Origin of the sequence: Candidatus Palauibacter scopulicola (assembly GCF_947581915.1) — a bacterium.
In the GTDB taxonomy this organism is placed as follows: Bacteria; Gemmatimonadota; Gemmatimonadetes; order Palauibacterales; family Palauibacteraceae; genus Palauibacter; species Palauibacter scopulicola.
This window is the reverse complement of sequence record NZ_CANPWG010000039.1, coordinates 1-57,671: the sequence shown is the minus strand read 5'-3', so window position 1 is coordinate 57,671 and position 57,671 is coordinate 1. Positions and strand designations below refer to the sequence as shown.

49 protein-coding genes and 1 rRNA gene (1 of these 50 running past the window's edge) are annotated in these 57,671 nt (G+C 69.5%); 7 read left to right on the top strand and 43 right to left on the bottom strand.

Annotation, left to right across the window (positions count from 1 at the left end):
- Positions 1–2,434: the 3' portion of a hypothetical protein gene (locus RN743_RS07665; protein WP_310778402.1), read on the top strand. Its footprint begins 53 nt before the window's first position; only the last 2,434 of its 2,487 coding nucleotides appear in the window; the start codon falls outside the window, past its left edge; its stop codon occupies positions 2,432–2,434.
- Here the strand turns inward: RN743_RS07665 and RN743_RS07660 are convergent.
- Genes RN743_RS07660 through RN743_RS07650 form a run of 3 tightly spaced genes read right to left on the bottom strand, consistent with a single transcriptional unit; the run spans position 2,395 to position 5,455 of the window.
- A complete protein-coding gene (locus tag RN743_RS07660) occupies positions 2,395–3,519 on the bottom strand; it encodes a glycosyltransferase family 4 protein (RefSeq protein ID WP_310778401.1) in 1,125 nt (374 codons plus the stop codon). The genes RN743_RS07665 and RN743_RS07660 overlap by 40 nt on opposite strands.
- Positions 3,516–4,667, bottom strand: coding sequence for a UDP-N-acetylglucosamine 2-epimerase (non-hydrolyzing) (gene wecB / locus RN743_RS07655; protein ID WP_310778398.1), 1,152 nt, complete (start codon positions 4,665–4,667; stop codon positions 3,516–3,518). The genes RN743_RS07660 and wecB overlap by 4 nt, the downstream gene beginning before the upstream one ends.
- 5 nt (positions 4,668–4,672) lie before the next feature.
- Positions 4,673–5,455 carry a TylF/MycF/NovP-related O-methyltransferase gene (locus RN743_RS07650; RefSeq protein WP_310778395.1) on the bottom strand — a complete coding sequence of 261 codons (783 nt, stop codon included), beginning with the start codon at positions 5,453–5,455 and terminating at the stop codon, positions 4,673–4,675.
- A gap of 199 nt (positions 5,456–5,654) precedes the next feature.
- Between RN743_RS07650 and RN743_RS07645 the strand changes: the two genes are divergently transcribed.
- The 6 genes from RN743_RS07645 to RN743_RS07620 all read left to right on the top strand — a co-directional run bounded on the left by RN743_RS07645 (position 5,655) and on the right by RN743_RS07620 (position 15,724).
- A complete protein-coding gene (locus RN743_RS07645; RefSeq protein WP_310778391.1) occupies positions 5,655–6,986 on the top strand; it encodes a LamG-like jellyroll fold domain-containing protein in 1,332 nt (443 codons plus the stop codon).
- Between the two features lie 22 nt (positions 6,987–7,008).
- A complete protein-coding gene (locus RN743_RS07640; RefSeq protein WP_310778388.1) occupies positions 7,009–7,797 on the top strand; it encodes a polyprenol monophosphomannose synthase in 789 nt (262 codons plus the stop codon).
- Positions 7,797–8,705, top strand: a complete 909-nt coding sequence (locus RN743_RS07635; protein WP_310778386.1) for an ion transporter — start codon at positions 7,797–7,799, stop codon at positions 8,703–8,705. Before RN743_RS07640 ends, RN743_RS07635 begins: the two co-directional genes overlap by 1 nt.
- A gap of 35 nt (positions 8,706–8,740) precedes the next feature.
- The gene (locus RN743_RS07630) at positions 8,741–11,020 is read left to right on the top strand and encodes a DUF5916 domain-containing protein (RefSeq protein WP_310778382.1); all 2,280 of its coding nucleotides are present in this window, start codon (positions 8,741–8,743) and stop codon (positions 11,018–11,020) included.
- 130 nt (positions 11,021–11,150) lie between these two features.
- Positions 11,151–13,445, top strand: coding sequence for a DUF5916 domain-containing protein (locus RN743_RS07625; protein ID WP_310778380.1), 2,295 nt, complete (start codon positions 11,151–11,153; stop codon positions 13,443–13,445).
- On the top strand, positions 13,442–15,724 hold the full coding sequence (locus RN743_RS07620) for a DUF5916 domain-containing protein (RefSeq protein WP_310778378.1): 2,283 nt from the start codon (positions 13,442–13,444) through the stop codon (positions 15,722–15,724). The genes RN743_RS07625 and RN743_RS07620 overlap by 4 nt, the downstream gene beginning before the upstream one ends.
- 147 nt (positions 15,725–15,871) lie before the next feature.
- On the opposite strand, the gene RN743_RS07615 is transcribed toward RN743_RS07620, so the two are convergent.
- The 40 genes from RN743_RS07615 to RN743_RS07420 form a co-directional block, all read right to left on the bottom strand.
- Positions 15,872–16,624 carry a tetratricopeptide repeat protein gene (locus RN743_RS07615; RefSeq protein WP_310778375.1) on the bottom strand — a complete coding sequence of 251 codons (753 nt, stop codon included), beginning with the start codon at positions 16,622–16,624 and terminating at the stop codon, positions 15,872–15,874.
- Positions 16,625–16,645: 21 nt separating this feature from the next.
- Entirely contained in the window at positions 16,646–17,557 is a 912-nt protein-coding gene (locus RN743_RS07610) for a DUF368 domain-containing protein (RefSeq protein ID WP_310778372.1), read from the bottom strand.
- Positions 17,554–18,243: a protein-L-isoaspartate(D-aspartate) O-methyltransferase gene (locus RN743_RS07605; protein WP_310778369.1), complete on the bottom strand. Its 690-nt coding sequence runs from the start codon at positions 18,241–18,243 to the stop codon at positions 17,554–17,556. Before RN743_RS07605 ends, RN743_RS07610 begins: the two co-directional genes overlap by 4 nt.
- Positions 18,225–18,992, bottom strand: coding sequence for a 5'/3'-nucleotidase SurE (surE, locus tag RN743_RS07600; protein WP_310778366.1), 768 nt, complete (start codon positions 18,990–18,992; stop codon positions 18,225–18,227). Before surE ends, RN743_RS07605 begins: the two co-directional genes overlap by 19 nt.
- On the bottom strand, positions 18,989–19,351 hold the full coding sequence (locus RN743_RS07595) for a MerR family transcriptional regulator (RefSeq protein ID WP_310778363.1): 363 nt from the start codon (positions 19,349–19,351) through the stop codon (positions 18,989–18,991). Before RN743_RS07595 ends, surE begins: the two co-directional genes overlap by 4 nt.
- Positions 19,352–19,368: 17 nt before the next feature.
- Positions 19,369–20,379 carry an NAD(P)H-dependent glycerol-3-phosphate dehydrogenase gene (locus RN743_RS07590; protein ID WP_310778360.1) on the bottom strand — a complete coding sequence of 337 codons (1,011 nt, stop codon included), beginning with the start codon at positions 20,377–20,379 and terminating at the stop codon, positions 19,369–19,371.
- Positions 20,376–21,020 carry a glycerol-3-phosphate 1-O-acyltransferase PlsY gene (gene plsY / locus RN743_RS07585; protein ID WP_310778358.1) on the bottom strand — a complete coding sequence of 215 codons (645 nt, stop codon included), beginning with the start codon at positions 21,018–21,020 and terminating at the stop codon, positions 20,376–20,378. Before plsY ends, RN743_RS07590 begins: the two co-directional genes overlap by 4 nt.
- A complete protein-coding gene (gene der / locus RN743_RS07580) occupies positions 21,017–22,342 on the bottom strand; it encodes a ribosome biogenesis GTPase Der (protein WP_310778355.1) in 1,326 nt (441 codons plus the stop codon). Before der ends, plsY begins: the two co-directional genes overlap by 4 nt.
- 16 nt (positions 22,343–22,358) lie before the next feature.
- Entirely contained in the window at positions 22,359–23,636 is a 1,278-nt protein-coding gene (locus RN743_RS07575; RefSeq protein WP_310778351.1) for a DUF512 domain-containing protein, read from the bottom strand.
- Positions 23,637–23,724: 88 nt separating this feature from the next.
- Positions 23,725–25,044 (bottom strand): tetratricopeptide repeat protein, encoded by a 1,320-nt coding sequence (locus RN743_RS07570; RefSeq protein ID WP_310778348.1) that lies wholly within the window; start codon positions 25,042–25,044, stop codon positions 23,725–23,727.
- A gap of 111 nt (positions 25,045–25,155) precedes the next feature.
- Entirely contained in the window at positions 25,156–26,295 is a 1,140-nt protein-coding gene (locus RN743_RS07565) for a threonine synthase (protein ID WP_310778345.1), read from the bottom strand.
- Positions 26,292–27,752, bottom strand: a complete 1,461-nt coding sequence (gltX, locus tag RN743_RS07560; protein WP_310778342.1) for a glutamate--tRNA ligase — start codon at positions 27,750–27,752, stop codon at positions 26,292–26,294. Before gltX ends, RN743_RS07565 begins: the two co-directional genes overlap by 4 nt.
- Positions 27,749–27,940: a hypothetical protein gene (locus tag RN743_RS07555; RefSeq protein ID WP_310778339.1), complete on the bottom strand. Its 192-nt coding sequence runs from the start codon at positions 27,938–27,940 to the stop codon at positions 27,749–27,751. The genes gltX and RN743_RS07555 overlap by 4 nt, the downstream gene beginning before the upstream one ends.
- Positions 27,937–29,841 (bottom strand): excinuclease ABC subunit UvrC, encoded by a 1,905-nt coding sequence (gene uvrC, locus RN743_RS07550; protein ID WP_310778336.1) that lies wholly within the window; start codon positions 29,839–29,841, stop codon positions 27,937–27,939. The genes RN743_RS07555 and uvrC overlap by 4 nt, the downstream gene beginning before the upstream one ends.
- Positions 29,838–31,400: a murein biosynthesis integral membrane protein MurJ gene (gene murJ, locus RN743_RS07545; RefSeq protein WP_310778334.1), complete on the bottom strand. Its 1,563-nt coding sequence runs from the start codon at positions 31,398–31,400 to the stop codon at positions 29,838–29,840. Before murJ ends, uvrC begins: the two co-directional genes overlap by 4 nt.
- A gap of 16 nt (positions 31,401–31,416) precedes the next feature.
- The gene (locus RN743_RS07540) at positions 31,417–31,716 is read right to left on the bottom strand and encodes a hypothetical protein (RefSeq protein WP_310778331.1); all 300 of its coding nucleotides are present in this window, start codon (positions 31,714–31,716) and stop codon (positions 31,417–31,419) included.
- A 105-nt stretch (positions 31,717–31,821) separates the two neighbouring features.
- Positions 31,822–33,396: a bacillithiol biosynthesis cysteine-adding enzyme BshC gene (gene bshC, locus RN743_RS07535; protein WP_310778328.1), complete on the bottom strand. Its 1,575-nt coding sequence runs from the start codon at positions 33,394–33,396 to the stop codon at positions 31,822–31,824.
- Positions 33,393–34,145, bottom strand: coding sequence for a class I SAM-dependent methyltransferase (locus RN743_RS07530; RefSeq protein ID WP_310778325.1), 753 nt, complete (start codon positions 34,143–34,145; stop codon positions 33,393–33,395). The genes bshC and RN743_RS07530 overlap by 4 nt, the downstream gene beginning before the upstream one ends.
- Complete coding sequence (locus RN743_RS07525; RefSeq protein WP_310778322.1) at positions 34,142–34,618, bottom strand: 23S rRNA (pseudouridine(1915)-N(3))-methyltransferase RlmH; 477 nt, start codon at positions 34,616–34,618, stop codon at positions 34,142–34,144. The genes RN743_RS07530 and RN743_RS07525 overlap by 4 nt, the downstream gene beginning before the upstream one ends.
- On the bottom strand, positions 34,615–36,372 hold the full coding sequence (locus tag RN743_RS07520; RefSeq protein ID WP_310778319.1) for a tetraacyldisaccharide 4'-kinase: 1,758 nt from the start codon (positions 36,370–36,372) through the stop codon (positions 34,615–34,617). Before RN743_RS07520 ends, RN743_RS07525 begins: the two co-directional genes overlap by 4 nt.
- A complete protein-coding gene (lpxB, locus tag RN743_RS07515; RefSeq protein ID WP_310778604.1) occupies positions 36,366–37,502 on the bottom strand; it encodes a lipid-A-disaccharide synthase in 1,137 nt (378 codons plus the stop codon). Before lpxB ends, RN743_RS07520 begins: the two co-directional genes overlap by 7 nt.
- A 26-nt stretch (positions 37,503–37,528) precedes the next feature.
- Entirely contained in the window at positions 37,529–37,663 is a 135-nt protein-coding gene (locus tag RN743_RS07510) for a hypothetical protein (RefSeq protein WP_310778316.1), read from the bottom strand.
- Positions 37,641–38,615: a Gfo/Idh/MocA family oxidoreductase gene (locus tag RN743_RS07505; RefSeq protein ID WP_310778313.1), complete on the bottom strand. Its 975-nt coding sequence runs from the start codon at positions 38,613–38,615 to the stop codon at positions 37,641–37,643. The genes RN743_RS07510 and RN743_RS07505 overlap by 23 nt, the downstream gene beginning before the upstream one ends.
- Positions 38,612–39,466: an acyl-ACP--UDP-N-acetylglucosamine O-acyltransferase gene (gene lpxA, locus RN743_RS07500; RefSeq protein ID WP_310778311.1), complete on the bottom strand. Its 855-nt coding sequence runs from the start codon at positions 39,464–39,466 to the stop codon at positions 38,612–38,614. The genes RN743_RS07505 and lpxA overlap by 4 nt, the downstream gene beginning before the upstream one ends.
- Positions 39,463–39,891: a 3-hydroxyacyl-ACP dehydratase FabZ gene (gene fabZ, locus RN743_RS07495; protein ID WP_310778602.1), complete on the bottom strand. Its 429-nt coding sequence runs from the start codon at positions 39,889–39,891 to the stop codon at positions 39,463–39,465. Before fabZ ends, lpxA begins: the two co-directional genes overlap by 4 nt.
- Positions 39,891–40,766: a UDP-3-O-acyl-N-acetylglucosamine deacetylase gene (gene lpxC, locus RN743_RS07490; RefSeq protein WP_310778306.1), complete on the bottom strand. Its 876-nt coding sequence runs from the start codon at positions 40,764–40,766 to the stop codon at positions 39,891–39,893. The genes fabZ and lpxC overlap by 1 nt, the downstream gene beginning before the upstream one ends.
- Positions 40,763–41,821, bottom strand: a complete 1,059-nt coding sequence (gene lpxD / locus RN743_RS07485) for a UDP-3-O-(3-hydroxymyristoyl)glucosamine N-acyltransferase (protein WP_310778303.1) — start codon at positions 41,819–41,821, stop codon at positions 40,763–40,765. The genes lpxC and lpxD overlap by 4 nt, the downstream gene beginning before the upstream one ends.
- Positions 41,822–41,853: 32 nt before the next feature.
- The gene (locus tag RN743_RS07480; protein WP_310778300.1) at positions 41,854–42,462 is read right to left on the bottom strand and encodes an OmpH family outer membrane protein; all 609 of its coding nucleotides are present in this window, start codon (positions 42,460–42,462) and stop codon (positions 41,854–41,856) included.
- Positions 42,463–42,480: 18 nt separating this feature from the next.
- Positions 42,481–44,910: an outer membrane protein assembly factor BamA gene (gene bamA / locus RN743_RS07475; protein WP_310778297.1), complete on the bottom strand. Its 2,430-nt coding sequence runs from the start codon at positions 44,908–44,910 to the stop codon at positions 42,481–42,483.
- On the bottom strand, positions 44,907–47,396 hold the full coding sequence (locus tag RN743_RS07470; RefSeq protein ID WP_310778294.1) for an ATP-dependent Clp protease ATP-binding subunit: 2,490 nt from the start codon (positions 47,394–47,396) through the stop codon (positions 44,907–44,909). Before RN743_RS07470 ends, bamA begins: the two co-directional genes overlap by 4 nt.
- Before the next feature lie 59 nt (positions 47,397–47,455).
- Positions 47,456–48,532: a protein arginine kinase gene (locus RN743_RS07465; RefSeq protein ID WP_310778291.1), complete on the bottom strand. Its 1,077-nt coding sequence runs from the start codon at positions 48,530–48,532 to the stop codon at positions 47,456–47,458.
- Positions 48,529–49,023, bottom strand: coding sequence for a UvrB/UvrC motif-containing protein (locus tag RN743_RS07460; RefSeq protein ID WP_310778290.1), 495 nt, complete (start codon positions 49,021–49,023; stop codon positions 48,529–48,531). Before RN743_RS07460 ends, RN743_RS07465 begins: the two co-directional genes overlap by 4 nt.
- Positions 49,024–49,054: 31 nt before the next feature.
- Entirely contained in the window at positions 49,055–49,759 is a 705-nt protein-coding gene (locus RN743_RS07455) for an ABC transporter ATP-binding protein (protein ID WP_310778287.1), read from the bottom strand.
- On the bottom strand, positions 49,756–51,108 hold the full coding sequence (locus RN743_RS07450; protein ID WP_310778284.1) for an ABC transporter permease: 1,353 nt from the start codon (positions 51,106–51,108) through the stop codon (positions 49,756–49,758). Before RN743_RS07450 ends, RN743_RS07455 begins: the two co-directional genes overlap by 4 nt.
- Complete coding sequence (gene lysS / locus RN743_RS07445; protein ID WP_310778280.1) at positions 51,105–52,763, bottom strand: lysine--tRNA ligase; 1,659 nt, start codon at positions 52,761–52,763, stop codon at positions 51,105–51,107. The genes RN743_RS07450 and lysS overlap by 4 nt, the downstream gene beginning before the upstream one ends.
- A protein-coding gene (gene prfB, locus RN743_RS07440; RefSeq protein ID WP_343219003.1) for a peptide chain release factor 2 occupies positions 52,760–53,873 on the bottom strand; the annotation gives its coding sequence in 2 pieces (ribosomal slippage) (positions 52,760–53,797 and positions 53,799–53,873; 1,113 coding nt in all). Before prfB ends, lysS begins: the two co-directional genes overlap by 4 nt.
- A gap of 147 nt (positions 53,874–54,020) precedes the next feature.
- The gene (rnr, locus tag RN743_RS07435; RefSeq protein ID WP_310778598.1) at positions 54,021–55,919 is read right to left on the bottom strand and encodes a ribonuclease R; all 1,899 of its coding nucleotides are present in this window, start codon (positions 55,917–55,919) and stop codon (positions 54,021–54,023) included.
- A gap of 86 nt (positions 55,920–56,005) precedes the next feature.
- Complete coding sequence (locus RN743_RS07430; RefSeq protein ID WP_310778274.1) at positions 56,006–56,179, bottom strand: Trm112 family protein; 174 nt, start codon at positions 56,177–56,179, stop codon at positions 56,006–56,008.
- Positions 56,179–57,075, bottom strand: coding sequence for a GTPase Era (gene era / locus RN743_RS07425; protein WP_310778271.1), 897 nt, complete (start codon positions 57,073–57,075; stop codon positions 56,179–56,181). The genes RN743_RS07430 and era overlap by 1 nt, the downstream gene beginning before the upstream one ends.
- Positions 57,076–57,189: 114 nt before the next feature.
- Positions 57,190–57,671, bottom strand: a 16S ribosomal RNA gene (locus RN743_RS07420); the annotation flags it as partial.

The window sequence follows — 57,671 nt, the reverse complement described above, 5'->3', positions numbered from 1 at the left end:
AAACGACGGGGCGAATCCCGGACCTGCGGCTGTCGTGCCGCGCTGGGCTCCGTGGGTCTTGTTCCCCGCCCTCGGGATCGTGCTCTTCGCATCCTTCATATTCAGCGATGCGATGCTGGTGGGCACCGATACACTCTCCGGGGGATATCACGCCCGCGCCCTCTACGCGGAGGACATCAGGGAACTTGGCCGGGTGCCGCTCTGGCAGCCCGAGGTTCTGGGAGGCACTCCGTACATTGACGGGCTGAGCGCGGGCGATGCGCTCTATCCCCCGTCGTTGCTCCTTCTGCTCCTCACCGAGACGTATCGGTCGTTGGGCTGGAAACTCATCCTGCACGTGATCGCCGCGGGATTCTTCATGTTTGGCTGGACCCGGGCCCTCGGCGTCTCGCGGAGTGCGGCACTGGTGTCCGGCGTCGGTTACATGCTGGCCCCGGTGATGGTGAGTCTCGTCTACGGAGGGCAGGACGGGAAGCTGTTCGTGACCGCCCTTGCGCCCCTTCTGTTTCTCTGTACGGAGCGCTTCTTCCTGCGCCCCCGGTTGAGTTCGTTCACCGGCATCGCGCTCGTTGTAGCGGCGGTCATCCTGACGCCGCACTTCCAGTTGGCGTACTTCCTGTTCGCGGCCGCCGGAGCGTTCGCAATCTTCAGGACGATCCGCCTCCTGCGGCGGGGGTCCAGAAGTCTGTCCGGCGTGCGGAGCCGCCGTGCGCTGGGCCGGTTCGGGTTTTTTCTGCTGGCTTCGGTCGCGGGCGCGATCATCGCCGGGGGACAGCTCATCCCCGCTGTCGACTACGTGTCCGAGTTCTCCCGCCGCACGGCCACGTCCGGTGAACTCGCGGGGGAAACCGGCGAGGCATGGTCGAGTTCGTGGTCGCTCCACCCAGAGGAGGTGGCCTCGCTCGTGATCCCGCAGTTCGTCGGCAGCAGCGTGAACGGATCCGCCGCGTGGGCCGCGGGCACCTACTGGGGCCGCAATCCGTTCAAGCTCAATTCCGAGTACGCGGGACTGGTGCTGCTGCTGCTGGCGGCGGTGTCCTTTGCCGGCGGCGCCAGACGTGGCACGCGCTGGTTCTTCGCCGGACTGGCCGGCGCCGTCCTCCTGTTCGCGCTCGGCGCGCATACGCCTGTATGGCGCGTCGCCTACGAAGTCGTGCCCGGCATCCGAATGTTCCGGGCTCCGTCCACGGCGATGTTTCTGTTCGCATTCTCCGTGGCGACGCTGGCTGCCCTGGGCGTCGACCGCCTTCGCGCCGCGCGGCGGGAGGCGCCGGCGTCGGACAAGCCGGAGCGCGTGCTCCTCTGGGGCGCCGCCATCCTGGGGGGTGTGGCGCTACTCGCCTCGGTCGGGCGTTTGACGTCCACGTGGACGGCGGTCTTCGGGATCGACGAAGGGCGCCAGGCCGCGCTGGCCGCAGCCGCGCCGCACATCACAGAGGGGGCCTGGCTCGCGTTCGTGCTGGCGGGAGTCCTCGTGATCCTGGCGTGGGCCTACCGCGGGTCCCGCCTCCGGCCGGCCCTGTTCGTTCTCGGACTCGTCGCCCTGGTGGCCACGGACGCGCTGCGGGTGGACCGGATCTTCGTTCAGACGATGGACTTCCACCAATGGGCCGCCCCGGATCCGAACATCCAGGCGGTGCTGGAACGCGAGAGGGGGAGCGAGGAGCCCTACCGCATGCTGTCCCTGCGGAGGGCGGGGCAGGATCTCGATCCGGTCCTGAGCGGGATCGAAATGGCGGCCGGCCACCATCCGAACGACCTCGCCCGGTACCGCGAACTGATCGGGATGGCGGGTTCCGGGCTTCCGCTCAACCTCCTGCAGTCCGGCAACATCCGGGCCCTGCTCAACGTGCGCTACATCCTCTGGCCCGATCTTGCCATGGGGCAGTCTCCCGCCGGTCCGGTCCTCAGCCGCACGCAAACGCCGGACGGTCGGACCGTGGAGTCCGTGTTCGAGGAGGCGGGGTTGCCTCGCGCCCGCCTCGTGGGCTCCGCCGTCGTCAAAACCGACGAGGAGGCCGTGCCCTACATGCTGTCTCCGGACTTCGATCCGGAAAGGGAAGTGGTCCTGGCCGACGCGCCGTCGCTGGAGCTAGACGGGGGTTCGGTGAGTGGGGAGGTGACATGGCTCGAGCGCGGACCGGATCGGCTTCGGCTCGAGGTATCCGCCGAGCGGCCCGCCCTCCTCGTGGTCGCGGACAACTGGTATCCCGCGTGGAAGGCTCGCGTGAACGGGGAGAGCGTGCCGGTCATGCGTGCGTACCACACGCTGCGGGCAGTGCCGGTGCCGGCCGGACGGGCACAGGTGGAGATGTACTACGAATCCGGTCTGTTGATGTGGTCGTTCTGGCTGGGAGTCGCGGTGTTGCTTGCCCTGCTGGCTGCCAACGGCGTTCAGTTCCGGCGCGCGCGCTCGGAGAGAAGCTCCGCGTAGATCTCCTCGTGGCGGTCCGCCAGGCGTTCGTTGCTCCACTGCGAGACCACCCGCCGGCGGGCCTCGGCCCCCAGATCCGGCAATCGACCACCCTCCAGCAGCCCTGTGACCAGCCGTGCCAGGCTCACCGGGTCGGCGGGCTCACAGAGACCTCCGACGCCGTCGTCGACAATCTCCGGGAGACCTCCGACGTTCGTCGCCGCCACCGGAAGTTCGCACGCCATCGCCTCGAGCGCGGCCACGGATGTTGCTTCCATGAGGGAAGGGAAGACGGCGAGGTCGCACGAGGACAGCAGTCGAGGCATCTCGGCGTGCGGCCGGGCCCCGAGGAAGCTCACCCGGTCCGAGACCCCGAGCTCGCGTGCCAGCGCCTCGAGCCGATCCCGTTCCGGGCCGTCGCCCACGATGAGCGCTTCCACGCCGACATGTTCGGCGATGAGCGGGAGCGCCCGCACGAAGTACTCGACGCCGTTCTTCTCGAACAGGCGTCGCGGGGCGATGAGGCGGGCGGGTCGCTCCGTACCGCGGCTCGGCTCCGGCGCGCCTGTGCGCCGGAACGTCTCGGTGTCCACGCCGTTCGTCAGCGGCTCCACGTGCGCGCCGGGAGCGATAGACTCGCCGACGTCCGCGATCTCCCTGCTCGCCGCGAGATTGTGGTCCGCCGCCCGCAGGAACCCGCGGAAAACCGGACGCCAGAAACGGGATTCCGCACGTCGGAGGAAATGGCTCGTGTGGTAGGTGGTGACGATCGGAGTCCCGCTCGTGCCGCGCGCCACGAGGCAGGGCGGGACCGCCGCAATATCCTGCGCGTGGAGGATATCCGCCTCCCCGGCCCACTCGATGAAGCTCGGCAGCGACCCCAGCGCGTGTGCGGCCCAGCCTGGCGTGTTTCGTGCCGGGAGCCATGTCCTGCGAAGCTCCACGCCGTCCATGGTCTCGAACGGCGGGAGGCCGGGCAGCGAAGCGGACGTCACCACGCGCACCGTGTGCCCTCGTGCCGCCAGTGCGCGGCAGAGAAAGTGCACGTGACTCTCCAGCCCTCCGACCTCGGGCGCATAGTAGACGGTGTGCATGAGGATGTTCATCCGGTCCAATCCTCGAGTCGGCGCGTCCGTCCGAGCAGGTCCGCGGCCAGGATGTCCGCGATCCGCTCGCCCGCTCGCCCGTCCCCGTATGGATTGCGGGGCGGTTCACGGCCGGGCTCACGAGACAGGGCCGCACGGGCACGCTCCGCGATGAGCCGGCGATCCGTGCCGACGAGTTCGGCGACGCCGGCCTCCACTCCCTCCGGACGCTCCGTGACATCCCGCAATACGAGGACCGGCGTGGCGAACGTCGGCGCCTCCTCCTGAATGCCGCCGGAATCGGTCATCACGAGCGCCGCGGATTCCAGCGCCGCTACGAGGTCCAGGTAGTCGAGCGGCTCCGTGAGGTGGATGCGCGGGTGGTCCGCCAGCGACTCACGCGCCGGCACGAGCACGTTCGGGTTGGGATGGACGGGATAGAGCACGCACACATCGAGGTGTGCATCGGCCACGTCCCGCACGGCCCGAAAGATCTCGGTGAGAGGAGGGCCGAAAGCCTCGCGGCGATGCGCGGTCAAGAGCACGAGCCGCGCCTCGCCGCCCCGGACCCGCGACCGGATCTCCGCCAGGGAAGGATCCCTTACAGGTCGTTCGCGCCGGGCGACGGAGAGCAGGGCGTCGACCACCGTATTCCCGGTGACGAACACCGTGTCCGGCGAGGTGTTCTCTCGCAGCAACTCGTCACGCGCCCGGATCGTCGGGGCGAAATGGTACTCGGATGCGACATCCGTGAGGCGGCGCAGGATCTCCTCGGGGAAGGGCGCGTAGCGGTCGTGACTCCGGAGTCCCGCCTCCACGTGCCCCACCTTCACCTTCTCGAGGAACCCGGCCAGCGAAGCGGCGAACACCGTCGCCGTGTCGCCCTGCACGAGGAGGACGTCCGGCGCGGCTTCGCGCAGGATGGTACGCAGGTCCCGGAGCACGCGGCTCACGACATCCGCCACGTCCTGGCCTTCCCGCATCACGTTCAGCCGGTAGTCCGGCACGATGCCGAAGACGTCGATGGCCGGCTCCACGAGGTCCAGGTGTTGCCCGCTCAGCGCGACCTTCGTTTCCAGCGCCGGTGCGAGGCGACAAAGCGCTTCATGGACCGGCGCCATCTTGATCGCCTCCGGACGGGTCCCGATCACGATCAGGATTCGCGGCACCGTGGTCATTCTTCGTCGGCCTGCTTAACGATGAGCCCGCCGCTGCGCCCGACCCTGGTGAACGGCAAGCCGTGGCGGTCCGTGAATTCGGAGTAGGCCTGGAGGGCGCCGTCCGCCCAGTTCGGTTCGATGCAGTCATCGAGGACGAATCCGCCGCCGGGGACGACGAGGGGCCAGATCGCATCGAGCACGTGCCGAGTGGGCATGTAGAGGTCCACGTCCAGCAGCACCGCGCCGACCGGGCCCGTGACGTCCGCCCAGTCCACCTGCGCGCAGTCGCCCTCGACGATGCGGAAATTCGAGTAGCCCAGGCGCGAGAGACCGTGTTCGTACACCCGGCGGTCCAGGTAGGTATAGTCCGAGATCTCCGACCTCGTCTTGCCCCGCTCGCCGGTCTCATGCGCGATGCTCTCCGGCGTGAAGCCGTCGAACGTGTCCACCAGCACCAGGTCGCGCGGATCGCCGGTCGTCGACAGATGTTCGAGGATGAACACCGAACTGTCGCCGCGGCCGACGCCGATCTCCACCACGGCCCCTCCCGTCCCTCGCGTGGCTTCGATGAGGCCCACCATCGCTGCCAGTACCCCCGGATCCACCCAGTACGGATACGTCGGCAGCATGACGTTCCGCAGCAGCGGGGTCCGGTACACGATGCGCCTGGCCCCGCCCACGAGGCCGGGCAGGCGGCGGTGGAGGGCGCGGACGAGCGAGGCGAGCAACCCCGCCCGGCGCACGTCGCCCTCGGCGGGTCCAGCCTCGGGGGACGATTTGCGGAGCGGGGATGCCACCGACTATTCCTTTCTCGCACGACTCCGCGCCCGAAATGTGTGGGGACGGCGGAACCGGCGGGGTCGCCTGGAATGCCGAGGCGACCTGGGCCGCCGGCCGAGTCGCGGGCGGGGAACCTGATGCTGGTTTGAGGATACGAACCCCAAAGCTACGCAGCGACCGACAGGCTGCCAAACGTCCGAGGAGGGGAGGGTGGCCATGGCCCGTCCAGTGTCGCGTATCGCGCCTCCGCGCCTTCTGACCCTTGCCGTGGTTGTCGGTTGCGGGGGAGGGGACAGTCTCGTCGTGGATCCCGACCCGGCACCCCCGGCGCCCCCGGAGAACCGGGCGCCCGAGGCCACGGGTGCCATTCCGGCGCAATCCATTGTCGCCGGCACGAACGCCACAGTGGACCTCTCGCAGTTCTTCCGGGATCCGGATGGCGACGCACTGACATACGGCGCCGCATCGTCCGACACGCTCGTCGCGGAGGCCGCGGTGTCCGGCGCGCGGTTGATCCTCATCGCCGTGTCCCGGGGTGCGGCATCGGCCACCGTCACCGCGAGCGACGGGAGGGGTGGGGAGGCCAGTCTGTCGTTCTCCGTGACGGTTCCGAACCTGGCGCCGACGCCCGTGAGCGAGATCGCCTCACGGACGCTGGTCACGGGCGGTACGGAGACCATCGATGTCTCCGGTTACTTCACCGATCCGGAAGGCGATGCCCTGACCTACAGTGCTGCCTCATCCGACCCGCTCGTAGCGGGGGTCTCCGTTGCCGGGAGCGAGTTGACCATGGTCGGGCTCTCGCGGGGCACGGCGGAGGCGACGGTGACGGCGCGGGACCACGAAGAAGCCGAAGCCCGGCAGAGCTTCGAACTGGCGGTCTGCGCGGTTCCGGGAGGCATCCTGCACTGGTGGTCGGGCGAAGGCAGCGGCGCCGACCGTATCGGGGGCGTGGACGCGACGCTCATGCACGGAGCGGGCTACGCCGAGGGCGTTCCCGGCGCCGGGGAGGCCTTCTCCTTCGATGGCGTGGATGCGATCGCGCTCGTGCCGAACGCGCCCACCCTCAAGCCGGCGGGGCCGTTCTCCGTCATGGCGTGGGCCAAACCGGGACCGGACGAGGCCAGCGGCAGCGGCACCGCCCTCGGAAAGGGACACCCCTGGCAGGAGTCGTGGCTGCTCGACAACCACAACGGCCGGTGGAGGTCGGTCCTCAGAGTGCGGCCCGGCTTCGGCGGAGACGCGAGGGTCTACGGACCGCGCCTTGTCGCCGGCGAGTGGACCCACCTGGCCATGACCTGGGACGGCCAGCGCCTCACGTTCTACGTCAACGGAGAAGCGCAGGGGACGCACCGCGCCGGGAGCATCAACCCGACCGACGGGCCCGTCGGCATCGGATCGCGAAGCGAGGAGGGGTTCTCGGACGACGCATTGGAGGTGGAGTTCGAGGGAGAGATCGACGAAGCGATGTTCTTCGGGCGCGCGCTCGGCGTGGAGGGAATTCGGTCGGTAATCGAAAACACTGCCGTTGGTTTCTGCGATTCCTGAGCCGACGTAAATTCCGGCTGCCATGAGCCCGGACACGTCCCCCACTCCCTCGGCGGATTCCGACGAGGACCTGATCGCCGCCGTCCCCACAGGCAGCGAGCGGGGTCTCGTCATCCTGCCCACGTACAACGAGGTCGATTCCATCGCCGGGATCGTCGAGGGCGTGCTGGCGCAGGACCGCCGGCTCTCGGTCCTCGTCGTCGACGATGCGTCGCCCGACGGGACCGGTGCTCTCGTCGACTCGCTCGCCGCGGCGGAACCGCGCGTGAACGTGCTGCACCGGGAGGGGAAGCTGGGGCTCGGGACCGCCTACATCGCCGGTTTCCGCTGGGCGCTCGAGCGGGATTTCGAGTGGATCTTCGAGATGGACGCCGACGGATCGCATGACGCGCGCTATATTCCCGATATGATCGCCGCGACCGGCCGCTTCGATGTCGTCGTCGGCTCCCGCTATACCGCGGGGGTGAACGTCATCAACTGGCCGATGTCGCGCCTGCTCCTCAGCTACTACGCGAACAAGTACGCGCGCATCGCCACGGGACTGCGCCTCGCCGACTCCACGAGCGGCTTCAAGTGCTTCACGCGCCGCGTACTGGAGGCGATCGACCTCGACCGCGTAGGATCGACCGGGTACACGTTCCAGATCGAGATGAACTTCCGGGCATGGAAGAAGGGGTTCCGGGTCGGGGAAGTCCCCATCGTGTTCACGGACCGCCGCCTCGGACAGAGCAAGATGTCGGGGGCCATCGTGCGCGAGGCGGTGTGGCGGGTGTGGGCGCTGCGGCTGCGGTCCCTCATCGGGAGGCTGTGATGGCCAGAAACCGGACGATGTCGTACTTCCCGTCCCGGCGGGAACCCGCGCGTCCGGCGATCGACTACGACAACCATCCGGTCTTCTCGAAGCGACCGCAGTGGAGGTGCGAGACCCACCGCATCATCTTCGGCAACCTGACTCGCGGCGGCCGGCTCTTCGACCTCAGCCTCATCGGCGTCATCCTGGCCAGCGTGGTCGTCGTGATGCTCGAGAGCGTGCAGGATTTCAACGTTCGCGCTCGGAGCCTGCTGTGGACGCTCGAATGGGTGTTCACGGCGCTGTTCACGGCCGAGTACATACTCCGCCTCGTCGCGGCGGAGCGGGCCGGCCAATACGCCCGTTCCTTTTTCGGGGTCATCGACCTGCTCGCCGTTCTGCCCAACTTCGTGGGGTTGCTGATCCCGGGAGGACAGGCGCTCGCCGTCATCCGCCTGCTGCGGGTGCTGCGCGTGTTCCGGGTCCTGAAGCTCGCCCAGTTCGTGGGGGGAGAGCGACTCCTGATCAACGCGCTGCGCTCCAGCGCCTACAAGGTCGCCGTCTTCATCGTCGCGGTGCTCGTCGTGGTGACGCTCGTGGGCGCGGCGATGTACGTGATCGAGGGCGCCGACTCGGGCTTCAGCAGCATCCCCCGGGGCGTCTACTGGGCCATTGTGACCGTGACGACGGTGGGCTTCGGCGACATCACGCCGCAGACCACGACGGGACAGATGCTCGCCGCGCTCCTCATGATCCTGGGGTACGGCGTGATCGCAGTCCCGACGGGCATCGTGACGGCCGAGATCACGGGCGGCCGTGACGCGAGAATGCGCGCCGCCATGGAGCGGGTCTGCCTGCGCTGCGCCAGGTCCGGCCACGATCCGGATGCGCGCCACTGCAAGCACTGCGGCACCGAACTGCTCGAATGACCCAACCGCGGCGAGATATGCGGAGGAGGCTGTCCGTGCGCGGCGACCGGCTCGCGAAGGCCCTGTTCGGCGTCGTCCTGGCGGCCGTGTGTACGGCGTCGGGGCTCGCGGCCCAGGCCAACGCCGCCGATGAGGTGGACGTTGCGGTGCTCCGGCCCGGCGCTCCGATACCCATCCCCCGCATCTCCGAGACGATCGACGTGGACGGGGTCGTGAACGAACCCGTGTGGGAGACGATCGACCCGCTTCCCCTCTTCATCATGTCGCCCACCCACGGCGGCGAGCAGACGGAACGGACGGAGATCCGTCTAGCGCACGATGACCGGTACCTCTACGTCTCCGGACGGATGTACGATTCGAACCCGGACGGAATCCGCGTAAACACCTTCTATCGTGATAGTTACAGCGGCGACGACCTGTTCTCGTTCGTGATCGACAGCTACAACGACTACGAGACGGCGCTCTGGTTCGGCACGACCCCGGCCGGAGTCCGGCAGGACCGCTCGATTTCCAACGACGCCGAGTTCAGCGGCGACCTCCCGCCCTTCAACGAGGACTGGAACGCGCACTGGGACGTCCAGACGACCCGCAACGGGGAAGGGTGGTTCGCGGAGTTCCGCATCCCGTTCTCGACGCTGGGATTCCAGGCGGAGGGCGATGAGGTGACGATGGGGATCACCATCTATCGCTACATCGGCCGGAAGAACGAACGCCAGGTATACCCCCCGATCGCGCGCGAGTGGGGCCGGCTCGCCTTCATGAAGCCGTCGCAGACGCAGCGCGTGACGCTGCGCGAAGTCCGGCCCACCGCGCCGGTCTACGTGACCCCGTACGCGCTCGGCGGCCTGCGCCGGACGCCGGTGCTGCGCGAGCCCGCGGACGCGGCCGCCTACTGGGCGACGGAACAGGACCGGACCACGGAACCGGGCGTCGATCTCAAGTATTCGCCATCGTCCAACCTGGCCATCGATCTCACGGTCAACACCGACTTCGCCCAGGTGGAGGCGGACGAGCAGCAGGTGAACCTCACCCGCTTCTCGCTATTCTTCCCGGAGAAACGGCAGTTCTTTCAGGAACGGTCGTCGACCTTCGACTTCGGGACCGGCGGCTTCACGGACCGCGTCTTCTTCAGCCGGAGGGTCGGCCTCGAAGGCGGGGAACTGGTGCGGATCTATGGAGGCGCGCGGGTCGTTGGCCGCATGGGCGGACTGGACTACGGGCTCCTGAACATGCAGACGGCTCCCGCGGGAGGGCGCTCGGGAGAAAACGTCGGCGTGATGCGGGTAAAGCAGCAGGTGTTCAATCCGTACTCCTTCGTCGGGGGGATCGTGGCGACCCGGCTCGGGGGGAACGGCCAGGACAACGTCGCCTACGGCGTGGACACGCAGATCCGCCCCCTCGGCAACGAGTGGGTGACGCTCACCTGGGCGCAGACGTTCGACGAGGCGGTGAACGAGCGGAATCCGCTCGACGCGGGGCTGTTCCGCGTGCGGTGGGAGCGGAGAACGGACCGCGGCGTGTCGTACAACCTCTACTACCGGCGCGTGGGCCCCGACTACACGCCGCGGCTCGGCTTCCAGTTGCGGAGCGACTTCACGCTCTTCGGCGGCGAGGTCGGCCACACCTGGCTTCGGGGTCCGAGCGCTTCGCTGAACACCGTCACGCTGTCGGTCATGGGCGAGAGCTACTATCGGAACGCCGACGTCACGCCGGAGTCCCAATCGATCCGCCCCGAACTGGAACTCGCCTTCAAGTCGGGGTCGCGGATTGCGGCGTATTCGAACACGCAGTTCGAGGACATCCGGACGCCGTTTCGCGTCACCGGCCTCTCGATCCCTGCGGGGGAGTACTGGTTCCGGGAAGTGGGTATCGACTGGATGCTGCCGCGCACCGCGATCTTCCGCGGAGACATCAGGACCACCGTGGGGAGCTTCTACGACGGCCGGCGGGCGGGCCTGATCTTCAACCCGATGTGGAGCGTGTCCCGTTACCTGGAGGTCGGCGGTGGCTACGAGGTTAACCGGATCGAGTTTCCGAACCGGGGCGAGGCGGCGACCGCGCAACTCGCCCGGGTGCGACTCGCCTTCGCCCTCAATCCGCAGGTCTCGTTCAGCACCTTCGCGCAGTACAACAACCTCGACGAGCGCATGAGCATCAACGCCCGCTTCCGCTATCACTTCCGGGAGGGAACGGACCTCTGGATCGTGTACAACGAGGGGCTGAACTTCGACCGCGAACGGGGATTCGATCCGAGGCTGCCCTGGTCGGCCGGGCGCAACGTCATGATCAAGTACTCGCACACCTTCAGCTGGTAGCCTGGGGGGCGCCGGCCACTCGGCGGCCGACGCGCCCTCCGCCGCCGGGATTGAACCCCCGGACTCGCCGGGGTGTTCTCTTCGGCGAGCAGACCTTCCCGGTGCCACCCCCGACCCTGGGGACATGCCGTTGACCCACATCGGCCGTCCATCTCGGCAACTCGCGACGCGGTGCGCGTGGATCGTGGCGGTCTGCCTGCCGGCGGCGCCCGCGCTCTCCGCGCAAACCGGAACCTCCGGCCAGATCGATGCGGCGGGATTCCGCTCGCCCGTTCCCGTTCCCATCCCCCGGCTCGCGGGGGAGATCGACGTTGACGGCGTCGTCGACGAGCCGGCCTGGGATGCGATCGAGCCGCTCCCGATGTTCATGTGGGCCCCCAACCACGGGGGCGAGATGACGGAGCAGACCGAGGTACGGATCGCCCACGATGACGAATACCTCTACCTCTCCGGACGGATGTACGACTCGAACCCCGAGGGCATTCGGGCGAACACCTACCTCCGGGATGCGTTCAGCGGCGACGATCTCCTCTCGTTCGTGGTCGACAGCTACAACGACTACGAGACCGGGGCCTGGCTCGGGACCACGCCCGCCGGCGTCCGCCAGGATCGCTCGCTCTCCAACGACGGCGACTTCACGGGCGACGTGATGCCGTTCAACGTGGACTGGAACGCCCACTGGCAGGTCGTCACGTCGCGGAACGACGAGGGCTGGTTCGCGGAATACCGGGTCCCGTTCTCCACGCTCGGCTTCCAGGCGCAGGGGGACGAGGTGACGATGGGGATCATCGTCTACCGCTTCATCGCCCGGAAGAACGAGCGCCACGTCTTCCCGTTCATCGGCCGCGAATGGGGGCAGGGGGGCTTCCTGAAGCCGTCGCAGGGCCAGCGCATGACGCTGCGCGGCGTGCGGCCCACGACGCCGGCCTACGTGACCCCGTACGTGCTCGGGGGCTTGAGCCGGACGCCGGTGCTCAGGAAACCGTCGGACGCCGCCTCCTTCTGGGGGACGGAGCGGGATCGGGTGGCGGAGCCGGGCGTCGACCTCAAGTACTCCCCCTCGTCGAATCTGGCGATCGACCTCACCGTCAACACGGACTTCGCGCAGGTGGAGGCGGACGACCAGCAGGTGAACCTCACCCGGTTCTCGCTCTTCTTCCCCGAGAAACGGCAGTTTTTCCAGGAACGCTCCTCGACCTTCGATTTCGGGACGGGAGGGTTCACCGACCGCGTGTTCTTCAGCCGCCGTATTGGGCTCGAAGCGGGCGAACTCGTCCGCATCTACGGCGGCGCGAGGCTCGTCGGCCGGCTGGCGGGCCTGGACTTCGGGATCCTCAACATGCAGACGGCGCCGACCGCGGGGCGGTCGGGCGAGAACATGGGCGTCATGCGCCTCAAGCAGCAGGTGCTCAATCCGTATTCGTTCGTCGGCGGGATCCTCACGACCCGCTACGGCTCCAACGGCCGGAACAACGTCGCCTACGGCCTGGATTCGCAACTGCGCCTGTTCGGGGACGAATACCTGACGCTCACCTGGGCGCAGACGCAGGACGAGGTGGTCAGGGAGCGCAACGTGCTCGACGCGAGCCTTGTGCGGGCGCGCTGGGAGCGGCGGACGGATCGCGGCGTCTCCTACAATCTCTTCTACCGGCGCGTGGGCCCGGACTACCTGCCGCGCCTCGGCTTTCAGCTCCGGAACGACTTCACGCTGTTCGGCGGCGAGTTGGCCCATACCTGGCTCCGCGGGGCCGACGCGACGCTGAACGCCATCACCCTGGCGCTGGTGGGCGAGAACTACCAGCGCAACGTCGACCTCACCCTCGAGTCCCGCTCGGTCCGTCCCGAGGTGCGGCTCGAATTCAAGTCGACCGCGATGATCACGGCCTACGCGAACAGCCAGATCGAGGACATCCGGAGGCCGTTTTCGGTCGGCGCGGTGTCCATCGTGCCGGGGGAACACCGGTTCACGGAGGCCGGGATCGACTGGCAGCTGCCGCGCAGCACGATCTTCCGCGGTGACATCCGGACGACGGCGGGGAGCTTCTACGATGGGCGGCGCGTGGGTCTCATCTTCAACCCCACGTGGACCGTCTCCCGCTACCTGGAGGTCGTCGGGGGCTACGAGGTGAACCGGCTCGAGTTCCCCGACCGGGGCGAAGCGACGACGACGCACCTGGGCCGGCTGCGGCTGAACTTCGCCTTCAACACGCACATCTCGTTCAGCGCCTTCGCGCAGTACAACAACCTCGACGAGCGGACGAGCGTCAACGCGCGCTTCCGCTATCACTTCAGGGAGGGCACGGACCTCTGGATTGTGTATAATGAAGGGTTCAACTTCGAACGGGACCGGGGGCTCGATCCGAGGCTGCCGTGGTCGGCGGGGCGAAACATCATGATCAAATACTCCCACACCTTCATCTGGTGAAGCTGCGCGCGACGGGCAGGGAAGCGGGATCCTCCGCGCGGACGGCGCTGTGGCTGTGCGCCATGCTCACGGCGCTGGCGCCGGTCGCCGCGGCCGCGCAGGACGGCGGGCGCGGGAAGCCCCCGGTGCCTCTCCACCGGCTCGACGGGCAGGGGCAGATCGACATCGACGGCTTCGTCGACGAACCCGCGTGGCTGGACATCGACCCCGTGCCGCTCGTGGTGTATTCGCCCACTTACGGCCAGGCCCCTACCGAGGAGACGCGGATCCGGATCGCGTACGATGACGCGTACCTGTATGTCTCGGGGCAGCTGTTCGATTCGGACCTCGGCGGGATCCGGGCGAACAGCTTCGCTCGCGACGGGTTCAGCGGCGACGACCAGTTCTCGGTCGTGATCGACAGCTACAACGACCACGAGACGGCCGTGTCCTTCGTGGTGAACCCCAACGGCGCGCGGTCCGACCGCGCGGTTTGGGGCGATGCGGAGTGGACGGCGGGCACCCGGCCCTTCAACAGCGACTGGAACGCGCACTGGGACGGCGCCGTCCAGCGGACGAACGACGGCTGGTCGGCGGAGATGCGGATCCCGTTCTCGACGCTCGGGTTCCAGAATACGGGCGGGGAAGTGACGATGGGGCTCACCGTCTACCGCTCGATTTCGCGGAAGAACGAGCGCCACGTCTACCCCGACATCTCGCCCGAGTACGGCTTTTTCGGCTTCGGCAAACCGTCGCTGGCGCAACGGGTCACCTTCCGGGGCGTGAATCGCGCGAACCCGATCTACGTGACGCCGTACGTCCTCGGAGGGATGACGCAGATCCCGACGCTGCGAGAACCGCCGGACGTGCGGGCGTACTGGGAGACGATGGACGACCCCACCGGGGAACCGGGCCTCGACTTCAAGTACTCGCCCTCGTCGAACCTGTCGATCGACCTCACGGCGAACACCGACTTCGCCCAGGTGGAGGCGGACGACCAGCAGATCAATGTCACGCGGTTCCCCCTCTTCTTCCCGGAGAAACGGCAGTTCTTCCAGGAACGCTCGGCGACCTTCGACTTTGCCACCGGCGGCGTCACCGACCGCGTCTTCTTCAGCCGCCGGATCGGGCTGGACCGCGGCGAACTCGTCCGCATCTACGGGGGTGCGCGCGTGGTGGGCCGGGCCGGCGGGCTCGACTTCGGCCTGCTGAACATGCAGACGGCCCCCGCAGTCGGGCGGCCGGGCGAGAACATGGGCGTGCTGCGGCTCAAGCAGCAGGTCTTCAACCAGAATTCTTCCGTCGGCGGCATCGTCACCACGCGCGTCGATGCGTACGGCAAGACGAACGTGGCGTACGGGGCGGACAGCGAGGTGCGGGTGTTCGGGGACGAATACCTGACGCTGCGCTGGGCCCAGTCCTTCGATGACGATGTCGCGGAGCGGAACCCGCTCGACGCGGGGTCCTTCTTCGCGCAGTTCGAGCGGAGGAGGCAGGAGGGGTTCGCCTACAGCGCCCAGTATCGCCGCGTGGGAGGGGACTATCTGCCGCGCCTGGGCTTCCAGCTGCGGAACGAGTTCACGCTGTTCGGCGGATCGGCTGGCTATTCCTGGTTCATGGGCGCCAACTCGGCGCTCCGCGCCGTGACGCTCAGCGGCGACACACAGCACTACTACAGGAACGTGGATCTCACGCCGGAATCACGAGTTATCGCTCCTCAGGTGATGATCGGCATGAAGTCGGGAACGTTCCTGATGCTCACGTCCCGTTCGAGCTTCGAGAGCATCCGGAACCCGTTCGGGATCGCGGGCCTGACGATCGACCCGGGGGAATACTGGTTCCACGAAGCCGATGCCTCCCTCCGGCTCTCGCGCGGCGGCCTCGTGCGGGGGGAAATCGGCGGTTCGGCCGGCAGCTTCTACGACGGTCGCCGCGTGAGTCTCCGCCTGAGTCCGGCGCTGAATCTCTCCCGGCACTTCGAGATCCGCCCGAGCTACGACGTCAACCGCTTCGAGTTGCCGAACCGGGACTTCCTGACGACGCACCTCGCGAGACTCAACCTGGATTTCGCGCTCGACACGCACCTCTCGCTGAGCACGCTCGCCCAGTACAACTCGACGACGGACCAGGTGAGCGTCAACGCGCGCTTCCGCTACCACTTCCGCGAGGGCGTGGATCTGTGGGTGGTCTACAACGAGGGCTACTTCATGGACCGCACCAACGGCGGCGTCGACCCGCGCCTCCCGTTCTCGTCCGGGCGCGCGCTCATGGTGAAATACTCCCACACCTTCACCTTCTAGGCGGGGACGAGGACGGAGAGAACGATACGCGGGCAGGTGATACCTCCTGTAAGTTTACATAATATATCTTATGCGCCATTACGGGGGTCGTGCGGCAGCCCCAGTACTGTCCACGGATGTTCGGGGATCCGGCCAGGTGTTCGGCGATTACCCGCTGCCGGCGCGGCGGGCCTTGATCTCTCCGAGTCGGAGCCGGTAGACGCCGGCCTCCACCGGGTCCTCCCGCGCGGCTTCCTCGGCGATGGCGGCGAAGATCGTCTCGGCTTCCTCGAGACGGCCGAGGGACGCGAGGATTCTCGCGGCGGCGGCGCGAGCCTCGCGGCGCTGGAAGGCGAAACGCGCCGTCTCACCCAGCGATTCCCACGTGGCGAGCGCGGTCTCCGCGTCGCCGGACGCTTCCTGTGCCGCCGCGAGGAGCGTGCGTGCGGCGAGTCCGACCGGACGGTCCGGCGCCTCCGAGATTGTGCTCGCAACCTGTGCGGCCTCCACGGACCGCCCCTGGTCGAGATAGGTCCGCGCAAGGAGAAGCCGGCCTTCGTTCGCCGCCGCGACGTTATCGAAGCGCTCGACGTAGGTTTCGAGATCGGCGATGAGGAGTTGGGGGTCGGTGGCGGCCATCCGCAGCGTCGCGAGTTCGGACGCCGCCTGCTCGCGCACCGAGGCCTGGAAGTTCGTGTAGTACACGAAACCCACGACGACCATCGCGATGCCGGCGGCCCCCACCAGCACCGCCCGCATGTTCCTGTTGACCCAGGTGGCCAGGCGGAAGGTGGACCGCACGAAGGCATCCTGCCGTCCGCCTTCGTCGTCCGGTCGTTTTCCGCTGGCGAGCGCGTCCGCCATCTGCCGTCCCCTCCTCGTTTCCTGCTCGGTGTCGAACGGCGTGAAGCTACCCGGCACGGCGGATCGCCGCTACCAGTATCACGGGCGGTCGGGGCCGCGCTCGCCGGCGATGCGGTCGATGGCAAGGACGGCCGCCGCCCCGAGGAGCGCGAGCGCCGCCGCCGGCCAGATCTCGCCGGCGCCCTCGGGCCAGCGGTTCGCCAACAGCCACTCGATGCGGCCATCGCTGTGCGTGTACAGCTCGCGGATCTGCGCCTTCCACGGCCACAGCGCGTTGAGCGAGCCGAGGAGAAACCCCGTGAGCACGGCCAGCGTGGGATTCCGGTGGCGCGCGAGGAGGCGGCGCAGGGCGCGGCTGAACGCGAGCAGGCCGACGACGACCCCGAGGCCCACGGCCCCGATCCGTGAGGAATCCAGGCTGTCGAGGGCCGCGATCACGGGAGCGTACGCGCCCAGGATGAGCAGGATGAAGCTGCCGGAGATGCCGGGCAGGATCATCGCGCACGCCGCCACGGCCGCGGCCGCCGCGAGAAAGAGGGGCGCGTCGGAGCGGATGAGCGGAGGCAGCGACGTGACGACGGCGGCCAGTACGGCCCCGGCGGCGGCAAGGGTCCAGGTGCCGGCCCGGCGATCCGTGACCCGCCGGCCGACGAGCGGGACCGACGCCGCCACGAGGCCGAAGAAGAAGGCCCACAGCTCCACGGGCCGGTTCGCGAGCAGCCAGTGCAGCAATCCGGCGAAGGCGAACACGCTCGTGCCGATGCCGGCGAGCAGGACGGCGAGGAAGCCCAGGTTGCCCGCCTGCCAGGCGCCGCGCACCCCCCGCTCCCGGAACGCTCCGAGCAGGCGGCGGTCGAGACCCGCAATCGTGGCGACGAGTTCGTCGTAGATGCCCGAGATGAAGGCGATCGTCCCGCCGGAAACGCCGGGCACGAGATCCGCCAGCCCCATGGCGAGGCCCTTCGCGTACACCCCGGCCCAGGCTCTCACGGGTTCCTCCCGGCCCGCCCGCCCCGCTGTCCATCCTCGATGAGGGGGACGAAGCGGGCGCCGGTGATCGTCTCCCTCTCGTAATCGTCTCCGCGTCGCGTGTAGCGCCGCAGTTCCTGTCGTCGCGTGCCCACGGGTACGATCAGGCGGCCTCCATCGGCCAGCTGTCTGAAGAGCGCTTCCGGCGGGCGGGCGGCGGCCGCCGCGCCCACGATGATCGCCCGGAAGGGAGCGTGACGCGGCCAGCCCCGGGTACCGTCCCCGTGCATGAGACGCGCGTCCACGCCCAGGCGGTCCAGCGTGCGCGCCGCGGCCTCGTAGAGCGAAGCGATCCGCTCGATGGAGTACACCCTCGCCCCGAGCGCTGCGAGGAGCGCCGTCTGAAACCCGGCCCCCGTCCCCACTTCCAGGACGCGGTGACCGGGCCGGATTTCCGCGTATTCGAGGCTGAGGGCGTGGATTGTGGGGCTCGAAATGGTCTGCCCCCGGCCGATGGGGAGCGGCACATCCTCGTAGGCGCGGGCGCGCATCACGTCGGGAATGAACGCGTGCCGCGGCACGCTGTCGAAGGCGTGCAGGACGGCCAGGTCGCTCACCCCCCCATCGCGGAGCCGTTCCACGAGGCGACGGCGGTCGCGCCGGTAGTCCGCCGCGGGGTCCCGCTCCGTCAGCCTCCCAGCCGCCACGACCTCACCTCGTTCAGCAGTTCGAAATTCGTCAGGTCCAGGTGGAGCGGCGTCACCGAGACGAAGCCGGCCCGCACGGCGCGGAAGTCGGAATCCTCGCGGCCGCGCCAGGCCGAATGTCCTCCTCCGATCTTGAAGTACTCGGTTCCCTCCTCATCGTGGATCCGGCGGAGCGAGTCGTGGTACACGCGGCGCCCGAGCGCCGTCACCGTGATCCCCTTCACCTGGCCCGCCGGGCGGTCCGGAAGGTTGACGTTGAAAAACGTCTCATCCGGAAAGGACTCCCGGTCGAGACAGGCGGCGATGATCCGACCGAGCAGCGCCTCGTAGGTCTCGAGGACGCGGTCGTCGCTCCCGGTGAACGAGAAGGCGATCGCGGGCACGCCGAGGATCGTCGCCTCCATCGCCGCCGCCACGGTGCCGGAGTAGAGCACGTCCTCTCCCATGTTGGGGCCGTGATTGACGCCCGAGAGGACGAAGCGGGGCCGTGCATCGAGGATCTCCTTCAGCGCGAGGAGGACGCAATCGGTCGGGGTCCCGTCCACCATGTAGCGTCGCGGTCCGAGCCGCGTCAGCCGGAGGGGGCGGAACAGCGAGAGCGCATGGCTCGTGGCGCTCTGCTCCCGGTCCGGCGCCACCGTCCACACGTCGCCGAACGCGTCCGCCACGCGGGCGAGCAACGCGAGTCCGGTCGACTTCACGCCGTCGTCGTTCGTGCACAGGAGGACGGGTTTTTCCGCTTCGGTCACCCGGCCTCGCCGTCCTCTAGAAGCCGGACCAGTTCGTCGGCCTCCCTCCGGAGGTCGCGGATCGTCTCCCGGTCCCAGGCCACGCGCGCCTCCGCCGCGAGTTCCCCGCCCGCGCGCAGCTGGTCGAGCTTCCGCCTCGCGCCCTCGATCGTGTACCGCTCCGTGTAGAGGAGGTGGCGCAGGAGCTGCACGAGCTGGATCTGCTTCGGGCGGTACACCCGGTTCCCCGCCCGGTTCTTCGTGGGGCGAAGCGCCGAGAATTGCGTTTCCCAATAGCGCAGAACGTGCGGCTTGAGATCCGCGATCTCGCACACTTCCCCGATCGAGTAGTACTCCTTCGGGGCGATGCGGTCGGACACGCTTTCCCCTTCCCTTGCTAGCCCCAGCGTTCGGGTTTCGGTTCCCGGGCCATCAGCCGCGCCAGCACCTCTCGGGGCGCAACATCTTCGTACAGGATCGAATATACACTGCTTGTGATCGGCATCTCCACGTCCAGATCCCGGCTCAGTTCGTATGCCGCGCGCGCCGTTCGCGCGCCTTCCACGACCTGGTCCATCTCACCGATCACTTCCGAAGGCCGGCGGCCCGCGCCAATGGCGAGTCCGGCGGAGCGATTCCGGCTCAGCCGTCCCGTGCAGGTGAGAACGAGGTCTCCGAGCCCGGCGAGGCCCCCGAGCGTCGTTTCCCGCGCCCCGAAGTGCCGGGCGAGCCGGGCGATCTCCGCCAGTCCGCGGTTGATGAGCGCCGCGCGCGCGTTCGACCCCAGTTCCAGTCCGTCCGATATCCCGGCCGCGAGCGCGATCACGTTCTTGAGCGCGCCGCCGAGCTCCACGCCGTCCACATCCGGCTGCGTGTACACGCGAAAGTACCCGTTCCGGAACAGGCTCTGCACGGCGAGCGCGTGAGCTTCGCTACGGCTTGCGGCGACCACCGCCGTCGGGAGCCCGCGGAGGAGTTCCTCCGCGAAGCTGGGTCCCGAGAGGACGACCGTACGTCTCCCCGCGGCCTCGCCCAGCGTCTCCACGATGACCTCCGACATCCTCCGGTGCGTCCCGAGTTCGATCCCCTTGGAGGCCGAGACCAGGATCTGATCCTCGAGATGGGGCGCGGCTTGTCGCAGCACCTCGCGCACGGCGTGCGATGGGCACACGGAGAGCACGAAACCGGTGTCGTCCATCGCCTCCGCGAGGTCCGACGTCACGGTGAGCGGACGGCCCAGTTCGATCCCGGGCAGATACCGCTCGTTCGTCCCGGTCGCGCGCATCGCGGCGGCGTGAGCGGCGTCCCGCGCCCACAGCCGCACGTCGTGGCCGTTCCGGACGAGGACATCGGCCAGCGCCGTGCCCCAGCTGCCCGCCCCGAGTACGGCGACCCTCTGCGCGCTCACGCGTCGTCCTTCGGGGGCTTCCGCGCCACCCTCTCCCGGCGCGGGAGCCGGCCGCGGCGCCAATCCACCTGGAATTCCTCGCGTCTCACGATCCGCGCGAGGTTCGAGCGGTGGGTCCACCAGACCGTGATCGCCAGGAGGAGCGCATAGAACACGACGGAGCGCGGCGCCGCCGAGCCGCGCGCCATGATGGGTACGAGGGCCGCCGAGACGAGCGACGCCATGGAAGCCGTCCGCGTGAGGATCACCGTCACGACCCACACGAAGAAGGCGACGATCACGGCCACCGGAACCAGCGCGGCCATCGTTCCGGCGGCGGTCGCGACCCCCTTCCCTCCCCTGAATCTCGTATACACGGGCCACACGTGGCCGGAAATGGCCGCGAGCCCGTAGGCGAGCGCCCAGGCGCCGGCACGCCCGTCCCACATCGGGAAGAGCCAGACGGGCACGAACCCCTTCAGCAGATCCACGATGAGCACGCCCACGGCCGGGAAGAACCCGAGGACCCGGTAGGCGTTCGTCGACCCGAGGTTACCGCTCCCCTCCCGCCGCAGGTCGTACCCGTAGGCGCGCCCGACGAGGTAGCTGGTGGGGAAGGCCCCGATGAGATAGGCGGCAAGGGTCAGGAGGGGTGCGGTCATTCGCGCCCCGAGCGCTTCTTCAGCTTGATCCGGATGGGAGATCCCTCGAATCCCCAGGCCTCCCGGAAGCCGGCGACGAGGTATCTCACGTAGTGCTCCTTGAGGTCGTGCGGCCGGTTGGACCAGAGTACGAACTGCGGCGGGGAGGCCGCCACCTGGCTGCCGTACAGCAGGCGCACGTCCCCCCGTCCGCCCTGGGGAGGCTGCCGGCGCGCGACAAGCCGTTGAAGGACTTCGTTCACCTCCGCCGTCGGCACCCGCCGTGCCCGCGCCACCTGCACCTCGAACGCGAGGTCGATGGCCTTCCGCACCCGCTTCCCGGTCAACGCCGAGCAGGTGATGATGGGCACCCAGCGAAGGTAGTGCGCGCGCTCGCGGAGTTCGCGTTCGAAGCCGGCCAGCGCCGAGGGTCCGCGGTCCTCGATCAGGTCCCACTTGTTCGCCACGAATACGAGGCCTTTCCCCTCGTCCCACGCCTGGTGTCCGATGCGGAAGTCCTGGTTCGCCGCGCCCGCCCTGGTATCCACGAGGAGGAGGCAGACATCGGCCCGGTCGATGGCCGAGGCCGCCCGCAGCCGTCCGAGGAATTCGAGGTCATCCACGATACGGGCGCGACGCCGGAGGCCCGCAGTGTCGATGAGGCGGACGCGGCGCCCGTCCAGGACGAGATCCGTGTCGATCGCGTCGCGGGTGGTCCCCGCCTCCTCGTGGACGATGACGCGATCCTCTCCGAGAAGCCGGTTCACGAAGCTCGACTTGCCCACGTTGGGGCGCCCGATGACCGCGATCCCGATGTCGGCTTCGTCCTCCTCCGTCTCCGCCGACTCCGGGAGGGCCGCCACCACGCGGTCGAGGAGATCCCCCGACCCCTTGCCGCTGAGGGCCGCGAGGGGCGTGGGGTCCCCGAGGCCGAGTTCGTAGAAGTCGACGTGCCCGATCGCGTCGCCGAGCTCGTCGAGCTTGTTCGCCGCGACGATCACGGGCAGGCCCGAGCGGCGCAGGAGCTGCGCGACGTGGCGGTCCACGGGCTGGACGCCGTCGCGGCCGTCCACGACGAAGACGACGACGTCCGCGTGGCCGATCGCGGTCTCGGCTTGCCGGCGCACCTCGAGGTCGATGTGTTCATCCGGCCGGACGACGAGGCCGCCGGTATCGACGAGGAGGAAGCGCCGCCCGGACCATTCCGCCTCCGCGAACTGCCGGTCCCGCGTCACGCCGGGCCGCTCGGCCACGATCGCGACGCGCCGCCTCAGGATCCGGTTGAAGAGGGTCGATTTGCCCACGTTGGGGCGGCCCACGATGGCGACGGTGCGGAGAGCCATCAGTGTCGACACCACACTAGAGCCGCGAGAGGACGTCGACGAGGTCGTGCGAAGGCTCGACCCGGCGGCCGGGAAAACCGGCCTGCAACTCGGCGAGGCTCACGTCGTCGAGGAAGAGGTCTCGGTCGTTCAGCGCCTGCGCCGAGAAGAGGGCCACGTCGAAGTCTCCCGCACCCTGCAGTGCGCTCCGGTGATCCGTGCCCGGCAGGAGGCCGGCCGTCGTGACCATCGGCCCGTACAGCGTGTTCTCGACCGCGACCGTCGAAACCTCCGCGCCGGTGCGCCGGGCGATGCGGCCCGCGAGGCGGGTCAGCGTCGGCCCCATCGAGGTCCCCGTGACCGCGACGACCCGGCGCCCTTCCAGCGGGCGGAGCGCCTCCAACTGTCCGGTCACGCGATCCGTCAGCGTGGAGATCGCCCCCACGCCGTTGCTCTCGAGTTCGTGGTCGTCGAAGTACGCGGCGCCGGGCGGTTCGAGTCCCGCCTGCAGGTACATCTCGTCGGCGGCGTAGCACCACCCCTGCCCCCGCTCCGCCAGGGCCCGCTCGCGGATCGCGTCGACGGCGTCGAGCGCCGCGCCACATTCCGCCGGTTCGAGCGTCCGCCCGCCCAACGCCGCGTTCCACGAGGTCAGGCCCACGGGGACGATGGAGAGCGACCGGATTGCGTCCCCGCGGCGATAGAGGTCTTCGATCGTCCGTCTCAGGTGTTCGCCGTCGTTCACCTCCGGACAGAGGACGACCTGCGCGTGCACGGCGATGCGGCCCTCGGCCAGCCGGTCGAGATCCTGCCCGATATGCGCGCTCCGGGGGTTCTTCAGCATCCCCAGGCGGACCTCGGGGTCCGTGGAGTGGACGCTCACATAGAGGGGGGACAGTCGCTGTTCGAAGATGCGGTCCCAGTCATCCGGACGCAGGTTCGTCAGCGTGATGTAGTGGCCGTGCAGGAAGGACAGCCGATAGTCGTCATCCTTCACATACAGCGGCGCCCGCAGCTTGTCGGATTTCGGGTTTCCCTTCACGAAGCAGAACGGGCACGCGTTCGTGCAGCGGCGAATCTTGTCGGGCTCCGGGACGATGCCGAGGGGTTCGTCCGCCGGTTTCTCGATCTCGAACAGGAGCCGCTCGCCCGTCCGCTGCTCCGCGAGCACCCGGAGCGCGGGCTCCGCCTGGTGGAAGAGAAGGTCCAGGCCGTCCCGGATGGGCTTGCCGTTGATCTCGAGCACGGCGAGGCCCGCCGGCAACTCGAGATCTGCGGCGATTGACCCCGGCTCGACGCTGGCGATTCGAATCATGATCTGGCGCTGGTGTCGGGCCGCTCCGACGTCCCGGGAGCGGCCCGCACCCGGACCCGCGGCCCGGCAGGGCAGGCCTGCCGAGCGGTCAGCCGCCGATCGTTCCGTACCGGAACCCGGCCAGCGGCACGTCGGACTGGATCTCGAAGGTGAAGCTGCCGGAATCGGCCCCGAAGCTCTGCGTATGTTCCGTGACGACCTGCCCGCCGGCATCGACGAACTCGAACGTCATCTGCAGCGTGCCGGACGCGGTGCGGTTCGTGAACGCGAGCTGCACGATGTACCGGCCGTTCGCGGCCGCGGCCATCTGCGCGAACGTGACGGAGAGCGGCAACGCCTGCTCCTCGCCCATGGCCTCCATCGCCTGCTCGTTCATTGCGGCGCGGCCCAGCGACTGAAAGCGGAGCTGGTGAGCGAGCGCGTCGTACGGATACCACTGCGTGAGGGTGTCCGCGAGCGCGATGACGGGCCCGGGACGGTCGGACTGGATGGAAGCGTTAACGTAGTTCTCCATCGCTTCCTTGTTATAGGGGTTCCCCTCGCGAGCCTTCCCGAACGCGGTGGCCGCGTCCGGGAAGTTCTGAGCGTTGTAGAATCCCACCCCGACTTCGAGCCACTGCTGGTACGTCAGGTCCGTGCGCTCGAGCGTCGCGGAATAGATCGCCGCCGACTCCTCGGTCTGCCCCTGATCGGCCAGGACTCCCGCATACCGGATCTGGATCACGACATCGTCCGGATTCCCGGCGAGGTAGTCGCTGTAGGCCTGGAGGGCTTCATCCCCTCTGCCTTCCGCCCCCAGCATATCGCCGAGTCCGCGGACGATGCCGCGCAGTGACTCCGCGTCCGCGTCGGGAATGTCCGCGGCGAGCGCGGCCCGATACGTCTCGATCGCACCGGCGTTGTCTCCCAACTGCGACTGCAGGAGGGCCGCGTTGCTGTACGTGCGGAGGTCGGGATTGAAATCGTTCGCAAGCATGAAGGCGTCGAGCGCCGTCTCGTAGTCGGATGCGCCGTAGGCCGTGACGCCCTGGTTGTAGAGCCGGACCCAGCCGTTGTAGCGCTGTGCCTCGCCGTGCATCATGCACTCGGGCGCCGCGGTAGCGTCGTAGCGGTCGAGAAACGCGACGGCATCCGGAAAGTTTCCGAGACCGATCTGGATCTGGGCGCCCAGCAGGGGAACCACCGGGTTGTCGCTGTCGAGATCCGATCCGAGCGCCTCCCAGGCGTCCATGAAGATGTCCAGGCTGTCCGCGGCCGTTGCGGCCTCGGCCAGTCTCTGGATCGCCTCGGAAGCCGTGGAGGCCGCGCTGTTCGCGTCGAACTCGCATTCCTGCCCGAAGAGTCCCGCGGAAGTGAAGATCGACGCGAGGGTGGCGGCGGTCGCCGCTCTCGCGCCAGTACGCACCATGTTCGACATCGCTCTGAACCCCTGTTTCTGTTTTGAGTCGCAGCCACGGTCAAGGTAGCCGGAAGGCCTCGGTAGCGCACGGAGCCCCGCGGGGGTTTCCCACGGCCCGCGCTAGTACGTGAGCAGGTTCCCGGTGTTGAAGAGGACAACCGTCTCGCCGTCGCGCAGTTCTCCGGATCGCCGAAGTTCGCGTGCCCCGGCGAGGGTGGCCCCGCCCTCGATCGCGGCCCCCACGCCGGCGGCGCCGAGCTCGAGGGCCCCGACCTTCATCGCATCGTCGGAAACGGCGACGCCGCCTCCGCCCGATTCCCGGATGGCTTCGAGCATCAGGAAGTCTCCGAGCGCACCCGGGACGCGGAGCCCCCAGGCTTCGGTCGAGGCATTCCGCCATGGCTCGGCGTACGCCTCGCCTGCGGCGTGCGCGCGCACGATGGGCGCGCACCCCGTGCCCTGCACCGCGTAGAGGCGCGTGTCGCCGTCGATCAGGCCCAATTCCCGCAGTTCCGCCAGCGTCTTGGCGCTGCCGATGAGGCCGGTGCCGCCGCCCGTGGGATAGACGATGGCGTCGGGCGCCCGCCAGCCGAGCGCTTCGACGATCTCGAGCATCATCGTCTTCTTCCCCTCGATCCGGTAGGGCTCCTTCAGCGTGGAGATGTTGAACGCGCCCGTCTCCGCCCCGTATTCGGCGGAGAGGCGGCCGCACTCGTCGATGAGTCCATCGACCCGGACGATATCGGCGCCGTAGTGCTCGCAGCGCCGAGCGACGCCCTCCGGCGTGTCCTCGGGGATGAAGAGGCGAGAGGGCACGCCGGCGCGCGCCGCGTAGGCCGCGAGGGCCGCCCCCGCGTTTCCGGCGCTCGGAATGACGAGGTCCCTCGCCCCCTCGTGCACCGCCCGCGTGACGGCGGCGCACAGCCCGCGGTCCTTGAAGCTCCCCGTGGGGTTGAGGCCCTCGTCCTTCACCATGAGCCTGAGGCCCTCGAACTCCCCTCCGATCTCGATCTCGAGCAGGGGCGTGCCGCCCTCCCCGAGCGTTACCGGATCCTCGTTCGGCTCGACGGGCATAATCTCCCGAAAACGCCACATGCCCCCCTGTCGCCCGGTCCAGGCCCGCCGCAGCGCTTCGCCGTCCAGGGCTCCGAGGTCGTACCGGGCCAGCAGGGGCTTCCCGCAGTCCGGGTCCGGGCACACGGTGGCCAGCCCCCGGGCGACGGGTCGCTCGCAGAGGCCGCATTCGAGGCGCCAGCTCATACGCTTCGCTCCTTTTCTGTCGCTGCCGCGAGTCGTGCGAGGGTGCGTTCGCGTCCGAGCGCGTAGGCGACCTCGCCGAGGTCGGGGCCGTGAAGCTGCCCGGTCAGGGCGACCCGGACGGGCGGAAAAAAGGTACGTCCCGCGAGACCGGCGTCGCGCATCGCGCCGCGAAGCGCCGTGGCGAGGGGTTCGGGTCGCCACGCCGTGTCCGCCCATGCCGCGCGGGCGAGGCGGATCGCGGTCGCTGCCGCGGGGCCGGAGAGCGACTCCCGCGCGGCGGATCCGCCGGTCTCCGGCGCGCGGTAGATCGGCTCGACCTCGGACGAGACGTCGGAGAGGAGACGCGTGCGCTTGGCGAACACCTGCGCCGCGCGGCGGAGATCGGCGTCGTTCAGCCCCAGCCCTTCCATGTCGAGCCGCCCCGCCCACTCGCCGGCCAGCCGTCCGGCCGGTTCCGCCCGCAGGTGTCGCCCGGAAAGCCAAGCCATCTTCTCCTCGTCCACCTCGGCGTCGGCCGCCCCCAGCCGGTCGAGGTCGATCCGTTCCACGAGCACCTCCCGGCTCAGGAACTCCTCCCCGTCCTCCGAGGACCACGAGAGGAGCGACAGGTAGTTGAGCACCGCGTCCGGATGGAATCCCCGCTCCCGGTAGTCGAGGACCCCGGCCGCCCCGCGCCGCTTGGAGAGCTTCCCGCCCCCGGGGGCGAGGATGGTCGGGATGTGGACGAACTCCGGCGGCCGCACCCCGAACGCCCGGTACAGGAGCACCTGCTTGGGCGTGTTCGAGAGATGGCCCACCCCCCGGATCACGTGGCTGATCTCCATCTCGATGTCGTCCACGGCGACCGCGAAGTTGTACGTGGGCCGTCCGTCGCTGCGCACGAGCACGAGGTCCCCCAGGTCATCGCCGTCGATGGCGAGGGTGCCCTTCAGGAGATCGGTGAACTCGATGGGTCCGGATTCCACGCGGAGCCGGATCGCGGCCTCCCGCCCCGCGGCCTCATGCCGGCGCGCCCGTCCGGCGGGAAGGTTGCGGCAGCGCGCATCGCGTCCGGTGGGTTCCCCCGCGGCGATCGCCGCCTGTCGCCGCGCCTCCAGTTCGTCCGGCCGGCAGTAGCAGCGGAAGGCCCTCCCCGATTCCAGCAGCTCCGCCGCGCGGGCCCGGTGCCGGTCGGCGCGCGCCAACTGGCGGTACGGCGCGAACGGTCCCCCCTCCCGCGGCCCTTCGTCGGGGGCGATGCCGAGCCAGTCGAGGGCCTCGTAGATCATCTCCTCCCCCCCCGGTACCGCGCGCTCGGTGTCCGTATCCTCGAGGCGGAGCACGAAGGCGCCGCCGTGCCGCCGCGCGAAGAGCCAGTTCAGGATCGCGGTGCGCGCGTTGCCCAGGTGGAGGGCACCGGTCGGGCTCGGCGCGAAACGGGTCCGGACGCGCGCCTTCGCCGCGGTCGAAGGCGTCACGGAGGTCCTTCCTCTTCCGCCTCGAAGCCGGCGCAACGCAGCACCGGCAGCGTCGGATAGCGCCGGAAGCGCGCGTCCGTGCGCGACAGCCGGCAGAGGAGGAAGGCGGAGCCGCGGTCGCTCCGGATCCAGCGGCGGTGACGGCAGCGCGCGCACAGGCCCGCGGGGGGACGTCCACCGCGCGTCACGGCGCGGCGCCCCGGGCCGGGTCGTCCTCGCCGAGCGCGGTGAGGATCGAGGTGGCGGTCGCCGGACCGATCCCCGGCGTCCGCGCGAGCTGCGCGGGCGTGGCCCGCCGGATGAGGTCGAGACTGCCGAACCGCTCCAGCAGACGCTGCTCGCGCTCCGGTCCCACCCCCGGGATCTCGCTCAGCCTCGACCGCAGGGCCCGGCGGCGGCGCAGCGTCCGGTTGTACCGGAGCGCGAAACGGTGGGCCTCATCGCGCGCCCGCTGCAGCCAGTGCAGACCCGGATCCGCGCGTGGAAGCCGCAGCGGCGTCGGGGTTCCGGGCCGGAACACCTCTTCTTCGCGCTTCGCGAGGGCCACGGTGGGCAGGTCCGAGACGCCGGCGCCATCCATGGCCTGTCGCGCCGCCGACAGCTGTCCCCTCCCCCCGTCCACGACCACGAGGTCGGGCAGCCCCCGTCCCTCCCGGACGCGCCGGTCGAAGTAGCGCGAGACGATCTCCTGCATCATGGCGTAGTCATCGGTCCGTCCCTCTTCCGAGTCCCGGATTCGGAACCTGCGGTATTCATCCTTGTGCGGCCGGCCGTCCCGGAGCCACACGCAGCTGCCGACCGACTCCCGGCCCGCGAGCGTCGACACGTCGAAGCAGACGATGTCCCGCGCCGGGGCCTCCAGCCCGAGCGCCTCCGCCAGCCGCGCCGCGGCGGGCGAGGGTCCCGCCGCTTCGACCCCCGCCCCCGCCTCGTCCCCCCGCTCCACCCGGTCCCGTTCCAGCACGTGCGCCGCGTTCCGGCTCGCGGCCCGGGTCAGTTCCAGCCCGGGGCCGCGCGCCGGCACCCGGATGCGGAAGCGGTGTCCGGCGACGCCCGAGAGGTACTCCTCCACGAGATCGTGCTCGTCGAACGGGTCCGGGACGAGCAGTTCCGACGGGACATCGTCCGCCTGGCGCAGATAGTACCCCTTCACGAGGGCCCCGAGCACGGCTTCGTCCGGTTCGTCGCCGACGTTCGCGAGATAGTGGACCCGCCGACCGACGAGCCTTCCCTCCCGCACCCTCAGCACGATGCCGCACACCGACCCGCCCGCCGGCTGGCGCGCGAAGCCGATCGCATCGTGGCTCCCGCCTCGGGGGTCGATCGCCGCTTGCCGGCTCTCGAGCTGGTCGAGGCCGCGCAATACGTCCCTCAACTCCCCCGCCCGTTCGTAGTCCAGCGCTTCGGCGGCCTCCGCCATCCGGCTCTCCACCGAGCGCCTCACGGCCCCCGTCCGCCCTCCGAGGATCTCGAGGATCTCGTCGATCATCATCCGATAGTCCGCTTCGGACTGGAGGCCCGCGCACGGCGCCTTGCAGCGCCCGATGTGATAGTCGAGACAGGGCCGGGGCGGAAGCTCCGCCGGCATCCGGTAGTGGCACGATCGCACGGTGTACATCTGCTTGATCGTGCGCAGCGCCCGCCGCATCGCCCCGACGTCGGTGAAGGGCCCCAGATACCGCGATCCGTCATCCCGCAGCCGGCGCGTCACGAAGATCCGCGGGAAGGGCTCCCCGATCGTGATCTTGATGTACGGATAGCTCTTGTCGTCGCGGAGCTGGATGTTGAACCGCGGCCCGAACTCGCGGATGAGATTCCATTCGAGGAGGAGGGCTTCGGCTTCCGAGCGCACCGGGAAGGTCTCGATACTGTCGATCTCCCGCACGAGGCGGACGAGCTTTACGGAACGGCTCGCCTCGGCGCCGAAATAGGAGGCGACGCGCGAGCGGAGCGATTTCGCCTTTCCGACGTAGAGGACCTCCCCCGCGGCATCCCGAAACAGGTACACGCCCGGCTCGTGACCCAGCCCCCGCGCCTGCTCGCGCAGCGCGTCAAGGTCCGGCCCGCGCGACGACCGCTGGCCGCTCATTCCCTTCCCTGCGCCGGTGGGGGCGCCCCGACGGTGCGGAGCCCGGTCGGGAGGCCGGCGCAGCCGACATAGCAGAGCCCGCCCGCGATGAGCGCGACCGCGAGGAGGGCGGCGTCGCCGAAGAATCCGTCCGGGACGCGGACCCCGAGGAGGAAGCGAACCGCCAGGAAGGCGGCGCTCGCGAGGCCGGCGCCAGCCGCCATGCGGCCGAGCGAACGCCGCACCGGGAGGAACCAGCCCCCCGCGCCCCGCCGCCCAAGCCCGCGCACGAGGAGGATGAGGTTCACCCAGGCCCCGACCGAACTCCCGAAGACGAGGCCGGCGGCGGCGCGCAGCCCGAACCCGCGGTCCTCCATCCACAGCGCGGTCGCCGCCCCGATGAGAATGCCGGTCCCCACGCCGGCCATGGCGTACTTCACCGGCGTCCGCGTGTCCTGGAGGGCGTGGAACGCGCTCGCGAACAGCTTCGTGAGGCCCGTCGCGATGAGTCCCAGCGCGTAGGCGCCCAGACCCCACCGCACGACCGGAACGTGTTCGGCCCGGAACTCGCCCCGTTCGTAGATGAGCGACGTTACGACGTCCCCGAGCAGGAGGAGCACGGCGACCGACGGAAGGATGAAGTAGGCAACCCGGCGCACACCGGTGGAGAGATGGGAGCGCAGGGCCTCGACCCCCTTCTCCCGGGACATCTCCGGCAGTGCCGCCACCGCCACGGAGGCGCCGAACAGGGCCATCGGCACCATCGCGATGCGCTGCGCGAAGTAGATGCCCGTGAGTGCGCCCTCGGCGAGGAGGCTGGCGACGAAGACGTCGGTCAGGCTCGAGAGCTGGAAGATCCCCTGCCCCGCCGCGACCGGCATCGCGTTGCGCGCGACGCGGCGCACGGGTTCGAAGCGGAGGTCGACCCGCGGCCGGAGCGTTCCGAGCAGGCGGTACACGGCGGGCAGCTGGATCGCGACCTGTAGCACACTCCCGACGAGGGTGGACCAGGTGAGCACGACGATGAGCGGCGCCCAACCCAGCCGCGCCCCGAGCACGAGGCCGGCGATCTGGGACAGGTTCCAGACGACGGGCGCGAAGAAGGGGAGGAAGAAGCGGCGGTGGCTCGTGAGGATGCCGAGACACCACGCACCGACGATCATGACCCCGGACATCGGGAAGAGGATGCGCACGAGGCGCGTCGTGAGCTCGCTCAGCTCCGCGTCGTAGCCGGGCGCGAGGATCCACAGGAGCCAGGGCGCGGTGGCAACGGCGGCGGCCACGACGAGGGCGGAGAGGACGAGGAGGCCGCCCAGCACGCCCTGCGCGAGCCTCCGCGCCGCGACCGTGTCGCCCCGCTCCGTCAACGAGGAGAACACCGGCACGAAGGAGGCGGAGAGGGCGCCTTCGCTGAGGAGGTTGCGAAAGGCGTTCGGGATCTTCAGCGCGGCCGCGTAGGCGTCAGTGACCGGCCCGACCCCGAAGGTGGCGGCGATGATGACGTCTCGCAGAAACCCGGTGATGCGGCTGGCGAGAATACCGGCGGCGACGCGCGTCGCGGAGCGGCCCTGCCCCGGCACCTTCCCCTCGGTCAGATCAATGCTCCCCGTCGTTTCCGGACGGCTGCCCCGCGTCCCGGCCGGGGAGGGCCGGGAGCGCTTCGTCACCTTCCACGAGCGCGCGCACGAAGGCGGTCTCTTCCCGGATGCCTTCCACCGCCTGCGTCAGGTACTGGACCTCCTGCTCCAGCGCGTCGATCCGCGCGGACTGGTTCGTGCCCGAGTCGGTGTTCCCGATCCGGCGCGCCAGGGCTTCGGAGAGGGGAGAGTCGATCACGATGGCGAGCACCGGGATGAGGACGATCAGCCCGAGGACGACCATGAAGGCGAAGGTCATCTCGGATCTCCCGTGCCGCTCATTGTCGCGCCCTCCGTGGAAGAACGTCCGCTCGCGGTGTACCTGCCGCCGGCTTCGGGACGATGTACCCGCGAACGCCGAAAGCTATCCATCTTCCGCGCGACCCGCCAAGAAGGACGCGACCTGGCGATCGGTCTCGCGGGCCAGCCGCTCCACGAGTCCCGGGCCGTAGCGGCAGAGGAAGCTGAGCGGGTTCAGCACGCGTTCCTGAGGGCGCCGCCGCGGAAAGAGGTTCGCCGCCGCGCGGCGCACCTGGCCCAGGCGGACGTCGAGCCGTTCCCGGGTCGCACGGTCCACCTGGCGGGACAGTTCGGAGGCCGCGTCGAAGATGCCCTTCCGCATCTTCCCCGCCGCCCCCCGCAGTCCCGGCACGTCTTCGGCCACGGCCGCTTCGATCGCGGCCATGCCGGCCTCCGCCTCCTCGCTGAAACGGTCGAGGGCCCGCTCCACCCCTTCCGGCCGCGCTTCCCGCGTGAGGCGTTCCACGACCGGCTCCGCCCCCGTGGCGAGATCCTGCGGTGAGAGCCCGGTCCGCTCGAGGATCCGTCGCGTGCGCGCCTCGACCAGCGTCCATGCCGCCCGCGGCTGGATGGACGGCAGGGGAACATCGAGTGCATCGAACAGCGGCCCGAGCTGGCTCCAGTAGGCGATCTCGCCGGGTCCCAGTACCGTCGCGGCCACGGGAAAGAGGTGGGACTCGAGCGCGGGGCGGGACGCGACGTTCGGCGAAAAGCCCTCGGGCGCGGCGTCCAGCCGTTCGAGCCAGATCTCCGGGGGCGCGGTCCCGTCGCGCCGGACGCGATGCCGGCCGGCGCCCTCGTCGAAGAACAGCGGCAGGGCATCGTCGACGGGCGGGATCGGCGGTTCGAAGCCCGAAGCCCGCAGCGCGTGCGCCCCCGCCGCCTCCGCCTCGACCGTTCCGTCCCAGTCGGCAAGGAGCTGCCGGTAGAGGGGGGCCGCGGCGCGGCGGACCTCGGGTCGCGCGGAATCGATCCAGGCGTATCCGCGATCGCCGAGGACGCCCAGGAGGAGCCGGGCGAAGGCCGCGGACACCGGACGTCCCTCGGCGCACGCATCTCGCACCAACTCGAGGTAGTGCGCCGTAAACTCCGATTCAGGAACGATTTCCGACAGGGCGTCGAGGACCTCCATTTCGGGACCGCGCAGGACGTGGGATCCAACGGATCGACGCTCGCCACCGGAGGGCACCGGAAGGGCGAGCGTCCGCGGCGCGTCGGCACGGTCGAGGAGCGTCGCGCTCCCCACCTCGGCCCAGTCGTGGTCGTCCGAGGCGATCCAGAAGAGCGGGACGACGGGCGCGCCGACCGCCCGCTCGAGGCGGGCGGCGAGCGAGATGGCGGTGAGCGCTTTGTAGAGGACGTAGAGGGGTCCGAGGAGGAGGACGGGCTGGTGCCCCGTCGTGACGAAGGTTCCCTGCCCTCGGAGGACGGACTCGAGACGCGCGCGGACACCGGGGCCGGACACGCCGAAGGCATCGGGTCCGAGCCGGGAGCGGCGCGAGGGCGGAGGCGGGGTCGCGGCAAGGTGTCTGGCGAGCGGAAGAAAACCGGGGTCGTCGGCTCCCAGCAGTGCGTGCGCGATGGAGCCCGGGGCACCCAGAGGCCGGGAGAGGATCGCCGGGTTCTCCGGCGGATTCAAAGCGTCCGTCCCAGCAGGAGGAGGCGAGCCGAGTCGCTCCGAAACGGCGTCCCGTCATAGCCGCCGAAGGCGTTCGTCGCTTCGAGTCCCTGCTCGCGGAGGAGGGCGCGCAGGGCCTCCGGAGAATAGAGTCGCACCCGCTCGTGATAGACTTCCGGAGCCCGGCCCGCCGTTCCGCCGATCTCGATTCGCTTGAAGACCTGGTCTCCCTCCACCCAGCGCGTCTGCCGCACGGGAGTTCCGTTGATCTCGCCCACGGACTCGGGGTCGAGGCGGTCGATGACCCAGGCCGCGTGCAGATAATCCATCAGGAAGGGGGCGCCGGGCCGCAGCACGCGCCGGATTTCCCGCAGAACCTCGATGTCCTCTTCCGGCGTGAGAAAGTAGCCGAAGGAGGTGAAGAAGTTCACGAGACCATCGAACGCTCCGGCGGCGAAGGGGAGCCCCCGCATGTCCGCCCGGACGAGGGCTCCGTCCACGCCCGGACGCGTTCGCGCCGCGTCGAGGAGCGGCGCGGAAAGGTCGATCCCGACCGCCCGCAGGCCCACCGCGCGGAGGCGCTGCAGGTGCCGTCCCGCACCGCAGGCGAGGTCGAGCACGCGGTCGCCCGCGCCGAGTCCCGCACGCTCCCGGTAGAGCGCGACGGCCCGGGCGGCCTCCTCCTCATCCCGATGCGGATAGAGTTCGAGGTAGGCTCGGCCGAACCATTCCCTGAACCACTCGGCGGGAGCGCTCGTCGGTTCGCTCACGAGCCTTTGTGGTACGGCTCGCCACGGAGGATCGTGGCCGCCCGGTAGAGTTGTTCCGTGAGGATGAGCCGGGCGACCTCGTGGGGGAGCGTCATGGCCGAGAGCGCGAGTCGCACCCGCGCGCGGGCAAGCAGCCGCGGGGCCAGTCCATGCGCCCCGCCGATCGCAAACGCCGCTCCGGGCCGTCCGTACGTCCGCAGGTCGTCGAGGTAGTCCGCGAGCGCCCGCGTGGTCCAGTACTCGCCCTCGCGCGTGAGCGCGATGAGGTCCAGGTCCTCGGGGAGCCGGCGCTCGAGGGCCGCCGCCTCCCGCTCCCGCGCCTCCGCGGCGCGGGCATCCGGGAGTCTTGCCGGGCCGATGACCACGGTGTCGTACCGGATGTACCGCCGCAGGCGGTCCTCGTACTCCTCGGTCGCCCTTCGAAGAGGGGTCGCCCGCTTCCGTCCGACCGAGGCCACGAGGATCCGCGTCACCCTTCGGCCGCCGGATCACGGTCTCTCCGGCCCGATGCCGTATCGAGAATCAGGCGTCTCACGTTTTCCCAGCCGGCCTTCCATGCGAGAGTCTCGGGGAGCACCCAGATCGGCAGGCCCGCGTCGAAGAGCGGGCGGAACCGGAAGAGATCCTTGCGTGTGGTGAGCACGCCGCCCCGCCCCGCCGCACGGATCGCGGCCGCCCGCTCCCGCGGCGATGGAATCCCGTGATCGCTCAGCGCGAGTCGCTCCCGGACCGACGCGCACGCGGCGTCGGCCTGCGCGAAGAAGAGATTGGGCTTCATGATCCCGGTCAAGGCGAGACGGGGGGCCGGGGAGCCGGTCCAGCCGCGCGCTCCCGCGTTGGCGGCCTCGACGGTTCCATAGCCGAAGGCGGCCGCCGCCATGGGCACGCCGGGAGCCAGACTCCCGACGCGGGCCCGGAGCTCGCGGTCGAAACGGGACAATTCGGCCGTCCACGGCTCTCGTCCCGTGCTGATGATCGCGTCCGCACGGAGGACGGCGCGTTCCCAGCGCTCGCGAAACGGGCCGGCCGGGAGTCGCGCGCGGTTCGTGCGACGAAGGGCGTCCCGGTCCAGGACGAGGAGTTCGAGGTCGCGGAAGAGGCGGTGGTGCTGAAAGCCATCGTCGAGGATCGCCACCGTCGCTCCCTCCGCCCCCGCCCGCCGCCCGGACCGGAGCCGGTCCGGGTGGCCGCGGATCGACGCTCCGGGCGCCTCGTGCGCGAGGAGCTGGAGTTCGTCGGCGTATCCCCGCGCCAGGATGGCCGGGTGGTGCCCGGCCTCGCGAAGCAGACGGCCGATACCGGCGGCGAGCGGCGTCTTGCCGCTGCCCCCGACCGTGACGCCGCCGACCGATATCACGGGGATGCCGGCGGAGTGCGTGCGGAGGAGCCTGAGATCGTAGAGTCGGCGCCGGGCATCGTGGGCGCCGCCGTACAGGCGGGCCAGCCCCCTCAGCGGGAGCGCCGCGCGCGGACGCCGCCACTGGCCGCGGAGGCGGAGTTCGAGCGAGCGCCGGGCCGGAGTCCGGCGGCCGGACCGTGGCAAGGGGTCCCGCCCGGCTCGCCTCCCGCTCCGCACGACTCCCGGGGGGCGGGACCAGCAGGCCTCGCGGGCAGCCTGCTCACAGCGCGCCACCTCGCGCCGGAGCGCCGCCTGTACGTCCCCCGTGCCCGGCGCGTTCTCGCCGAGGACCGGCGCGAGCGACACGAACACGGTGGCCCCGGGGGCGGGGACGAGGAAGCGATCCCAGCTCGATAGCCGCCGGCCCGAAGAGGCCGCGACGCCCACCACGCTCACGGCGCTGTCCGTCAGCTTCGCGATCCGCGCCGTGCCTTCCTTCAACGACCGTCGCGGGCCGCGCGGTCCATCCCCCGTGAGGATCACCCCGCGTCCCGCCGCGAAGGAGCGGGCCAGCTGCCGGAAGCCGGCCGAACCGCCGCGGGTGCTCGAGCCCCGGGCCACGTCATAACCGAGATGCCGGAGGACCCGCGAGATGATCTCGCCATCGCGGTCGCGGCTCGCGAGCGTCACGAGTTCCTGGCCCGCGAGGAGGCACGTGAGCGGGAGAAGGTGCTCGTGCCAGCACGCGTAGACTTCTCGCTCCAGCAGAGGCCGATACGGCCGGCCGGGGTCGTCGGGGTGCCGGAAGCGCCACGTCCGGCTGATGGGAAGGACCGTCCGCACGAGCCGGACGGCGATGCCCAACGGGATGCGGCGGGCGCTCAGCATGCCGCGCCGGGCGGATCCTCGGAATCCGGTTCCGCAAGGAGTTGGATCGCGTGCCTCGCGACGCGGGCCGCGCACCCCGGTTCCCCGAGTCGTTCACGAACGACATCGAAGCCGCGCAGCATGTCGCGACGCGCCGGCGCTTCTTCGGCGAGGAGCCCCTCGATGGCCTCCGCCGCGCGGGCGGCCGTCAGCCGGTCCTGCAGGAGCTCCGGGACGACTGGGGCCTCGGCCACGAGGTTGACGAGCACGATGGAGGGAACGCGTACGAGCCGGCGGCCGATGGCCCACTCAACTCGGCTCATGCGGTAGCCCACGACCATCGGCACGCCCGCGAGCGCGAGCTCGAGCGTGATCGTGCCCGACTTCGTGAGGGCGGCCCAGGACCGTTCAGTTGCCTCACGCGCTCCCGTGGTCGGGAAGCCGGCTTCCGCGTAGAGCGCTTCCGGGAGATGCGGCGGGCGCGCGATGATGAAGTCGAGATCCCGATGCCGCCGCGCGAGTCGGCGCGCGGCTTCCGCGAAGACCGGCAGCATGCACCGAACCTCCTGGGCCCGCGATCCCGGGAAGAGTCCCACCACCCTCCTCGCGCCGGACGGGCGCCGCCCCGCGGCCGCGCGAGCCGCGGCGCCGCTCCGGGGAGCGCGCGTTTCATCGAGGAGAGGGTGGCCGACGAACTCCGTCCGGACGCCATACCGCTCAAGGAGTGCCGCTTCGAACGGGAGCACGGTGAGGACGCGGTCGCAGTCACGTCGGAGCTTCCGGGCCCGGCCTTCCCGCCAGGCCCACACCTGAGGCGCGATGTAATAGAGGACGCCCCGCCCCTGCCGCCGCGCGGCGCGGGCAAGCCGCAGGTTGAGCCCCGGGTAGTCGATCGGAAGAAACAGCCGCACATCCTCTGTCGTGAAGAGGCGCCGGATCCTGCGCTCCAGCCGGAGGAAACCCGGCAGGCGACGCAGCACCTCCGTCCCCCCCATGACCGACAACTCGTCAAGCCCGGCGAGCCTCGACACTCCGGCCGCCTCCATCTCGCGGCCGCCGATCCCGAACAGCCTCGCCCCGGGCAACTTGCGCAGGATCTCCCGCGCAACCGCGGCGCCGTGGCGGTCCCCCGACGATTCGCCGGCGGAGATGAAGAGGGCCGGCCGTGGACGTGGGGTCAGGACACCCGGCCGAGGTAGGCCATCAGCATGAGGACGAGCGCAAGGAGAATGAGGAGGACCAGGGTCCGGGGTCCCCGCTTGACCGCCCCTCCGAGCTTCTTCCGCTCCTCACGGATCTTGAGCAACGACATGTACGAACTCCTCGATTTCGCGGGTGATCCGGATCGCGACTTCCAGCGCTTCCCTGCCCGCGCGACCCGATACCAGGCGGCTCGGACGTCCTGCGATCGCGTCGGCGAAGGCCTCGAGTTCCCGCGCGAGCGCCTCGCCGCCGCCCCCCTTCAGCGGGATACGCTCCACCATGGCCTCCACCCCCGCGATCGCGGTCCCGGCCCCTGGATCGCGCCGCCGGTAGTGTTGTCCCGTTCCGGCCGCCAGGTCCAAGCTGAAGTACCCGGAGCGCTGGAACAACCGCAGCTTGCGCAACGCCTTCAACGCCACGCGGCTCGCGGTGATGTTCGCCACGGTGCCGTCCTCGAACGAGAGGCGCGCGTTGGCGAGGTCGATCCGGGGGGTAATGACGGGCACGCCCACCGCACGCACGTCCTCCAGCGGCGCCTCCGTCAGCGTGAGGACGAGGTCGATGTCGTGGATCATGAGATCCAGGATGACCGTGGTATCCGCCCCGCGGGCCCGAAACGGCGCCATGCGCAGCGACTCGATGAACCGCGGCCGGTCCAGCCACGGATCCGCGGCGAGGAGGATGCCGTTGAAGCGCTCGACGTGTCCCACTCCGAGGACGACGCCCTCTTCCTCCGCGAGCGCGAGAATCTCGTCGGCCTCCGCGAGGCTCGAGGCCAGCGGTTTCTCGACCAGCGTGTGGCACCCCGCCCGGAGCGCGGCCGTCGCGGCCTCGTGGTGCGCCACGGTGGGCACCGCGATGACGACGGCTTCGACCCGGTCGAGCAGCGCCTCCGCCTCCGCGAAGGCCGGCACGGACAGCGCGTCCGCGACCTCCTTCCCCCGTGCGGCCGACCGGTCGTGGATCCCCGCCAACTCGAACGCGTCGCTCTGCGCCAGGAGCCGGGCGTGCTCGGCGCCCAGCCTCCCGACGCCGACGACGCCGGCCGGAATCCGGCTCACACGGGCGACCGGGTCTTCGCCTCGCGCGGCTCCGGCGGCAGGTCGTCGTCCGGCCCGACGCGGGTGGGGGTCACGCCGCGCTCGGAATCGAGGATGAACTCCACGAGTTCTCGCACTTCAGGCGTCATGTCCCCCCGCCGGACGCGATCGAGACTCGCGCGGAGGGGTTCGCCCGACCGGAAGATCGTCCGGTAGGCGGCTTGGAGGGCGCGGATCGCGTCCGGCTCGAAGCCCCGGCGCTCGAGGCCGATGCGGTTGACGCCGTACGTGCGGGTCCGGCCTCCCCCGACCAGTGTGTACGGTGCGACGTCGCGCGAGACGCGCGCACCGCCTCCGACCATCGCGTGCCGGCCGATGCGCGTGAACTGGTGGATGCCCGTCAGCCCGCCCACGATCCCCCAGTCCCCGATCTCGACGTGTCCTCCCATCGTCACGCCGTTCGCGAGCACGACGTGATCTCCGATGAGGCAGTCGTGCGCGATGTGCACGTAGGCCATCACGAGCGCGTCCGCCCCGACCGCGGTCAGGCCGCTCGCGGCCGTCCCCCGGTTCAGCGTCGTGAATTCACGCACGACGGTGCGGGGTCCGATCTCCAGGAAAGTGCGTTCCCCGGCGTATTTGAGATCCTGCGGGTCCGAACCCAGGACGGCGCCCTTCGCGATGCGCACATCCTCGGCCACGCGCGTATCCCGCTCGATGAGCACGTGCGGGCCGATTCGGACCCGTTCGCCGATCTCCACGCCGGGGCCGATCACGGTGTACGGACCCACCGTGGCGCTGGATGCGACGCTCGCCGACGCATCGACGACGGCCGTCGCGTGGCGCCCCGGAGCGTAGCCCGCCGAGGTCACCGGTCCATGACCTGCCCGAGAATCGTGGCCTCCGCCGCGATCCGGCCGTCGACCCGCGCGATCCCCTTCAGCTTTCCGCGCCTTGCCCGTCCCTGGACGAGATCGAGTTCGAGGATCAACTGGTCGCCGGGGATGACGGGCCGCCGGAACTTCACGCCGTCCACCGACAGGAAGTAGATGACCTTGTCCTCGGGGTTCTGCAGGCCGCTCATCAGCAGGACCCCCCCGCACTGGGCGAGCGCCTCGATGATGAGCACCCCCGGCATCACTGGACGGCCCGGAAAATGTCCGGCGAAGAACGGCTCGTTCGCGCTCACGTTCTTCAGGCCGACGATCCGTTGCCCCGGCTCGATCTCGAGCACGCGGTCCACCAGGAGCATCGGATACCGGTGCGGGAGGATGTTCAGAATCTCGGTGACGTCCATCACCCTTCCTCGTTCGTCTCGTTCTCCCTCGCTCCGGCTCCCCGATGACGCGATACGAGCCGGCGGGCGAGTTCCAGGTTGCCGTGATGTCCCGGCCGATCCGCGACCACATGACATTGCAGCCTCGCGCCCACGAGTGCGAGGTCGCCGATGATGTCCAGGATCTTGTGGCGCACGAACTCATCCGGAAAACGGAGTTCCTGTCCGGCCTCAAGCCCGTCTTCGGAAAGGACGAGCGTATTCTCACGGTTCGCTCCGAGGGCGAGTCCGCGCTCCCCCAGCGCCTCCGCCCACGCGGACAGGCCGAAGGTGCGCGCCGGCGCGATCTCCCGGGCGAACTCCGCGGGGTCCAGCCGGGCGCTCGCCGACTGCCGCCCGATGAGCGGGTGGTCGAAGTCGATCGTTGCCGAAATCCGGCCAGCCTCCGCGGGCAGGACATCGTACCGGGTCCCTCCGATCCGCAGGCGCAGCGGGCGGTCGATCCGGAGGCGGGGCGCGTCTGCGTCCTGTGCGACGGGTCCGGCTTCCAGCAGCCGGTCGCACCACGCTCCGGCGCTCCCGTCGAGCGCGGGAGGTTCCGGCCCCGAGACGTCGATCCAGAGGTTGTCGAGCGCCAGTCCGTGCGCGGCGGCAAGCACGTGTTCGGCGGTGCGAACGATGGCTTCGCCCTTCCTGAGGGCGGTTTCGCGGTACGCGGAGTGCACGGACTCCACCGTGGCGGGTATCTCCGGAGCGCCGGGGAGATCCGTGCGGCGGAAGCGTAGACCGCCGTGTTCGGGAGCGGGGCGCAGTCTCACGACCGAGCGCTCGCCGGTGTGTATTCCTTGCCCGCCGACCTCCACGGCCCTCGCGATCGTGCGCTGCTTCGGCGTCAAGCGCTTCCGTCGCGCGGCCTGCGCCGCCCGTCCCGACCGGCCCCGGACCGCCGCTCGAGCCGCGCGACACGATGGAAGAGCTCCGGCAGCCGGCTCAGGTGTGCGGCCTCCTTCAGCCACGACCGCTGCGGGCGGGCCGGCGTCCCGCCCACCTCCGCGCCCGGCGGCACATCCTGAACCACGCCCGTCTGCCCCGCGATGCGCGCCCCGGCTCCGATCGTCAGGTGGCCGGCCACGCCCGCCTGCCCGCCGAACTCCGTTCCGGCGCCGATCACGCAGCTTCCCGCGATGCCGACGTGGGCGGCGATGAGGCAGTCACTCCCGATCCGCACGTTGTGTGCCACGTGTACGAGGTTGTCCAGCTTGGTCCGGTCCCCGATCCGCGTGTCGTCGAGCGCGCCGCGGTCGATCGTGCAGTTCGCGCCGATCTCGACGTCGGCGCCGATCACGCAGCCGCCGATCTGCGGCACCTTGTGCGCCCCATCCGGCCCCGGCACGTACCCGAAACCATCCGTCCCGACGCGGGCGCCGGCGTGCACGCGCACGCGGTCGCCCAGCTCCACGCCGTGCAGGATGGAGACTGCGTGTCCGAGCCGGCAGTCCGCTCCGATCCGGGCTCCGCGTCCGATGAGCGTCCCGGGTCCCACCCACGTCCCGCGCCCGATCCGGGCCCCAGCCTCCACCACCGCCCCCGGGCCCAGCGATACCTCCTCGCCGATTCGCGCCCCCTCGTCGACCCGGGCGGAGGGATGGATCGCCGGCGGAGGCGCCGGCTCCGGATGGAACAGACGCACGATCCTGGCGAAGGACAGCTGGGGATCGTCGACCTTCAGGACGCTGAACCGGACGCCGCCCGGCTGGAAGCCGCGCGGGGTCAACACGGCCCCGGCCCGCGTCCCGCGGACGGCCTCCCGCATCGCTTCGCGGGCGAAGAATGAGAGATCCTCCGGACCGGCTACGTCGAGCGAGGCCACTCCGGTCAACCGGCGGTCGGGATCCCCCAGTACATCCGCGCCCACGCGATGCGCGAGGTCGGCGACCGTGAACGCCGGCATTCGGGGAACGGAGCCGGAGCTGCGCCGGGCCGCTAGCCGCCGGGCGTGGCCGAGAGAGCGGCGAGATCGACCCCGAGACGCTCGAGCACGGAGGTGGTGATGTCGAGCGAAGTGTCCGCCGCCACCAGGCCCGCGGCGACGTCGAGGACGATCGAGTAGCCGCGTTCCGCCCGGATCTCCTCGATCACCTCGTTCACGCGGACCACGATCGGTTCGAGCAGTGCCGCGCGACGCCGATCCAGTTCCCCCATCAGTTCCTGCTGTCTCGTTGTGGCCTGCTGCTGCCTGTCGCGGATCTCCTGCTCCCTCTGCTGGCGTCCCGACGGGTCGAGCAGGGACTGCTGCTGTTGATACGTCTCGATCAGAGAATTGATCTCGACAGCGAGCGAGTCCAACTCACTCTCGAACTCGTCGGAAACGCGCTGGAACGCGACGCCGGCCGAATCGGCGCCGGGCGCGACGGGGAGGATCGCCTGCGTGTTCACGTAGACGATCGGCGTCCCCTCGGGGGGCAGCGGGACGAGCTCCAGCACCGGTGGCGCCCCCGCCGGCTCCTGCCCGGCCAGAGGGCCCGCGAGCAGCGCGCCAAGCGCGAGCGCGCACATCGCCGCCGACCCCGCGCCCCTGTGGATCCAGTTCATGTCGGTATCCCTCTCGGTTCAGAACACGCGTCCGAACTTGAAGTGCAACTGCCAACCCGGATCCGGCCGGCCCAGGACGTCGCGCCGATCGAAGCCGTATGCGTAGTCGAGACCCAGCGGACCGAACGGCGTCACGAGACTCGCGCCGATCCCTGCCCCCACCAGGAGGTCCGTCGGGTTGAGCTGGCTTGCGTCCAGCCAGACGTTCCCCGCGTCCATGAAGGCGCTCATGAAGATGCTGCTCGTCAGCTTGATCCCGAAAGTCACCCCCGTGCGGAAGAACGATTCGCCCACGCGGTCGAGGTCGCTGAAGGGCGCGTTGTCCGGGATGTGCCCCGACGGTGTGATCGAGGCCTCGTCGTACCCTCGTAACTGGATCCCCGCCTGCGTGCCGCCCGCGTAGTAGCGTTCGGTGAAGAACGGATTCCGGCCGAGGATGAGCCCCGCCTCGAAGCTGAGGCCGAAGGTGAGTTCGATGGGCGGGCTCGTGCTCCCCGGGCCCCCGCCGAGCCGGCCCACCGGCACGAACCACTCACTCGTCAGGTCGAGCTTCTGGTAGTTCCCGTCGCCCCCCAGAAAGCCGCCCGTCTGCCGGAACGCGATCTGGTTGCGGGCGCCAGCCGTCGCGAACAGGGGATTGTTCCTGCTGTCCTGGACCAGGCGCCCGGAAAGCGTGGACCGCAGACCGGAGAAGAGCGAAAAGCGCCGCCCGATCACGTTCGTCGTGTCCAGCCCCCGCACATCGTCGTCGAAGAGCGAGTAGCCCACGAACACGCGCGTGTTTCGTATCCCGAAGATGGGGACGCCGAGCTCGGTCAGGCCGCCCCTCTGGCGGCGGTCCCCGAGGCTGAAACCGGTGAACTGATCGCGCGAATCCCGGAGCGAGACGTTGGCGGAGTAGTGGCTTCCGAGGAGTTCCGGATCGGAATAGCTGATGTCGAGGTCGCGCTGCCGGCGGCCGAAGATCCAGCGGAAGCTCCCCGTCTTCGCGAGTCCGAAGAGGTTCGGCTGCGTATAGCCGATGAACCCCGCGAGCCCCGTGTAGCCGGAGGCTGTGATCCCGAAGTTCAGCGTCCCCGTCTGCTTCTCCTGCACGCGCAGCGAGATGTCGATATCCCCGTCCGGACGCGGGCGGATGTCGATCGCCTCGTCCGGCGGCAGGGGCTCGAAGAAGTTCAGCCCCTGGATATTCTGGAACGACTGGATCAGGCGTTCCTGCGAGTACACGTCTCCGGGGAAGATGAGCAGGCGGTTCCGGATCACGCGGTCGTGCGTGGCCGTGTTCCCCTCGATCGCGATCTCGCGGATGTAGCTCCGCGGGCCTTCCTGGATGACGAGGTGGGCCGTGACGCGCGGCGACTCGCCCTCGGGGACGTCCACGCGCCGCACGTCCGGCGTGACGCGGGACCCCAGGTATCCGTTGTTCCGGTACAGGTCGCCGAGGTCCGCCGGCGACGCGTAGAAGGCGGTGAAGTTGAAGGGCGGATACTCCTCGTCCCCTTCGGCCTCGTGCTGGCCGCGGCGGACGATGGGCTCGATCGTCGCGAGCGGGAACGCGCGGTTGCCCGTGATCCTCAGGTCCTCGAGCAGATAGCGGGCGCCCTCCTCGACGCGGATCTCGATGCGGCCCTTCCCGGTGAGGCGGTCCGATATGACCGTATCCCCGAGGACCTCGAAGTCGAGATAACCGTTCGCGCGGTAGAATTCCGGGAGCCGCTCCGTCAGGTCGCGCCGGAACTCATCCTTCTTGAGCTCGCCGGAATCGAACCAGAAGAACCCCTCCTCGTCCGTGCCCATCGCCGCCCGCAGTTCCGCGTCCGTGAAGGCTGCGTTCCCCTCGAACGTGATCGCCGTGACCCCGAGCCGGGGCCCCTCGTCCACGTCGAACACGACGAGCAGGTCGGGAGGAAACGCGGGGTCCGGGCGGATGAGCGTATCCACGCTCGCGGTCGGAAAGCCCTCGTTCGACAGCAGTTCGAGGAGCGTGACCCTCGCGCGCCCGATTCGGCTGGGGTCGAGCGGACTGTTGCTCGCGAGGCCGATGGTGTCGCGGATGACATCTTCGTCGACCCGTTCCAGTCCACGGAACGCGTACTGCGTGATGTAGGGCCGTTCCTCCACGCGGATGTAGAACACGCCGCGCTCGGGATCCTCCGACTCCACCACGCCGACCTCGACATCCGAGAAGTCCCCGGAGCTGAAGAGGCGGCGGATCGCGTCCTGGATCTGGGGCTGCCGCACGACGTTGCCGGCGCGGAGCCCGCTCCGGGTGACGATGATGTTCGCGGAGTGGCGCTGGTTCCCCACCACCACGACCGAATCGACACGGACGGAGGACTGGTCGAGCTGAAGCTGCGCCGCCGCGGGCTCTGCCGCGGCGAGCCCGAAGATCAGGCCCGCCAGCCACAGTCCGCCCGCCGCGCCGGCAGGCGGCCGTCGGCGGTTCATTTCGCCGAGGACGTCGTGGGCGTGGCGAACACCAGGCTGTCCTCGTCTTCGGCGATGTCCACCCGGATCCGGTCGCCGGGCTCGAAATCGGCCATCAGGATCCGCTCGGAGAGCGCATCCTCGACATGCCGCTGAATCGTCCGCTTGAGCGGGCGCGCCCCGAACTTCTCGTCATAGCCACGGTCCACGAGGAAACGGATCGCCGCATCGGTCAGCTCCAGCTCGAGACTCTCCTCCGCAAGTCGCTTCTGCACTTCCCTGAGCTGGATGTGCACGATCTCTCCCAGCTGCTCCTTCGACAACGGATGGAAGACGATCGTCTCTTCGACCCTGTTCAGGAATTCGGGCGTGAACACGCGGTCGATCTCGTCCGAGACTCGTTCCCGGATCCGCTCATAGTCGATCCCGCCCGTATCTTCCGTGAACCCGACACGCGTCGAGCTGCCAATGTCACGGCTTCCGACGTTGGAGGTCATGATGACGACGGTGTTCTTGAAATCGATGACCCGCCCGTAGTTGTCCGTGAGCCGGCCCTCGTCGAGAACCTGGAGGAGGATGTTGAAGACATCCGGATGCGCCTTTTCGATCTCGTCGAGCAGGACGACGCTGTAGGGTCGTCGCCGGATGGCCTTCGTGAGCGCGCCGGAATCCTCGTAGCCGACGTAGCCCGGCGGCGCGCCGATGAGACGGCTCACGGAGAACTTCTCCATGTACTCCGACATGTCCACGCGCACGAGTGCGCTTTCCTCCGCGAACAGGAAGCGTGCCAGGGCCCGCGCGAGTTCGGTCTTCCCAACCCCGGTCGGCCCGCAGAAGATGAAGCTCCCGATCGGCCGGTTGGGATCCTTCAGCCCCGCCCTACCGCGGCGGATGGCGCGACTCACCGCCTCGATGGCCTCGTCCTGTCCGACGACGCTCTCGTGCAGTTCGTCCTCCATGCGGAGCAGGCGGTCCGTTTCCGCCTCGCGCAGCCGGGTCACCGGAATCCCGGTCCAGCGACCGACGATGAAGGCGATATCGTCCTCGTCTACCGTGGGGCGGTACTCGGCCCGCGCGCGTTCCCACTCGTCGCGCCGGCGCTTGATTTCCTCCTGAACCTCCTTCTCGCGGTCCCTGAGGTAGGCGGCGCGCTCGAAGTCCTGGTCGCTGATCGCGGCGTCCTTCCACTCCGCGAGTTCCTCGAGCTTCGTATGAAACTCCTGCACCTCGGCGGGCGGCACCTGCGCGGCGAGCCTCGACCGGGCACCCGCCTCATCGATCACGTCGATGGCCTTGTCCGGGAGAAAGCGGTCCGTGATGTAGCGCTCCGCCAGCCGGGCGGCGGCGGAAAGCGACGCATCCGGGATCTCCACGTTGTGGTGGTCCTCGTAGTACTTCCGCAGGCCCTGAAGGATCTCGACGGTTTCGTCGATCGTCGGGGCTTCGACGATCACGGTCTGGAAGCGGCGTTCGAGCGCCCCGTCCTTCTCGATGTACTTGCGGTACTCGTTCAGCGTGGAGGCGCCCACGCACTGCAGCTCCCCCCGCGAGAGGGCCGGCTTGAGCATGTTCGACGCGTCGATCGCGCCTTCCGCCGCGCCCGCGCCGACGAGCGTGTGCAGCTCGTCGATGAAGAGGATGACGCCCTTCGCCTGCGAGGTCTCGTTGACGATCGCCTTGAGGCGCTCCTCGAACTGACCCCGGTACTTCGTGCCGGCGATGACCGCCGCCATGTCGAGCGCGAGGACGCGGTGCCGCTTCAGGCTGTCCGGCACGTCGCCCCGCTGGATGGCCTGGGCGAGCCCTTCGACGATCGCCGTCTTGCCCACTCCCGGCTCGCCGATGAGCACCGGGTTGTTCTTCTTGCGGCGCGAGAGGACCTCCATCATGCGCTCGATCTCGCCCAGCCGCCCGATCGTCGGATCGAGCTTTCCCTGCCTCGCGAGCTGCGTGAGGTCGCGGCAGAAATGGTCCAGCGCCGGGGTCTTCGACTTCTTGTCGCCCTTCTTGCCGGACGAACTCGCGGGGTCGGAAACGGAGGCCGTGGCGGGCGTGCCGCCGGCCGGCATGTCCGTTCCGAGCAGCTTCAGCGTCTCCGCCCGCGCGCCGTCGAGCCCGATGCCGGCCTCTCCGAGCACCTTTGCCGCGAGCCCCTTCTCCTGGCGGAGGAGACCGAGCAGGAGGTGCTCCGTCCCCACGTAGGTGTGGTTGAGCTCCTCCGTTTCGGCCATCGCGTGCTCGAGCACGTTCTTGGCCTGCGTCGTGTAGGGGAGTTCACCGATCGACGAGCTGCTCTTCCCCGTCCGGATGTTCCCTTCCACGAGCCGCTTCAACTCGTCGAGGTCGGCGGACAGGTTGGCCAGAACCGCGGCGGCGACGCCCTCGCCCTCCCGGATCAGGCCGAGGAGGATGTGCTCCGTGCCCACGTAGTCGTGCTTGAGGCGGATGGCCTCCTCGCGCGCCATGGCGAGCACCTTCCGAACCCGATCCGTGAAGTTGTAGTTCATCCGCGCCTCATGTGGCGTCGACGTAACGGCCGGCGGCGTGACTCAGTCCGATCCCCCCACTACGCAAGGGCTCTTCGAACGTAGCTGGCGCGGAACGCGTCCGCATCCGCCTCGTCGAGCCGGCGCCCGGCGGCGCGCGCGAGATGTGCGGTCTGGGCATGGATCATCATGCGGCTGATCACATCTACCCGAGGCGTTTTCAGAAGTTTCAGCGAGATGCCGAGCCGGACTCCGGAGAGGAGGTTCATCATCTCCTCGAAGGGCAGGCTTCTTGCGTGACACAGGATGCCGTAGGCCCGCCACACCTTGTCCTCGAGCACGTTCGGCGCCTCGCGCAGCAGGACGGCTCGCGCCTGCTTCTCGTATCCGATCACGCGGCCCACCAGGCGTTCGAGCTGGTCGATCAGGTCCTCCTCGGTCTTGCCCAGCGTCGTCTGGTTCGAAATCTGGAACAGGTTCCCGACGATCCTCGAACCCTCTCCGTATAGACCCCGGTAGGTCACGCCGAGTTGCCCCATCCCTTCGAGCACCTTGCGGATCTGCCGGGTGAGGACGAGGCCGGGCAGATGAATGAAGACGGAGGCCCGCAGCCCGGTCCCCACGTTGGTCGGACAGGAGGTGAGGAAGCCGAACTCCTGGTGGAAGGCGTACGGAAGACGGGCGCCGATCTCCTCGTCGAGCTGGTCGAGGTCGCGCCACGCCGCCGCGAGCTGAAAGCCCCCCCGCAGCGTCTGCAGCCGGAGGTGATCCTCTTCGTTCACCATCATCCCGAGGGCCCGCGTCCGGGACAGGGCGAGGCCCGAGCCGCGACGCGGGCCCGTTTGGGGTTTGCCGATGAGTTCCTTGCTCACGAGACGCCGCTCGAGCAGGAGGAGGCGGTCCACCGGGTCGAGGCGCGAGATCTCCCAGAAGTCGACCTGTTCGAGCACGCCCGCGGCCTCCGTCGCCACCCGCGCCTTCTCGAGCAGGGCTTCGCGCTCTTCTCCCGTCGCGTGGGCCGAGAACGAATATCCCTGGAGGTTGCGGGCGAGGCGTACGCGACTCGAGACGACGATGTCGCCGTCCGGCCCTTCTTCATCGAGCCAGTCGAGACCGTGGGTCCCGATGGGCGGCGCGGCCGCGGGCCCGTCCGTCACGACACTTCCGTCAGCGCGTGGATCGCGTCCCTGAGGTCCGCCGCGGACTCGAAGTCTTCGATCTCCACCGCCCGCTCGAGCCGTCGGCGGAGGGTGGAGAGGCGGACCTGCTCCGGATCCGCGTCCGGAGCCGTGCTCACGTACACCTTCCCCATGTGCTGCGAGGAGCCATGCACGCGGCGGAGGAGCGCACGGAGCTGGCGGTCGAACTGCGCGTAGCACTGCGGACAGCCCAGTCTCCCGGACTTGCGGAAGTCGCCGGCTCCGGTGCCGCAGTACTCGCACGCCTCGCCGGCCTCGTCGAACAGCGTCTCGCCGGCGCTCCCGCCGAGGTGCGCCAGCAGGTCCGCCATGGGCGCGGATCCGCTGCCGGCCGACACCCCCTTCAGCGTCGCGCAGGTCGAACAGAGATTGAGCGTACGCATCTCGTTGTTCTCAATCTCCGTGAGGGTGATCGTCGCCTTGCGCTCCCCGCAGTTCTCGCAGTCCATCCGTTTCTCCGTTACGTCGCCCGGCGCGCCGTCACGCGGCGACGAGTGCCCCGCTCTCGATGCGCAGCACCCGACCCGCACGCCCCGCCAGCTCACGGCTGTGTGTCACGACGACCAGCGCCGCGCCGTGTCCGTCCACCAGCTCGAACAGCAGGTCGTGCAGGCGCAGCGTCGCCTCGGCGTCGAGGTTCCCGGACGGCTCGTCCGCCAGCACGAGCGGGGGCGCGTTCGCCAGCGCCCGTGCCACCGCGACCCGCTGCTGCTCTCCGCCGGAGAGCCGGCGCGGCCGGTGGCTCGCCCGTTCCGCCAACCCCACCTGGGCCAGCAGTTCGGCCGCCCGGTCGCGGGCTTCCTCCCGCGACGCCCCCGCGATCAGCCGCGGCAGCATGACGTTCTCCAGCGCCGTAAAGTCGCGCAGCAGGTGATGGAACTGGAAGACGAAGCCGACGAACCGGTTCCTGAGTTCGGCGAGCCGCTCTCCGCCGAGTTCCGACACCCGTTCGCCCCCGAGCCAGACGTCTCCCGCCGTCGGCCGGTCGAGGGCGCCAAGCAAATGTAGCAGCGTGGACTTCCCGGACCCACTCGGACCCACGATCGCGAGGGCGTCCCCCGGGTCCACGGTGAGGTCGATTCCCTTCAGGACGGGGAGGAGGCCGCCATCCGGGCTCGGGAAGGTCCGCTCGAGTCCCGCCGCCCGCACGGCGGCCGTCTCCCCTCCCTCCCGATCCGCGGTCATTCGTGCCGGATGGCGTCGACCGGCGCGAGCGCCGCGGCCTTTCGCGCCGGATAAATGGTGGCCAGGTAGGAGATGAGCAGCGATCCGAGGATGATCAGGGTGACGTCGATCGGCGCGAGCGAGATCGGCAGCCGGTCGATGAAGTACACGTCGCTCGGCAGGGAGATGAACTCGTAGCGGGACAGGGCCCAGGCCAGGATAGCGCCGAGCGTGGCGCCGAGGGTCGTACCGACGACGCCGATGAAGAGCCCCATGTTCGTGAACACCCTGCCGACGCTGCCGGCGCTCACCCCCATCGAACGGAGAATGCCGATCTCGCGCGTGCGGTCCGCGACCATCATCACCAGCGTCGAGACGATGTTGAACGAAGCGACGAGGACGATGAGGATGAGGACGACGGCCATGCCGAGCTTCTCGAGCCGGAGCGCGGAGAAGAGGCTCCGGTTGAGTTCCTGCCAGCCCTCCACCCGGTAGGGCCAGCCGAGGGCCTCCTCCAGCCGCGCGGACACTTCCGTCGCCCGCCACGGGTCGCTCACGTCGAACTCGATCCCGGTCACGGCATCGCCGAGTCCGAACAGCGCCTGCGCCTCGGCGAGCGGGGCCATCGCAAGCTCGTCGTCGTACTGGTAGAGGCCCGTCTGGAAGATCCCCGTGACCTCGAAGCGTCTCAGCGAGGTCGAGAGCCCCGCGGCGGAAAGCGTCGCGTCGCGGGTGGAGGCCGCGACGATGACCTTGCCCTGGTAGAGGCCCATCCTCTGGGCGAGACCCCGCCCCACCACGATGCCCGGATTGCCGGATTCGGTCGCCCCGAAGGGCGGTTCCCCGATGATGAGGTGCTCCATGAGCCCGGCGATGCGCATCCCGTCCGGGTCGTCCGGGATCCCGCGCAGGACGACGGATTCGTTGTAGCGGTCGCCCTGCTGCGTGAGGATGACGTTGTTGAAGGCGAACGGGGAGGCCGCGACCACATCGTCATCCTCCCGGACCCGGTCGAGGACCGTCTCCCAGTCGGCCATCTGGAAGCCGCTGTCGAGTTCCATCACGTGCGCGTGCGGACCGCCGCTGAGGATGCGGTCCCTCAGGCTCTCCTGGAGGCCGTTCAGGACGCCGATGACGACGATGAGGGCCATCACGCCGACGGCCACGCCACCCACGGCGAGACTCGAGATGAAGGCGACAAGCCTCGAGTCCTTTTCGTCCACGGTGCCGGCGCTGGCGAGGGGCCGCCACGGCCGGCGGAGGAAGCGGCCGAGGGCCCGGAAGCCCCCGAAGACCGACATGCGGCGCCCGGTCCCCCGCAGGTAGCGTCGGGCGACGAAACGCTCGAAGCGCCCCCGCCCCCCGCTCACGGGCGTCCCTCCTCCGGACGGAGGATGGGGAAGAGGACGACGTCGCGAATCGACGTCTGTCCCGTCATCAGCATCACGAGGCGGTCGACCCCGAGCCCGAACCCGCCCGTGGGAGGCAGCCCGTATTCCAGCGCCCGCACGTAGTCCTCGTCGATCTCCATCGCCTCCTGGTCGCCCGCTTCCCTCAGCCGTTGCTGCGCCGCGAACCGGTTCCACTGGTCCGCCGGGTCGTTGAGTTCGCTGAACGCGTTCACGAGTTCGAAGCCGCACGCGATGACCTCGAAACGCTCCGCAAACGCCGGCTCTTCCCGCTTCGGTTTCGCGAGCGGGCTCATCTCGATCGGGTGACCGTACACGAAGACCGGGTTCGTGATCCGGCCTTCAACGAGATCCGAGAACAGCGCGTCCAGCAGTTGCACCCGCGAGAGTTCGTCCGCGTCGGCGCGCCCGGTCTTTCGAGCGAGTGCGCGGAGATCTTCGTCTCCCGCCTCCCGCGGATCGACTCCGGTGGCCTCCGAGAACGCCTCATCCCAGCGGACCCGCGGCCAGGGAGCGGCCAGATCGACCTCCGTCCCGTCGTACGCGAAGCGCGTCGTCCCCATTACCTCCCGCGCGACATCGCCGATCATCGTCTCCGTGAGCCTCATCACGTCCTCGTAATCGGCGAACGCGAAGTACAGCTCGAGCATCGTGAACTCGGGGTTGTGCGTGCGGTCGATCCCCTCGTTGCGGAAGTCGTGGCCGATCTCGTACACGCGGTCGAGATTCCCGACGATGAGCCGCTTCAGGTAGAGTTCATCGGCGATCCGCAGGTACATCTTCCGGTCGAGCCGGTGGTGGTGCGTGGAGAAGGGCCGGGCGAGCGCGCCCCCGTAGAGCGGCTGCAGGATCGGCGTCTCCACCTCGAGGAAGCCGCGTGCGTCGAGCCAGCGGCGGAGTTCCGTGACGACTCTGCCCCGGATCCGGAACACCTCGCGGACGTCCGGGTTCACCGCCAGGTCCGCGTACCGCTGCCGGTAGCGCGAGGCCTGGTCGCTGAACCCGCTGTGCACGACGCGCCCCCCATCCTCGCCGACCTCCTCCTTGCCGAACGGGAGCGGGCGGAGGGTCTTGGTCAGGAGGGTGAGCGATTCCGCGCGCACCGTGACTTCGCCGCGCCGGGTCCGGAAGACGGCCCCCTCGACCCCGATCCAGTCGCCGAGGTCGAGCAGGTCCATGAGCGCGGAGCCCTCATCGCCGAGGAGGTTGCGCCGCAGGTGGATCTGCAGCCTCCCGTCGCGGTCGCCGACATGCGCGAAGGCGCTCCCTCCGAGATCGCGGTAGGAGAGGATGCGGCCCGCCACCCGGACCCCCTCGAGTTCTGGAGAGTCCCCGTCGTCCGCCGCCCCATTGGCCGCCGCCCCGTCGTCCGCCGTCTCCATCTCCTCGAACGCCGCGAAGGCCTCGCGCAGCTCGTGGGACCGGTCGAAGGCCTGGCCGTAGGGCTCGACGCCGAGTTCGCGCAGCCGGGCGAGTTTCGCGAAACGGTCCCTTACGGGCTTCGGCCGCTCGCGCGACGCGTACCAGCAGTCGGTACAGAGGCCGTCGCGGAGTCCCGGGAAGGCGGAGCCGCAGGGGGGGCAGATCACCAGCCCGTCTTGCCGGATTCCCGTCATGCGTCCGTCTTGCCGGATTCCTGGAGAAACGCCTGGATGAAGCCGTCGATCTCGCCGTCGAGCACGGCGTCGACGTTGCCGACCTCGAGGTTCGTCCGGTGGTCCTTGACCATCTTGTAGGGCTGCAGGACGTACGACCGGATCTGCCGGCCCCACTCGATCCGCGTCTTCGCCCCCTCCAATTCGGCCCGGCGCGCTTCCCGCTCCTCGACGGCCCGCTGGTAGAGGGCGGCCTGCAGCATCTTCATCGCCTTGGACTTGTTCTTGTGCTGGCTGCGCTCCTGCTGGCACGAGACGACGATGCCCGTCGGGAGGTGCGTGATGCGCACCGCCGAGTCCGTCTTGTTCACGTGCTGGCCTCCCGCCCCGGAGGCGCGGAAGGTGTCGACCCTGAGATCCTCATCGTTGACCGCGACCTCGATGTCCTCATCCACGACGGGATAGACAAAGACCGAGGCGAACGAGGTGTGACGGCGTCCCTGCGAGTCGAACGGAGAGATGCGCACGAGCCGGTGGACGCCCCGTTCGGCGGAGAGGTACCCGTAGGCGAACTGGCCATCCACATCGAGCGTGGCCGACTTGATGCCCGCTTCCTCGGCCGGGAGGAGGTCCATGACCTCGACATCGTAGTCGTGCTGCTCCGCCCAGCGCAGGTACATGCGCATGAGCATCTCCGCCCAGTCCTGCGACTCCGTCCCGCCGGCGCCCGGGTTGATCGTGACGAGCGCGCTGCGGTGGGCGTCCTCCCCCCGCAGCATGTTCCGCGACTCCAGGCGGGAGGCTTCCGTTTCCGCCCGAGCGAGCCCCGCTTCGAGTTCCGCCTCCAACTCGGCGTCGTCTTCCCCCTCGAGCAGCAGCGCCATCTCGAGCAGGTCGTCCACGCGGGCGGACCCGTCGGCCCAGGGACGGGTCCAGCTCTTGAGAAGGTTCGCCTCGTCGATGACCTCTTTCGCGCCGTCGCGGTCGTTCCAGAAGTCGGGGGCCGCCATCCTCTTCTCGAGCTCCGCGATGCGGATCAGCTTCCCGGGGATCTCAAAGATACCCCCGTAGCTCATCGAGCCGGCTGCGCAGCGCCTCCGCGCGTTCCTTCCGTCTCGCCAACTCCGTCATTTCCGGCTCCCGTCCCTTCGCTCGAGCGTCAGGTTTGCGTGGCGTGCGAGACGTGTGCCGTCTCGGAACCGCACCGGCGGTAATAGACCACGTTTCCCCCCGGAAGGCGAACTTTCCGAGCCGGGCGGCGGGGCCTTGCCGGGGCTTCTAGACGAGGTCGAAATCGATCCGCCGGGCGCCGCGATCCACGCGGGCGACCTGCACCTCCACGGGATCCCCCAGCCGGTAGCTCTTCCGCGTGCGGCGGCCCCGGAGGGCATGCTTCGCCCGGTCGTGGACGTAGCGGTCCCCCGCGAGGCGGCTCACATGGACGAGCCCCTCGATGTCGTACGCGTCGAGCCGGACGAAGAAGCCGAAGCGGGCCGTGGCGCTGATCGTGCCCTCGAAGTGGTCGCCCACGCGCCGGCCCATGAACTCGACCTTCTTGAGTTCCACCGAATCCCGCTCCGCCCGGGCCGCGTTCTCTTCGCGCGCCGAAGCGTGCCGGGCCGTCGCCGAGAGCCATTCCCGGTCGATGTCGCGGGCGCTGCGCGGCTCCGCCAGCCATCGGGCCATCTGCCGATGGACGACGAGGTCCGGGTAGCGGCGGATGGGCGAGGTGAAGTGGAGGTACGCCGGCGATGCGAGCCCGAAATGGCCCTCGTTGTCCGTCTCGTAGCGTGCCTTCGCGAGGCTCCGGAGCACCTGAACGGAGATGACCGGCTCCTCTACCCTGCCCTTCACCGCGTCGAGGAGGCGCTGGAAGTCGCGCGGGCGCGGCTTCCGCTGCGGGAAGGAGAGTCCGAACTCGACCGCCAGGAGGCGCAGCGCGTCAAGCTTCTCGGGGTTCGGTTCCTCGTGGATGCGGTAGAGGACGGGCACCCCCTTCTCGATCGCCCAGTTCGCCGCTGCTTCGTTCGCCGCGATCATCAGGTCCTCGATGAGCCGGTGCGAGTCGAGCCGCTCGCGCCGCCGCACGTCGACGGGAGCCCCCTCCTCGTCAAGTACGATCCGGGACTCGGGCAGATCGAAGTCGAGGCTCCCGCGCGCCCTGCGCCGCTGACGGAAGCTACGGCTCGCCTCGAGCAACGCCCGAAGGTCCCCGCGCAGGCCCGGATCCCGCTCCGTCGCCGGCGTACGCTCGCCGTCCAGCGCTTCCTGCGCCTCCTCGTAGGAGAGCCGGTGCGCGCTCCGGATGACGGCCCGTGCGAAGCGCGTCCCGCAGAGCGTTCCACCGCGGTCGACGGTGAGGAAGGCGGCGAGCGTCAGCCGGTCTTCGCCGGGCACGAGCGAGCAGACGTCGCTCGACAGCGCGTGCGGGAGCATGGGGAGCACCCGATCCACCAGGTATACGCTCGTGCCGCGCTCCCGGGCTTCCGCGTCGAGCCGGTCTCCCTCGCGCACGTAGTGCGATACGTCCGCGATGTGGATGCCGATCCGCGCCCCGCCCCCGGCGAGCCGCGCGATGGAGATGGCATCGTCGTGGTCGCGGGCGTCCACGGGGTCGATCGTGAGCACGCGGTCGCTCCGGCAATCCTCCCGGCCCTTGAGATCCGCCGGCCGGATCCCGCGCGCGGCCAAGGCCGCCGCCGCTGCCTCGACGGCTTCGGGGAACGCATCGCGGATCCCGTACCCGACCTGGATCGCGAGCACCTCCACGCCGGGATCTTCGGAGGGGCCGAGCACGCGTTCGACGCGGCCCGCCGGGCCCGGACCCTCTTCCCCCCAGTCCGTGACCTCGACGAGCGCGAGGTCGCCGGACTCGGCCTCTCCGCGGTCGCGCGCCGGGATGAACACGTCGATCCCGAGCTTCGGCCGGGTGGCGGCGAGCCAGCCGTGGCCGCGCTCGCCGCGGAAGACGCCGACGACACGACGATGGGCCCGGTCGAGCACTTCGACGATGGTGCCGCGGGGCCCGCGCCGTCCGCGGTCTTCGATCCGCACCGCGACGAGGTCGCCGTCCACGGCCGTGCCGAGATCGCGGGCGCGTACGAAAACGTCCTCGCCCCCCTCGTCCGGGATGACGAAACCCGCGCCGCTCTCGATCCGCTGCAGCCGTCCGCTGATCCGCCCGCGGCCCCGGGACCGTTCGCGCCCCCCGGATCGTCCGCGGTGCCGCGAGCGTCCGCGGCCTCGGTTGCGTTCTCCGGGGGTCAGAGAGGCTTCGCCTCGTCGATGAGCATGATCGGGATCCCCTCGTCGACCTCGAACTTCAGGCGGCAGGGGTGACAGAGCAGGGCTTCCTCTCCCTCCCCGGCGCGGTACTCCAGTTCGCCCTTGCACTTCGGGCACGCCAGGATCTCAAGCAGTCTGTCGTCGAGGGGCATCAGTTCTCCTGCGCCGGAACCCGGAAACCGAGCACCCTAAGATGGTGCGTTTTCTTCCGCCAGTTCGGGAGGACCTTGACCCGGAGCCGGAGATAGATCCGCCGCCCGAGGAAGCGTTCGATCTTCACGCGCGAGCGGGTCCCGAGCTTGCGGATCGTCCTTCCGCCGGCGCCCACGACGATGCCCTTCTGCGACTCCTTCTCCACGTGGATCAGCGCCTCGATGTACGTGGGCCTTCCCCCCTCGCGGTCGCGGAACTCCTCGATCCGGACGGCCACCGCGTAAGGGACCTCATCCGCCAACTCCTCGAGACAGGTCTCCCGGATCATCTCTGCGACGAAGTGCCGGACCGGCGCATCGGAGAGCTCATCCACGGGGTACAGGGGCGGGGACTCCGGAAGGCGCGCCGACAGGGCTTCGAGCAACTCCGGCACCCCCTCGCCGCTCGTGGCGCACGTCTCGTATACCCCGTCCCAGTCGCCACCCGCGAATCGGGCCCGCATCTCCTCGATGCCCGGTGCCGCGAGGCGGTCGATCTTGTTGAGGCAGAGGATCTTCGGAACGCTCACCGAATCCGCGAACTCGACGGCCCAGTCGAGGCTCGGCTCGAACCCCGCGTCGGTCACGGCGAGCACGAGATCCGCGTCTTCCAGCGCCGAGAGCGCCTCTTCCCTCATCGACCGATGCAGGGTGTAGCGGGGCTCCAGGAGGCCGGGCGTGTCGATGAACACGGCCTGCGCGGCTTCGTCCGAGTAAATCCCGAGGAGGCGCCGCTGCGTCGTCTGCGCCCGCGGCGTGACGGCCGCGAGCCGTTCTCCGAGGAACGCGTTGAGCAGCGTGGACTTCCCGACGTTGGGAAGCCCGACGATGGCGACGAAACCGGCCCTGAACGTCATGGGCGAACCACGGGCTGGAGCAGGCCGGCGACGATGCCGGAAGGTTGAACAAGAAGGTGAGTGACTTGCGGGAGGTCCAGGTGTGCCTTTCTCATCGAAAGGACATCTCCCTAGAAAGGAGGTGATCCAGCCGCAGGTTCCCCTACGGCTACCTTGTTACGACTTAGCGCCAGTCACTGAGTTTACCTTCGACGGCTCCCTCCCGAAGGTTAGGCCACCGGCTTCGGGTACCCCCAGCTTCCATCGCTTGACGGGCGGTGTGTACAAGGCCCGGGAACGTATTCACCGTAGTATGGCTGACCTACGATTACTAGCGATTCCGGCTTCATGGAGTCGAGTTGCAGACTCCAATCCGAACTTGGACCGACTTTTTGGGATTCGCTCCACCTCGCGGTATTGCTGCCCTTTGTGTCGGCCATTGTAGCACGTGTGTCGCCCTGGACATAAGGGCCATGATGACTTGACGTCATCCCCACCTTCCTCCGGTTTATCACCGGCAGTCCCCCATGAGTCCCCGGCATGATCCGCTGGCAACATAGGGCAAGGGTTGCGCTCGTTGCGGGACTTAACCCAACATCTCACGACACGAGCTGACG

Excerpts from the sequence above, each read along its gene's own strand:
- plsY (WP_310778358.1), bottom strand. The coding sequence starts at position 21,020 with ATGACCGCACCCCTCCTGACCCTTGCCGCCTATCTCATCGGGGCCTTC.
- RN743_RS07480 (WP_310778300.1), bottom strand. The coding sequence starts at position 42,462 with ATGAACTGGATCCACAGGGGCGCGGGGTCGGCGGCGATGTGCGCGCTC.
- fabZ (WP_310778602.1), bottom strand. The coding sequence starts at position 39,891 with ATGGACGTCACCGAGATTCTGAACATCCTCCCGCACCGGTATCCGATG.
- uvrC (WP_310778336.1), bottom strand. The coding sequence starts at position 29,841 with ATGAGCGGCCAGCGGTCGTCGCGCGGGCCGGACCTTGACGCGCTGCGC.
- RN743_RS07660 (WP_310778401.1), bottom strand. The coding sequence starts at position 3,519 with ATGAACATCCTCATGCACACCGTCTACTATGCGCCCGAGGTCGGAGGG.
- der (WP_310778355.1), bottom strand. The coding sequence starts at position 22,342 with ATGGCTCTCCGCACCGTCGCCATCGTGGGCCGCCCCAACGTGGGCAAA.
- RN743_RS07540 (WP_310778331.1), bottom strand. The coding sequence starts at position 31,716 with ATGACCTTCGCCTTCATGGTCGTCCTCGGGCTGATCGTCCTCATCCCG.
- RN743_RS07520 (WP_310778319.1), bottom strand. The coding sequence starts at position 36,372 with ATGCTGAGCGCCCGCCGCATCCCGTTGGGCATCGCCGTCCGGCTCGTG.
- era (WP_310778271.1), bottom strand. The coding sequence starts at position 57,075 with ATGACGTTCAGGGCCGGTTTCGTCGCCATCGTCGGGCTTCCCAACGTC.
- RN743_RS07470 (WP_310778294.1), bottom strand. The coding sequence starts at position 47,396 with ATGAACTACAACTTCACGGATCGGGTTCGGAAGGTGCTCGCCATGGCG.
- RN743_RS07460 (WP_310778290.1), bottom strand. The coding sequence starts at position 49,023 with ATGGACTGCGAGAACTGCGGGGAGCGCAAGGCGACGATCACCCTCACG.
- RN743_RS07430 (WP_310778274.1), bottom strand. The coding sequence starts at position 56,179 with ATGCCCCTCGACGACAGACTGCTTGAGATCCTGGCGTGCCCGAAGTGC.
- lpxD (WP_310778303.1), bottom strand. The coding sequence starts at position 41,821 with ATGCCGGCGTTCACGGTCGCCGACCTCGCGCATCGCGTGGGCGCGGAT.
- lysS (WP_310778280.1), bottom strand. The coding sequence starts at position 52,763 with ATGACGGGAATCCGGCAAGACGGGCTGGTGATCTGCCCCCCCTGCGGC.
- RN743_RS07565 (WP_310778345.1), bottom strand. The coding sequence starts at position 26,295 with ATGAGCTGGCGCCTCGAATGCGGCCTCTGCGAGCGACCCGTCGCCCGG.
- RN743_RS07455 (WP_310778287.1), bottom strand. The coding sequence starts at position 49,759 with ATGACCGCGGATCGGGAGGGAGGGGAGACGGCCGCCGTGCGGGCGGCG.
- RN743_RS07570 (WP_310778348.1), bottom strand. The coding sequence starts at position 25,044 with ATGGTGCGTACTGGCGCGAGAGCGGCGACCGCCGCCACCCTCGCGTCG.
- RN743_RS07510 (WP_310778316.1), bottom strand. The coding sequence starts at position 37,663 with ATGTCGTTGCTCAAGATCCGTGAGGAGCGGAAGAAGCTCGGAGGGGCG.
- RN743_RS07645 (WP_310778391.1), top strand. The coding sequence starts at position 5,655 with ATGGCCCGTCCAGTGTCGCGTATCGCGCCTCCGCGCCTTCTGACCCTT.
- RN743_RS07640 (WP_310778388.1), top strand. The coding sequence starts at position 7,009 with ATGAGCCCGGACACGTCCCCCACTCCCTCGGCGGATTCCGACGAGGAC.
- RN743_RS07635 (WP_310778386.1), top strand. The coding sequence starts at position 7,797 with ATGGCCAGAAACCGGACGATGTCGTACTTCCCGTCCCGGCGGGAACCC.
- RN743_RS07575 (WP_310778351.1), bottom strand. The coding sequence starts at position 23,636 with ATGATTCGAATCGCCAGCGTCGAGCCGGGGTCAATCGCCGCAGATCTC.
- bamA (WP_310778297.1), bottom strand. The coding sequence starts at position 44,910 with ATGAACCGCCGACGGCCGCCTGCCGGCGCGGCGGGCGGACTGTGGCTG.